52 protein-coding genes and 1 pseudogene (1 of these 53 cut by a window edge) are annotated in these 56,959 nt (G+C 62.6%); 18 read left to right on the forward strand and 35 right to left on the reverse strand.

Annotated features, from left to right (window positions below; genetic code table 11):
- Positions 1-120 precede the first annotated feature (120 nt).
- Positions 121-1,344: pseudogene (locus I6F35_RS08430) on the reverse strand (ComEC family competence protein); the annotation flags it as partial.
- A gap of 181 nt (positions 1,345-1,525) precedes the next feature.
- Between I6F35_RS08430 and I6F35_RS08435 the strand changes: the two are divergent.
- The 3 genes from I6F35_RS08435 to I6F35_RS08445 all read left to right on the forward strand — a co-directional run bounded on the left by I6F35_RS08435 (position 1,526) and on the right by I6F35_RS08445 (position 3,024).
- Entirely contained in the window at positions 1,526-1,822 is a 297-nt protein-coding gene (locus tag I6F35_RS08435; RefSeq protein WP_225117202.1) for a hypothetical protein, read from the forward strand.
- The gene (locus tag I6F35_RS08440) at positions 1,812-2,018 is read left to right on the forward strand and encodes a hypothetical protein (protein WP_225117203.1); all 207 of its coding nucleotides are present in this window, start codon (positions 1,812-1,814) and stop codon (positions 2,016-2,018) included. The genes I6F35_RS08435 and I6F35_RS08440 overlap by 11 nt, the downstream gene beginning before the upstream one ends.
- Before the next feature lie 79 nt (positions 2,019-2,097).
- Positions 2,098-3,024, forward strand: a complete 927-nt coding sequence (locus I6F35_RS08445; RefSeq protein ID WP_225117204.1) for an IS1595 family transposase — start codon at positions 2,098-2,100, stop codon at positions 3,022-3,024.
- Positions 3,025-3,189: 165 nt separating this feature from the next.
- Here I6F35_RS08445 and I6F35_RS08450 read toward each other — a convergent pair whose 3' ends face one another.
- Entirely contained in the window at positions 3,190-4,032 is an 843-nt protein-coding gene (locus I6F35_RS08450) for a hypothetical protein (protein ID WP_225117205.1), read from the reverse strand.
- A 465-nt stretch (positions 4,033-4,497) separates the two neighbouring features.
- Here I6F35_RS08450 and I6F35_RS08455 point away from each other — a divergent pair, with 465 nt between their 5' ends.
- Positions 4,498-5,826, forward strand: a complete 1,329-nt coding sequence (locus I6F35_RS08455) for an MFS transporter (protein WP_225117206.1) — start codon at positions 4,498-4,500, stop codon at positions 5,824-5,826.
- Between the two features lie 103 nt (positions 5,827-5,929).
- Here I6F35_RS08455 and I6F35_RS08460 read toward each other — a convergent pair whose 3' ends face one another.
- Positions 5,930-6,295, reverse strand: coding sequence for an SPW repeat protein (locus I6F35_RS08460; protein ID WP_225117501.1), 366 nt, complete (start codon positions 6,293-6,295; stop codon positions 5,930-5,932).
- Between the two features lie 259 nt (positions 6,296-6,554).
- Between I6F35_RS08460 and I6F35_RS08465 the strand changes: the two genes are divergently transcribed.
- On the forward strand, positions 6,555-6,737 hold the full coding sequence (locus I6F35_RS08465; RefSeq protein ID WP_225117502.1) for a hypothetical protein: 183 nt from the start codon (positions 6,555-6,557) through the stop codon (positions 6,735-6,737).
- Positions 6,738-6,851: 114 nt separating this feature from the next.
- Complete coding sequence (glnA, locus tag I6F35_RS08470) at positions 6,852-8,282, forward strand: type I glutamate--ammonia ligase (protein WP_225117207.1); 1,431 nt, start codon at positions 6,852-6,854, stop codon at positions 8,280-8,282.
- A gap of 130 nt (positions 8,283-8,412) precedes the next feature.
- Here glnA and I6F35_RS08475 read toward each other — a convergent pair whose 3' ends face one another.
- Entirely contained in the window at positions 8,413-8,799 is a 387-nt protein-coding gene (locus tag I6F35_RS08475; RefSeq protein WP_225117208.1) for a nuclear transport factor 2 family protein, read from the reverse strand.
- Positions 8,800-8,810: 11 nt separating this feature from the next.
- Positions 8,811-10,508, reverse strand: a complete 1,698-nt coding sequence (locus I6F35_RS08480) for a glutamine--tRNA ligase/YqeY domain fusion protein (protein WP_225117209.1) — start codon at positions 10,506-10,508, stop codon at positions 8,811-8,813.
- Between the two features lie 227 nt (positions 10,509-10,735).
- On the opposite strand from I6F35_RS08480, the gene gltX reads away from it, so the two are divergent.
- Both gltX and gltA read left to right on the forward strand, forming a co-directional pair.
- Complete coding sequence (gene gltX / locus I6F35_RS08485; RefSeq protein ID WP_225117210.1) at positions 10,736-12,160, forward strand: glutamate--tRNA ligase; 1,425 nt, start codon at positions 10,736-10,738, stop codon at positions 12,158-12,160.
- Between the two features lie 161 nt (positions 12,161-12,321).
- Positions 12,322-13,626, forward strand: coding sequence for a citrate synthase (gene gltA / locus I6F35_RS08490; RefSeq protein WP_225117211.1), 1,305 nt, complete (start codon positions 12,322-12,324; stop codon positions 13,624-13,626).
- Positions 13,627-13,719: 93 nt separating this feature from the next.
- Here gltA and I6F35_RS08495 read toward each other — a convergent pair whose 3' ends face one another.
- Complete coding sequence (locus I6F35_RS08495; RefSeq protein WP_225117503.1) at positions 13,720-15,066, reverse strand: carbohydrate porin; 1,347 nt, start codon at positions 15,064-15,066, stop codon at positions 13,720-13,722.
- Positions 15,067-15,357: 291 nt separating this feature from the next.
- Between I6F35_RS08495 and I6F35_RS08500 the strand changes: the two genes are divergently transcribed.
- From I6F35_RS08500 to I6F35_RS08515, 4 genes are read left to right on the forward strand one after another with little or no spacing between them, the layout of a single operon-like run.
- Entirely contained in the window at positions 15,358-16,272 is a 915-nt protein-coding gene (locus I6F35_RS08500; protein WP_275945446.1) for a metal ABC transporter substrate-binding protein, read from the forward strand.
- Positions 16,269-17,174 carry a manganese/iron ABC transporter ATP-binding protein gene (locus tag I6F35_RS08505; protein WP_225117212.1) on the forward strand — a complete coding sequence of 302 codons (906 nt, stop codon included), beginning with the start codon at positions 16,269-16,271 and terminating at the stop codon, positions 17,172-17,174. The genes I6F35_RS08500 and I6F35_RS08505 overlap by 4 nt, the downstream gene beginning before the upstream one ends.
- Before the next feature lies 1 nt (position 17,175).
- Positions 17,176-18,054 (forward strand): metal ABC transporter permease, encoded by an 879-nt coding sequence (locus tag I6F35_RS08510; RefSeq protein WP_225117213.1) that lies wholly within the window; start codon positions 17,176-17,178, stop codon positions 18,052-18,054.
- A complete protein-coding gene (locus I6F35_RS08515) occupies positions 18,054-18,944 on the forward strand; it encodes a metal ABC transporter permease (protein ID WP_275945450.1) in 891 nt (296 codons plus the stop codon). Before I6F35_RS08510 ends, I6F35_RS08515 begins: the two co-directional genes overlap by 1 nt.
- Before the next feature lie 13 nt (positions 18,945-18,957).
- Here the strand turns inward: I6F35_RS08515 and lpxB are convergent, their stop codons facing one another.
- The 18 genes from lpxB to I6F35_RS08605 form a co-directional block, all read right to left on the reverse strand.
- The gene (lpxB, locus tag I6F35_RS08520) at positions 18,958-20,145 is read right to left on the reverse strand and encodes a lipid-A-disaccharide synthase (protein ID WP_225117214.1); all 1,188 of its coding nucleotides are present in this window, start codon (positions 20,143-20,145) and stop codon (positions 18,958-18,960) included.
- Positions 20,145-21,002: a UDP-2,3-diacylglucosamine diphosphatase LpxI gene (lpxI, locus tag I6F35_RS08525; RefSeq protein WP_225117215.1), complete on the reverse strand. Its 858-nt coding sequence runs from the start codon at positions 21,000-21,002 to the stop codon at positions 20,145-20,147. Before lpxI ends, lpxB begins: the two co-directional genes overlap by 1 nt.
- Positions 21,003-21,021: 19 nt before the next feature.
- Entirely contained in the window at positions 21,022-21,819 is a 798-nt protein-coding gene (lpxA, locus tag I6F35_RS08530; RefSeq protein WP_225117216.1) for an acyl-ACP--UDP-N-acetylglucosamine O-acyltransferase, read from the reverse strand.
- Positions 21,820-21,983: 164 nt separating this feature from the next.
- Complete coding sequence (fabZ, locus tag I6F35_RS08535; protein ID WP_225117217.1) at positions 21,984-22,442, reverse strand: 3-hydroxyacyl-ACP dehydratase FabZ; 459 nt, start codon at positions 22,440-22,442, stop codon at positions 21,984-21,986.
- The gene (gene lpxD / locus I6F35_RS08540) at positions 22,442-23,509 is read right to left on the reverse strand and encodes a UDP-3-O-(3-hydroxymyristoyl)glucosamine N-acyltransferase (protein WP_225117218.1); all 1,068 of its coding nucleotides are present in this window, start codon (positions 23,507-23,509) and stop codon (positions 22,442-22,444) included. Before lpxD ends, fabZ begins: the two co-directional genes overlap by 1 nt.
- Before the next feature lie 32 nt (positions 23,510-23,541).
- On the reverse strand, positions 23,542-26,121 hold the full coding sequence (bamA, locus tag I6F35_RS08545) for an outer membrane protein assembly factor BamA (RefSeq protein WP_225117219.1): 2,580 nt from the start codon (positions 26,119-26,121) through the stop codon (positions 23,542-23,544).
- Between the two features lie 176 nt (positions 26,122-26,297).
- The gene (gene rseP / locus I6F35_RS08550; protein ID WP_225117220.1) at positions 26,298-27,449 is read right to left on the reverse strand and encodes an RIP metalloprotease RseP; all 1,152 of its coding nucleotides are present in this window, start codon (positions 27,447-27,449) and stop codon (positions 26,298-26,300) included.
- A gap of 42 nt (positions 27,450-27,491) precedes the next feature.
- Positions 27,492-28,715, reverse strand: coding sequence for a 1-deoxy-D-xylulose-5-phosphate reductoisomerase (gene dxr, locus I6F35_RS08555; RefSeq protein WP_225117221.1), 1,224 nt, complete (start codon positions 28,713-28,715; stop codon positions 27,492-27,494).
- 4 nt (positions 28,716-28,719) lie between these two features.
- Positions 28,720-29,568, reverse strand: a complete 849-nt coding sequence (locus I6F35_RS08560) for a phosphatidate cytidylyltransferase (RefSeq protein ID WP_225117222.1) — start codon at positions 29,566-29,568, stop codon at positions 28,720-28,722.
- A complete protein-coding gene (locus I6F35_RS08565) occupies positions 29,565-30,323 on the reverse strand; it encodes an isoprenyl transferase (protein ID WP_225117223.1) in 759 nt (252 codons plus the stop codon). The genes I6F35_RS08560 and I6F35_RS08565 overlap by 4 nt, the downstream gene beginning before the upstream one ends.
- Before the next feature lie 14 nt (positions 30,324-30,337).
- On the reverse strand, positions 30,338-30,901 hold the full coding sequence (gene frr / locus I6F35_RS08570; RefSeq protein WP_225117224.1) for a ribosome recycling factor: 564 nt from the start codon (positions 30,899-30,901) through the stop codon (positions 30,338-30,340).
- Positions 30,902-31,153: 252 nt separating this feature from the next.
- Positions 31,154-31,870, reverse strand: coding sequence for a UMP kinase (gene pyrH, locus I6F35_RS08575; RefSeq protein WP_225117225.1), 717 nt, complete (start codon positions 31,868-31,870; stop codon positions 31,154-31,156).
- A 65-nt stretch (positions 31,871-31,935) separates the two neighbouring features.
- The gene (gene tsf / locus I6F35_RS08580; RefSeq protein ID WP_225117226.1) at positions 31,936-32,859 is read right to left on the reverse strand and encodes a translation elongation factor Ts; all 924 of its coding nucleotides are present in this window, start codon (positions 32,857-32,859) and stop codon (positions 31,936-31,938) included.
- 126 nt (positions 32,860-32,985) lie between these two features.
- Positions 32,986-33,984 carry a 30S ribosomal protein S2 gene (locus I6F35_RS08585; RefSeq protein WP_225117227.1) on the reverse strand — a complete coding sequence of 333 codons (999 nt, stop codon included), beginning with the start codon at positions 33,982-33,984 and terminating at the stop codon, positions 32,986-32,988.
- A gap of 314 nt (positions 33,985-34,298) precedes the next feature.
- The gene (locus I6F35_RS08590) at positions 34,299-35,042 is read right to left on the reverse strand and encodes a carbonic anhydrase (protein WP_225117506.1); all 744 of its coding nucleotides are present in this window, start codon (positions 35,040-35,042) and stop codon (positions 34,299-34,301) included.
- Positions 35,043-35,211: 169 nt separating this feature from the next.
- A complete protein-coding gene (gene dnaE, locus I6F35_RS08595; protein WP_225117228.1) occupies positions 35,212-38,658 on the reverse strand; it encodes a DNA polymerase III subunit alpha in 3,447 nt (1,148 codons plus the stop codon).
- 433 nt (positions 38,659-39,091) lie between these two features.
- On the reverse strand, positions 39,092-39,325 hold the full coding sequence (locus I6F35_RS08600) for a zinc-ribbon domain-containing protein (protein ID WP_225117229.1): 234 nt from the start codon (positions 39,323-39,325) through the stop codon (positions 39,092-39,094).
- Positions 39,326-39,404: 79 nt separating this feature from the next.
- Positions 39,405-40,148, reverse strand: a complete 744-nt coding sequence (locus I6F35_RS08605) for an outer membrane beta-barrel protein (RefSeq protein WP_225117230.1) — start codon at positions 40,146-40,148, stop codon at positions 39,405-39,407.
- 292 nt (positions 40,149-40,440) lie between these two features.
- Here I6F35_RS08605 and I6F35_RS08610 point away from each other — a divergent pair, with 292 nt between their 5' ends.
- Entirely contained in the window at positions 40,441-40,734 is a 294-nt protein-coding gene (locus I6F35_RS08610) for a DUF3551 domain-containing protein (RefSeq protein ID WP_225117231.1), read from the forward strand.
- A gap of 99 nt (positions 40,735-40,833) precedes the next feature.
- The gene (locus I6F35_RS08615; RefSeq protein ID WP_225117232.1) at positions 40,834-41,121 is read left to right on the forward strand and encodes a DUF3551 domain-containing protein; all 288 of its coding nucleotides are present in this window, start codon (positions 40,834-40,836) and stop codon (positions 41,119-41,121) included.
- Between the two features lie 104 nt (positions 41,122-41,225).
- Here I6F35_RS08615 and I6F35_RS08620 read toward each other — a convergent pair whose 3' ends face one another.
- From I6F35_RS08620 to I6F35_RS08655, 8 genes are all read right to left on the reverse strand, one after another.
- Positions 41,226-41,924 (reverse strand): ABC transporter ATP-binding protein, encoded by a 699-nt coding sequence (locus I6F35_RS08620; RefSeq protein WP_225117233.1) that lies wholly within the window; start codon positions 41,922-41,924, stop codon positions 41,226-41,228.
- A gap of 8 nt (positions 41,925-41,932) precedes the next feature.
- Entirely contained in the window at positions 41,933-43,213 is a 1,281-nt protein-coding gene (locus tag I6F35_RS08625; protein WP_225117234.1) for a lipoprotein-releasing ABC transporter permease subunit, read from the reverse strand.
- A 73-nt stretch (positions 43,214-43,286) separates the two neighbouring features.
- A complete protein-coding gene (gene proS, locus I6F35_RS08630) occupies positions 43,287-44,606 on the reverse strand; it encodes a proline--tRNA ligase (RefSeq protein WP_225117235.1) in 1,320 nt (439 codons plus the stop codon).
- Positions 44,607-44,797: 191 nt separating this feature from the next.
- Positions 44,798-45,328, reverse strand: a complete 531-nt coding sequence (locus tag I6F35_RS08635; protein ID WP_225117236.1) for a copper chaperone PCu(A)C — start codon at positions 45,326-45,328, stop codon at positions 44,798-44,800.
- Positions 45,329-45,360: 32 nt separating this feature from the next.
- Positions 45,361-45,864: a TlpA disulfide reductase family protein gene (locus I6F35_RS08640; RefSeq protein ID WP_225117237.1), complete on the reverse strand. Its 504-nt coding sequence runs from the start codon at positions 45,862-45,864 to the stop codon at positions 45,361-45,363.
- On the reverse strand, positions 45,861-47,087 hold the full coding sequence (locus tag I6F35_RS08645) for a glycoside hydrolase (RefSeq protein WP_225117238.1): 1,227 nt from the start codon (positions 47,085-47,087) through the stop codon (positions 45,861-45,863). The genes I6F35_RS08640 and I6F35_RS08645 overlap by 4 nt, the downstream gene beginning before the upstream one ends.
- Before the next feature lie 11 nt (positions 47,088-47,098).
- Positions 47,099-49,438, reverse strand: a complete 2,340-nt coding sequence (locus I6F35_RS08650; RefSeq protein WP_225117507.1) for a TonB-dependent receptor — start codon at positions 49,436-49,438, stop codon at positions 47,099-47,101.
- A 135-nt stretch (positions 49,439-49,573) separates the two neighbouring features.
- The gene (locus I6F35_RS08655; RefSeq protein ID WP_225117239.1) at positions 49,574-49,945 is read right to left on the reverse strand and encodes a DUF2946 domain-containing protein; all 372 of its coding nucleotides are present in this window, start codon (positions 49,943-49,945) and stop codon (positions 49,574-49,576) included.
- Positions 49,946-50,392: 447 nt separating this feature from the next.
- On the opposite strand from I6F35_RS08655, the gene I6F35_RS08660 reads away from it, so the two are divergent.
- From I6F35_RS08660 to I6F35_RS08675, 4 genes are all read left to right on the forward strand, one after another.
- Positions 50,393-50,800 (forward strand): globin, encoded by a 408-nt coding sequence (locus I6F35_RS08660; protein WP_225117508.1) that lies wholly within the window; start codon positions 50,393-50,395, stop codon positions 50,798-50,800.
- Between the two features lie 116 nt (positions 50,801-50,916).
- The gene (locus I6F35_RS08665) at positions 50,917-51,939 is read left to right on the forward strand and encodes a sugar ABC transporter substrate-binding protein (protein WP_225117240.1); all 1,023 of its coding nucleotides are present in this window, start codon (positions 50,917-50,919) and stop codon (positions 51,937-51,939) included.
- 9 nt (positions 51,940-51,948) lie between these two features.
- Entirely contained in the window at positions 51,949-53,451 is a 1,503-nt protein-coding gene (locus tag I6F35_RS08670) for a sugar ABC transporter ATP-binding protein (protein ID WP_225117241.1), read from the forward strand.
- Positions 53,452-53,462: 11 nt separating this feature from the next.
- Positions 53,463-54,497 (forward strand): ABC transporter permease, encoded by a 1,035-nt coding sequence (locus I6F35_RS08675; protein ID WP_225117242.1) that lies wholly within the window; start codon positions 53,463-53,465, stop codon positions 54,495-54,497.
- On the opposite strand, the gene I6F35_RS08680 is transcribed toward I6F35_RS08675, so the two are convergent.
- From I6F35_RS08680 to I6F35_RS08690, 3 genes are all read right to left on the reverse strand, one after another.
- The gene (locus I6F35_RS08680; RefSeq protein WP_225117243.1) at positions 54,498-55,514 is read right to left on the reverse strand and encodes a GntR family transcriptional regulator; all 1,017 of its coding nucleotides are present in this window, start codon (positions 55,512-55,514) and stop codon (positions 54,498-54,500) included. It abuts the gene before it with no gap.
- Between the two features lie 69 nt (positions 55,515-55,583).
- The gene (locus tag I6F35_RS08685) at positions 55,584-56,609 is read right to left on the reverse strand and encodes an alpha/beta fold hydrolase (RefSeq protein WP_225117244.1); all 1,026 of its coding nucleotides are present in this window, start codon (positions 56,607-56,609) and stop codon (positions 55,584-55,586) included.
- A 19-nt stretch (positions 56,610-56,628) separates the two neighbouring features.
- On the reverse strand, positions 56,629-56,959 hold the 3' end of the coding sequence (locus I6F35_RS08690; protein WP_225117245.1) for a phytanoyl-CoA dioxygenase family protein. The gene runs 494 nt beyond the window's last position; 331 of the gene's 825 nt are visible here — the last part of the coding sequence; the start codon falls outside the window, past its right edge — the gene reads right to left on this strand; the stop codon is at positions 56,629-56,631.

Consider the following 56,959-nt stretch of genomic DNA (forward strand, 5'->3'; position numbering starts at 1 on the left):
TTTGGCGGTTTTTGATCGGTTTCCGTTCGTGGTCGGGCGATCGCCTTGCCGAGCTAAACACTTGAAATTCAATCACATTGATCGCGACATCCCGGTCCAAGCCGAAGATGCGTCAAAGTTCTGGAAGCTCGGATGCACAAGGGCCTCCGGCGCGATCGCGAGCACGATCATGGCCGCGACAGCGAGCGTCCGGAACGTCACCGCGCGGCGGTCGACCATGATGGCGATCAGCACCACCGCGGTCATGAAGAACGAACGCTGCGTCGCCACCTCCGCACCCGACAGCAGGAGATAGAAGGCGGCAGCGACCAGCGCCGCCGCGGCGGACCATTTCTTGATCGGGAACCGCACAGTGAGCACTGGGAACAGCGCGAGCAACGCTCGCACCGCGAAGAAGACCACACCGGCGACAACAGCCATGTGGTAGCCCGAGATCGAGAGCACGTGGCCAAGCCCGGAGATAAACATCGCGTCATTCACCGGCTCGGAGATGGCATCGCGCCGGCCGGTCAGGAGCGCGGTCGCGATCGCGCGATTGTCGCCTTCGAGCACGTTGCGGATGCGCGCGTCGATCGCATCGCGCATGCCCTGCATGAACGCCGCATAGCGCAGCGCGAGCCCGCGGCTCTCCGGCGGCGCCGTCGTCTTGATCGCGCCGAGCACGAAACCGGAGGCGCCGATGCCCTGGAAATAGAGATCGCGGCCGAAATCGTAGCTGCCGGGCCGCAGAGGCGAGAGCGGCGGCTGCAGCCGCGCCTTCAATTCGACGAAGCTGCCGACTTCAGGGGCAGTGCCCTTCTTCACCGACAGCCGAACGCGCTCGAGCTTCGGCGCGCCGCGCTGGCTTTCGATAGTTGCGACGCGCAGCACGAAGCGGTCGGTGCGCTCGCGGATGTCGCGCGTCTCGACAAATCCGGTGAGCGACGCCGAAAACATCGGCTGCGCCAGCACGGCATGCGCGACCCGCGCGGTTCGCCAGGTGGCAACCGCAAAACCCGTGGCAACGGCGGCAAGCAGGACCGCGGCAACGAACGCCTGTCGTCGCCTGAGCACGAACGCGAGCACGCACAGCGCGATTGCGACGATCGCCGCGACTGACAGCACCGGCTCATGGTCGGCGGCGAAGTAAAGCGCGATGCCGCTGCCGAACGCGACCGGCACCCAAGGCAGGAGCCGCCCGGCGCCCGCTTCGGCACGGGCCCACTGCCGCAATGTCTCGACAATCGGCGGCCAGGCACCGACGCTGATCGGGGCATATCCACCCGCCGGCGCCACAGCCTCGCGCGGCGGCCAGGTGCCGGCATAGCCGCGCCTGCCGCCCGGCGTCCTGCCCTCATCCGCCATGCTGCGCCCTGGAATACCCCTGTTTCGGCAAAACTACCGGAAGCAGGTATCAGCGGGATGGGAATATTATACTTCACGTACCCAGACGGGCCGCGGTCGCTCGCCTCTAGGATGTGATATGCGTCACTTGCCGTAAAAGCTGAATCGCGATAGCTTTAACGGCGTGGGGGAGAATTTAGAATTGGCAGCGTTGTTCTATGCGTCCCAGTATTTCTGGGCGGCCATGCTTGGCGCGTTTGTTCTCTACATGCTAAATAAGTTGAACAATCGGCAACCATTCTCGTTGTTTAATGCGATCCAGGTTCCGACCGATGGCCGCCCTGTGTTGACGTTCATCGATATGATACTCTCATCTGGCCTTGGTGCTGGGATTGTTTTGCTGCTAACAAAGGCTAACTCTACCTCCGAAGCGGTGACAGGAGGGCTCGGCCTTACGGGCATCCTCTCTGCGATAGGGAAGAACAGCAATGAGCAGTGAAGTTGAGAAGACGGTTGGAAGCGCCGCCGGCATCGCATCGCTGGCCGCTGCTGTCGTTGTTGCTAATACTGCTGCCCCTGCGATCGCTACCATTACCGCGCTGGGTTTGGGCGCCGCGATCACTGGCGCGGCGCTATATCACAAGCTCTCGTCCGAGAGGTCGGACACCTCGCCCAAGGACACCTCTCGCAAATAAGGTCCGCCTCGGACCTTTTCTATATACTTGACGTACCCAAACTGATCCGATAGATTTTGGATTAGCAAGGGGATGCGTCATGAAGTCTGTTCTTTCCGCAAAGCACTTCCACGACGAAGAGGCCGCCTACGCTTTCGTTGAGGCGCGCCTATGGCCGAACGGCCCTGTCTGCCCGCATTGCGGAGGCGTTGAGCGCATTTCCAAGATGGAGGGCAAGAGCACCAGGATTGGCACTTACAAGTGCTACCAGTGCCGCAAGCCGTTCACCGTGAAGGTTGGTACCATCTTCGAGGCCAGCCACGTCCCAATGCGCCATTGGCTGCAAGCTATCTTCCTGATGACTTCCAGCAAAAAGGGCATCAGCAGCAACCAGCTTCACCGCACCCTTGGATGCACCCTCAAAACCGCTTGGTTCATTTCCCATCGCATTCGCGAAGCCATGCGGGAAGGCGGCTTGCTCCCGCCCATGGGCAGCAACGGTAAGGTTGTCGAGGCCGATGAAACCTTCATCGGCCGTCTCGAAGGCCAGAAGAAGGGCAAGGCCGCTTGGGCGCATAAGAACGTGGTCCTTACGCTTGTCGAGCGCGGCGGATCGGCCCGCAGCTTCCATATCGATGGCGTAATGCATGCCGATATCGCCCCGATCCTGCGCGCCAACTTGGCCCGCGAAGCCCAGTTGATGACCGACAAGGCCGCTGGCTACAAAATCGTTGGCCGCGAGTTCGCCAGCCATGATGCCGTGGACCACAGCAAGGACGAATACGCCCGTTACGAGGGCGAGAAAGTCATCTCGACCAATACGGTTGAGGGCTACTATTCAGTCTTCAAGCGCGGCATGAAAGGTGTGTACCAGCATTGCAAGGAGAAGCATCTGCACCGATATTTGAGTGAGTTCGATTTCCGCTACTCGAACCGCGTCGCGCTCGGTGTGGATGACGTTGCCCGAGCTGATAAGGCATTGCGCGGTGTTGTCGGCAAGCGATTGACCTATAGGACGACTAACTAGTCAGGGACCGCCATATGGCAAAAGCCGCCGCTCCCCCAAAGGGGAAAAAGGCAAAGCCTAAGCTAAGTGACAAAGAGCAATCCGAGCGGTTTATAGAGACCGCTAGGGAGCTTGGCGTTGATGAAAGCGGGGAGCAATTCGAGAGAGCATTTCGAAAGATAGTCCCTACTCGGAAAGGTGTTCGGACAGAATCTTCATAAACGAGCCCACGTGCTCATAGATGCTCTTGGCCTCCAGGGTGTCGTAAGGACGCTTGTTGTGGCTGACGTAGTTGCGCCAGCCGTCCTTGAAGTAACCGATTTCTGCTGCGGCTCGACTTAGATATTCCAGCTTTGCGTCCTTATCCGGCTTTAGAAGACCGGGTATGCCGTTTCTTCTCCACTCTCCAAGGACGCTCTCAATCTGATTCAGAATGTCGTTCCATTGCTGGACGTCAAAGGACTTGCCAACCTCGCGTGCCACGACACGGATGCCGATCTCCACGGCTCTCATGGCATGGAAAACAGCAGCGGTTCCCTTCCCCAACGAGATGCATTGCGCCGCATCCTTCAATTCTTGATTGGCGGATGGAAAGGCTCCTGCCATCTGGGAGCCGAACGGCTCCTCGCGCTCGAAAAGTTCGGCATCTTGCTTATCGAGAAAGAGAAAGAATTTCTCGTTGAGTTCCGCAGCAACTTTCCAACGCAAGGCTGCAAAGCCGTCAGCCAACTGAAGTCTTGTCCACCTATCAGCGTGATTCCAAATGTGCTGTATTTCCAATTGGCAAGCCGTCAGACCCAGCGGCTTTAACTCGTCCATCAAGGGGCCTATTGTCGCCCAAATCCACTTTCGGCCAGCTTCAGTTGTGAGTGCGGCCGAACTGTCATTGGCCCACAGTGGCTCACCGAGGCTCTTCATTTGCGGCTCCAGCGGCCGCTCCTCCGGGCGCAAGTGGCCGCACAGCTCTTTCTCGAACCGCTCGATGTGGCTGAGCCGGACAATCAGCAACCGCACGTCGAATTTGATCATAAGGTCCCAGAGGCTACAAAGCTCGCCGGGATGCAGCTCCCCAGCAGCGCTACTCATGGTAGCCCCAGCCATCTGGGTACGGCAAGTACAATATGCCCAGCGGGATAGCGGAACAGATGCGGAATACGGAGGAAAGAAACGTCGCGCCGGCGTCCTCCCGATCCCAACGCTGGTTCTTCAGCCGACCTCAGGCCCGATTGAGCCGAAAGTCTCATAAGGCTGCAGTCCCATTGAGGACTAGACTGCAGTCACGCCTCCGCCCGTACCAACGGCAAAGAGGCAGTGGTGGCTCGCGGTTTGAGAACCGCTGGAGCCGTTCTCAGGTGGTTCAAGGCTTCCCTGAGACAGGCGTTGCGGACGCAACTCGCAAATTAAGCCTGTAGCGTCGCGCATCACGCGTACTCCGCGAGCAAACAGAGCGCTGAAAAACGCGAGGAGACGTCTTTGAACTAATGGGAGCAGCACATGGCAATTCAAGTACCGAGTGATTTTCGCCGCGTGATTGTCGCTGCGTCGGTCGGAAACATCATCGAATGGTATGATTTCTATATCTTCGGCAGCCTGGCCGCCGTTCTGTCGGTCAAGTTCTTCGAGCAATCCCACCCCGTCGCAGCCCTGCTGAGCACCATCGCCCTGTTCACCGCAGGATTCCTGATCCGTCCGCTCGGAGCATTCCTTTTTGGATGGATGGGCGATCGCGTGGGCCGTAAGTATACGTTCCTCATTACGCTCACCGGAATGGGGCTGGGGACGGGCGCGATCGGCCTGATTCCGACCTACCAGTCGATCGGTCTCACGGCCGCGTTCCTGCTGTTCGGCCTGCGCATGATCCAGGGCCTGTGCCTGGGCGGCGAATATGGCGGCGCCATCACCTATGTCGCAGAGCACGTGCCCGACGACAGACGCGGCTACTACACCGGCTGGCTCCAGACCTCGCCGACGCTCGGGATCGTGGTATCGCTGGCGGTGATCATTCTGACCCGGACCTACTTCGGCAATCAGGCCTTCGACGAATGGGCATGGCGCGTTCCGTTCCTGCTCTCGTTCCTGCTGGTGGCCATCGCCATCTACATCCGCCTGCAGCTCCAGGAGACGCCGATCTTCCAGGAGATCAAGGCCCGCGGGCAGATGACCAGGAATCCCTGGAAGGAGGCGTTCCTTAGCGCGAACGTCAAATACATCGGTATCGCCATCATCGTCCTGATCGGACAGGGCGTGGTCTGGTACAGCGGTCAGTTCTGGGCGCTGTACTTCCTGCAGCAGGTCTCCAAGGTGGACCCGCTGACCTCGGCCTACATCGTCGGGGCTGCACTGCTAATTGCGACGCCGAGCCTGATCTTCTTCGGCTGGCTGTCGGACCTGATCGGCCGCAAACCGGTGATCCTGGGAGGCATGCTGCTTGCCGCGATCACCTACTATCCGCTGTATCTGTGGCTCGGAACGGTCACGCAGCCCGGGAACATCAACTATCCGATCGCGATCTTCATCATCTTCATCCTCGTCTGTTACGTCGGGATGGTGTACGGGCCGGTCGGCGCGTTCCTGGCGGAATTCTTCCCCAGCAGGATCCGGTACACGTCAGTGTCGGTGCCGTATCACATCGGCAACGGCTGGGGCGGCGGCTTGGTGCCATTCATCACCTCGGCCGCTTTCGCCGCCACCGGCAGCGTCGGCTACGCGCTGATCTATCCGATCGTCGTTCCTGCGGTCTGCTTCGTGCTCGCCGTTTTCCTGATGCCGGAGACACGCAAGATCAGCATCTGGGAGCCGGTCGAACCGAGAACCGCATCGTGACGAAATAGCCTTCGCCGGGCCGTGACGCTTTGCGCTCCGAACGATTCCCCTGCCCCGGCCGCCAGCAGATGGCGGCCGGTGCTACGCACGGTCAACTCAGTCGTTAGCCGGCTCGGTGATGCCAGCGATCGTGCCACCAGGTCGTGAAATCCTCGTCAGTCGCCAGCTCCCAGCCGGCGAACAAGATCACCAACAGTCCTGACAGCACGCTGCTTACCGTGGCTGGTCCTGCCTCGTAGCCGACCGTCCAAGGTGCCAGCACGAGAGCCAGGCCGAGCAGCATCTCTCCCCACTCCTCCAGATAGGATGGAATGACAAATGCCTCCACGGCAAACAGCACGACTGCCAACCCGAGCGCAATAGTTATCCAGACAGCCGCCGCCCCGGAGAAGTCCAGGACGAATGGCGACAGGACCAGCCACACGCCGACCAACAGGCTGGCAGCGTCCTGCCAGTGTTGAATGCGCATGCGCATGATGCTCACCTCCCCTCTTTCATTGGATGTGGTGGGTCACGGTTGGAAAAGGCATCCGTTCAACCTGCGATGTGTTGCCGCTGCTATCCGGAGCCATCGTCCGATCCTGGCGAGCGCATCACCCGGAAGCAGTCTTGCAAGTGCGCCGCAGCAGGATGCAGACTGCGTGCGCTTGACGAGGTGTCAGCGTCTACGGCTCTCAGCCCGGCCGAACCTCACGGTTGCGCTCAGGGAACGAGCGGAGGATGACGCCATGCGAGAAATCGAAATCCACGATTATGCGCGGCAGTTGCTGGAAGCGCATGGCGCCAAGGCCATTGCAGAAGCTGCCCAGAACGCCATCGAGCTCGAGGCCAGAGGCGACGTCGAACTGGCCAGAACCTGGCGGCATATCGAAGACGCCATGAAGCTCATGCGCGGGCCGCACCAAAGCTGAAGCCGCCGGCGCGGCTACACCTAGCGTGGAGCAGAATCCAGCGCAGACCGCCAGGTCGCGGCCGAACGGCGATGGGACCTTCAAAATAAGGCTCTCCAGGACAGGAGCGAAGCCATGTTTCCGAAATGTGCGACATCCGAAGATCTCGTGAAGGCGATCAAGGACGAGGAGGTGCAGATGGTCGATCTGCGCTTCACCGACTTGCCCGGGGTATGGCAACATTTTTCCGTGCCGCCGAGCGCGGCAAGTATCGATGCACTCAGCGAGGGCATTGGCTTCGACGGCTCATCGATCCGCGGCTTTCAGGAGATCCAGGAAAGCGACATGCTGGTCGTTCCGGATCCGACCACCGCCTTCCTCGACCCGTATTCTCCTGCATCGACCCTGGTCCTGATCTGCAACATCCGCGACCCCGTGACCGGTCAATCCTATAACCGCGACGCCCGCTACATCGCGCAGAAGGCCGAATCCCATCTGAAGGGCGGCGGCCGCGCCGAAACGAGCTATTTCGGCCCGGAGGCGGAGTTCTTCGTGTTCGACGACGTGCGGTACGCACAGGGCATCAATTTCGCCTTCCACGAAATCGACTCCAGCGAAGGCAGTTGGAACACGGGCAAGGAGGAAATGCCAAATCTAGGGCACAAGCCGCGGCCGAAGGAGGGTTACTTTCCCGTTCCTCCGACCGACAGCATGCAGGCCCTGCGCACCGAAATGGTGCTGACGATGGAGCAGCTCGGCATCCAGATCGAAGCCCATCACCATGAAGTCGCGACCGGCGGCCAGAACGAAATCGATATGCGCTTCACCACGCTCACCCGCATGGCCGACAATCTGATGATCTACAAATACGTGGTGAAGAACACTGCGCAGCAGCATGGGATGACCGCGACGTTCATGCCCAAGCCGCTGTTCGAGGACAACGCTTCGGGGATGCACGTTCACCAGTCGCTATGGAAGGGCGAGACCAATCTGTTCTACGACAGGGGCGATTATGCCGAGTTGAGCCAGCTCGGCCGCTATTACATCGGCGGCCTGTTAACCCATGCCTGGGCGCTGTGCGGGCTCTGCGCCCCCACGACGAACTCCTATCGCCGCCTGGTCCCGGGCTATGAAGCTCCGATCAACCTGGTCTATTCGCAGCGCAACCGCTCAGCCTGCTGCCGCATTCCGATGTATTCACCGGATCCGAAGGCCAAGCGGGTCGAGTTTCGCTCGCCGGATCCTTCCTGCAATCCCTATCTGGCCTTCTCGGCGATGCTGATGGCCGGCCTCGACGGCATCAACAACCGGATCGACCCGGGCAGCCCGATCGACAAGAACCTTTACGACCTGCCGCCCGCCGAAGCCAAGGATGTAAAGTCGACACCCGGATCGCTGGATCAGGCACTCGACGCGCTCGAGCGCGATCACGCCTTCCTGCTGCGCGGCGACGTGTTCACCGCTGATGTGATCGAGACCTGGCTCGACTACAAGCGGAAGAAAGAGGTCGATCCCATCCGGTTGCGCCCTCATCCTTACGAGTTTCATTTGTATTACGATATCTAGAGCTTCGGTTCGGATTGAATCAGAACCGAAGCTCTAGATTCTTGTTTTGACGCGTTTTCTTCACGCGAACCGGTATCCACTTCGCTCGAAAACGCTCTAGCGGCCAGCCGACGCGTGGCCGAGCTGTCGCTCAAATCAGCGGCGTCTTCGATGAGACGTGATGGCTGGCGATTTTCCAGTCGCCGTCTTCGCGGACGATGACCCAGGTGATCTTGACCGAGAGCGTCGGATCGTCCTCATCCAAGTAGAATGTCGCGGTGCTGGCCATGTTGATCGCGTCCGAACCGACGGACGCGGCCTTCACGTCGGAAAACTGAACTATCGGCGAACGCCATCGCGGCAGAGCGTTGAAATAGGCCGAAACCCCTTCCCTGCCGCGATAGAGCGTCGGATTGGAGCCGAAGAAGAACGCGCTCTTGGAATAGAGCGAGGCAAGTGCGACCGCATCCAGCCTGCTGAAACCGACGGACCATTTTGCCATGATGGCGGAGACGATCTCGTCGGCGTCGCTTTTCATTCGAACCGTCCTTACCCCTTGCCACCGACTTCCTTGGCGAAGGTGTCGCGCAGCCCGATGGTGCGGTTGAACACAGGCCTGTCCGCCGTCGAGTCGGGATCGCGCACGAAATAGCCCTGGCGCTCGAACTGCATCACCTCGTTCGAATTGCTCTCGGCGATCGCCGGCTCGATGCGCGCGTCATCAAGCACTTCCAGCGACTGCGGATTGAGGTCGGTGGCGAAATTGCCGGCGTCCGGATTGGGCGTCGCGAAGAGCTGGTTGTAGATGCGGATCTCGGCCGGCTTCGACTGCGCCGCCGACAGCCAGTGCATGGTCGCCTTCACCTTGCGGCCGTCGGGCGCGTTGCCGCCCTTGGTCGCGGGATCATAGGTGCAGCGCAGCTCGACGATCTCGCCGGCGTCGTCCTTGATGACGCCGGTGCACTTGATGAAATAGGCGTAACGCAGCCGCACTTCAGTGCCCGGCGAGAGGCGGAAGAATTTCTTCGGTGGGTTCTCCATGAAGTCGTCGCGCTCGATATAGAGCTCGCGGCCGAAGGCGATCTTGCGGGTGCCGGCTGCGGGATCGTCGGGATGGTTGATCGCCTCGAGCTCCTCGACCTGCCCTTCTGGATAGTTCTCGATCACCACCTTGAGCGGCCGCAGCACCGCCATGCGCCGGAGCGCGGTGCGGTTCAGCTCCTCGCGGATGCAGAACTCCAGCATGCCGACGTCGACAACGCTGTTGGACTTGGCCACCCCGATGCGCTTGATGAATTCGCGGATCGCCGCCGGCGGCACGCCGCGCCGCTTCAGTCCGGCGATGGTCGGCATGCGCGGATCGTCCCAGCCGGCGACATGGCCGTCGCGCACGAGTTGGGTCAGCACGCGCTTGGAGAGCAGCGTGTAGGTCAGGTTGAGGCGCGCGAATTCGTACTGTCGGGGCGTGGACGGCACCGGCAGCTTTTCGAGCAGCCAATCATAGAGGGGCCGATGGTCCTCGAATTCGAGGGTGCAGATCGAATGCGTCACGCCCTCGATCGCGTCCGACTGGCCGTGGGCATAGTCGTAGCTCGGATAGATCGACCATTTGTCGCCGGTGCGCGGATGGTGTGCGTGCAGGATCCGGTACAGCACCGGGTCGCGCATGTTGATGTTGCCCGAGGCCATGTCAATCTTGGCCCGCAGCACACGCGCGCCGTTCGGGAACTCGCCCGCCTTCATGCGGCGGAACAGGTCAAGGTTCTCCTCCACCGGGCGGTCGCGATAGGGCGAGTTCTTGCCGGGCTCAGTCAACGTGCCGCGCGAGAGGCGAATCTCCTCCTGGCTCTGGTCGTCGACATAGGCGTCGCCCTGCTTGATCAGGCCCTCGGCCCATTCGTAGAGGCGCTCGAAATAGTCGGAGGCAAAATAGAGATGATCGCCCCAGTCGTAGCCGAGCCAGCGCACATCGGCCTGGATCGAGTCGATATATTCCTGCTCTTCCTTGGTCGGATTGGTGTCGTCGAAACGCAGGTTGCAGTGGCCGGGAAACTCCTGCGCGATGCCGAAGTTGAGTGCAATCGACTTGGCGTGGCCGATATGCAGGTAGCCGTTCGGCTCCGGCGGGAAGCGCGTCACGACATGGCTGTGCTTTTTTGAAACGAGGTCAGCCTGGACGATGTCGCGAATGAAATCGCGCCCGGTCTCCGCCGCCACCGCTTCTGCCGCCACTGGTTCTGTCGTCATCGAGGGTTCCTATGCATGATCCGGAAAGCCGTGTTTCCGAAAGATCGTGCTCAAATAAGGGATCAGCCGCCCTTCTGCCAAATTCATCCAGCCCCGCCAAGCCTGCTTTAGGGGCTGCATTCGCGGCGGCCTTCGGAAGGCCGAGGGGTTTAATGAGGCCAAGGCTTTAGTTATGCATCGTTCCTGCTATACACCAGCGCCGTTCAAGCCCGAGCCCCTATCCGGTCATGTCTGATTCCGTCGTCACACGTTTTGCCCCCTCGCCGACCGGCTTCCTCCATATCGGGGGTGCCCGCACCGCGCTGTTCAACTGGCTCTACGCCAGGAAGCACGGCGGCAAGATGCTGCTGCGGATCGAGGACACCGACCGCGAGCGCTCCACCAAGGAGGCGATCGACGCCATCCTGGATGGCCTGACCTGGCTCGAACTCAATTGGGACGGCGAGGTCATCTACCAGTTCAGCCGGGCCGCCCGCCACCGCGAGGTCGCCGAGCAGTTGCTTGCCTCCGGACGAGCCTATCGCTGCTACGCGACCGCGGAGGAACTCGCGGCCATGCGCGAGAAGGCGCGCGCCGAGGGCCGCACCCGCCTCTACGACGGAATGTGGCGTGACCGTGATCCAGCCGACGCGCCATCCGGCATGAAGCCCACGATCCGGCTGAAGGCGCCCCAGACCGGCGAGACCGTGATCGAGGACCAGGTCCAGGGCCGCGTGGTCTGGCAGAACGAGAACCTCGACGATCTCGTCCTGCTCCGCGGCGACGGCACGCCGACCTACATGCTCGCGGTGGTGGTCGACGACCACGACATGGGCGTCACCCATGTGATCCGCGGCGACGACCACCTGATCAACGCCGCGCGCCAGAAGCAAATCTACGACGCGCTGGAATGGAACATCCCGAGCATGTCCCACATCCCGCTGATCCACGGTCCCGACGGCTCAAAGCTGTCCAAGCGCCACGGCGCGCTCGGCGTCGATGCCTATCGCGCGATGGGCTACCTGCCGGCGGCGCTGCGCAACTACCTGGTCCGGCTCGGCTGGAGCCATGGCGACCAGGAGATCTTCTCCACGCAGGAGATGATCGAGGCGTTCGACCTGCCGGCGATCGGCCGGTCGGCGGCGCGGTTCGACTTCGCCAAGTTGGAGAACCTCAACGGCCACTATATCCGGCACAGCGACGATCAATCCCTCGTGACTCAGTTCGAGCACGTGCTGGACTACGTTCCCAATGGCGCGGCCATCAAGGCCAAGCTGAACGACAGTACGCGCGCGCAATTGCTGCGCGCGATGCCGAGCCTGAAGGAGCGCGCCAAGACGCTGATCGAATTGATCGCGGGCGCGTCTTTCATCTTCGCCGACCGGCCGATCGAGATCGAGGCAAAGGCCGCCGCGCTGCTCACGCCGGAAACGCGCGCGCTGATCGGCAAGCTTCGCGCGGCGCTGGAGACGGTCACCGACTGGCGACTGGAGACCACGGAAGCCGCCATGCGAAATTTCGCGGAGCAGAACAATCTCAAGCTCGGCGCCGTCGCTCAGCCGCTCCGGGTGGCATTGACGGGACGCACCACCTCGCCGGGTATTTTCGATGTCCTGGCGGTACTGGGACGGGAGGAAAGTCTTGCCCGGCTGGGCGATCAGGCGACTGCGTAAGCCCTGCCATGCCCCTCCGAGGGTCCACCTTGCAGCGCACAGGGCAATAAGCTACGCATTTGACGAGGCCTTCTAGACAATCCGGCTTGTCCCGACATCCGCCGTAGAATGGCAGTTCGGGCAGGCTCGATTTTCGCAACAAATTCATCGGGGACTACACGATGGACGCACAATCCAGCAGCAAAACAGCCACCCTCACGATCGGCAACAAGACCTACGATTTTCCGATCCTGAGTGGCACCGTCGGCCCTGATGTCATCGACATCGGCAAGCTCTACAGCCAGGCCGGCGTGTTCACCTATGACCCGGGTTTCACCTCGACCGGGAGCTGCCAGTCCAAGATCACCTATATCGACGGCGACGCCGGTATCCTCGAATACCGCGGTTATCCGATCGAGCAGCTCGCCGAGCACGGCGACTTCCTTGAGACCTGCTATCTCCTGCTCTACGGGGAGCTTCCGACGCCGGCGCAGAAGAAGGATTTCGACTACCGCGTGACCCATCACACGATGGTGCACGAGCAGATGGCGCGCTTCTTCCAGGGCTTCCGCCGCGACGCCCATCCGATGGCGATCATGGTCGCGGCCGTCGGCGCGCTCGCGGCGTTCTATCACGACTCCACCGACATCAATGATCCGCAGCAGCGCATGATCGCCTCCATGCGCATGGTCGCGAAGATCCCGACGCTGGCGGCGATGGCCTACAAATACACCATCGGCCAGCCCTTCATGTATCCGAAGAACTCGCTGAAGTTCGCCGAGAACTTCCTCTATATGTGTTTCGGCGTGCCCTGCGAGGATTACAAGATCAACCCCGTGCTGGCGGACGCGCTGGAGAAGATCTTCATCCTGCATGCCGACCACGAGCAGAACGCGTCGACCTCGACGGTGCGCATCGCCGGCTCGTCGGGCGCCAACCCGTTCGCCTGCATCGCCGCCGGCATCGCCTGCCTGTGGGGCCCGGCGCATGGCGGCGCCAACGAAGCCGCGCTGAACATGCTCTACGACATCGGCAAGGTCGAAAACATTCCGGACTTCATCGCCAAGGTGAAGGACAAGAACAGTGAAGTCCGCCTGATGGGCTTCGGCCACCGCGTCTACAAGAACTACGATCCGCGCGCCAAGATCATGCAGAAGATGTGTCACGCCGTGCTGAAGGAGACCGGCCACGGCGACGATCCGATGCTGAAGGTGGCGATGGAGCTGGAGAAGATCGCGCTCAACGACCAGTACTTCATCGACCGCAAGCTGTATCCGAATGTCGACTTCTATTCGGGCATCACGCTGAAGGCGATGGGCTTCCCGGTCTCGATGTTCACCGTGCTGTTCGCGGTCGCCCGCACCGTCGGCTGGATCAGCCAGTGGAGCGAGATGATCGAGGATCCGCAGCAGAAGATCGGCCGTCCGCGCCAGCTCTACACCGGCGTCGCCAGCCGCCAATACGTGCCGATCGACCAGCGCAAGTAAGCGCAAGCTCCACGATATTCAAAACGGCGCCATCATTTCTGGTGGCGCCGTTTTCTTGTGGCCCGGGCGAGGCCGATCTGCTCCGATGAGCGGCTAATACGCGATCGTGCTGCGCACGCCGATCAGGGCTCCGCTCTTGACCGCCGAACCCGGTGAAACCGGATCCGGGACGTGTCCACCGGGATGGACGATATATTCAAGGACCGGCTGAACGGTCCAACCCGGCTTCACTTGCACCTGATAGGTCAGCTCGATCGTGAGCTCGAAATCCCTGAGCGGCTGACTGACTCCATTCAAGTTGATCATGTCGCGATCGAGCGCACGCGCCCGATCGGATATATGCGCGCAGATAAATGAAGCCCCGAGCTTGTCGTCAGGTCTGCCGGGCAGCAGTCCTGAGAACACGATTCCGGCGTCGAGGAAGAAGTCGATCAGGTTGCGATCCGATGGCGTACCCGAGATCCGGCTGAATATGGCGATGCCGCTTGCTGCGTCGCCACCCTCGGGGCGATAGATCTGCTGATCGATGATGCCGTAGATGCCGCTGGATCCTCGAAACAGGCGGGCGTTGCCGCTGCTGAGCGGGCTTGCCTGCGAAAGGCCGGCATCGTCGAACCGCATGTCCTGGAATGGCCCGAAATGGTGCCATCCGCCGAGCCGCAGCGTGCCGGCGAGCCCGCGTGATTCCTTGTCCTGATTGTAGCGGTATTGCAGTTCTCCCATCAGCAAGGGCGGATCGTTCACGCGAAAATTGGTGCCGGTGCGATTGACGGTCCCCTGACCGCCCGGATCGCCGTTGAACACGCCGACCAGAGCGGTCCAATTTGGGGTGGGATCGAATTTCAGCCGGATGCCCGGCGTGGCGAGAGGATAAGCGGGACCGCCACTCGGCAGGTTGGCGCCGGCGATCGTCGGCCAATCGCTGCTGATGAGTGTCTTGCTGTAGTCACTGACGAAGAACTCGACATCCGCCGCAAGCTGGCCGGCGCGGATGCTGAAGCGGTCGTCGAACAGCTTCTGCTCCAGCCATAATTCGGACAGTCGCGTCGACGGCACCGCCTCGATGTTGCTGATCGTGATCAGGCTCTCGAAATGCTGGTCGCGCAGTCCTGCCGTATGATGGATCTGGAAGGCGTTGGCGAAGAAACTCAGCCCCGGCCAACCTGCGAGCCTTTCCAGGTCTACTGCGACCAGGCCCTCGAGCTTGTCCTCGTAGAGTCCCCCTCGCCGAACGCCTCCGGATAGGTTGCGCAGCGCTTCGCCGGTGTAGACCAGTCCGTAGGTGATCCCGCGCTGCGCCAGCCATTTGCGCAAACCCGTCGGGTCACCTTCGGCCGGCAGGCTGGTCGCGATCGACGACGGAGGGATGCCGTTCGAGGAGATGCCGTCGTCAGCGAGGGCGGGTACGGAGGCAAAAAGAGCTGCCAGCAAGCATGTCACCGACGTCTGTGCCCGCTGCTGGACGTTGGACATCTGCAATTGCATTGCATTCGCAACTTCATCGCAAATTTCGTCTCGATTGTTGACCTCACGCCGGATTGTCACGCTTGCGCCCCACCCAAGTTGCGAACTACTCGCAATAAGGATTGACACAGCTGGTTCCGCTAGGCAAGCTTCTTGCAACTAAGTCGCAACTGCAACAAACTGCGCCGGCTTTTACTGACGTGGCGCAGAGGGTGAGCCATTGCGGCAGTCGATCGGGCGATGCACTGAACTTGGGAGAACGGAGGGATGAGGAATTCGACGTGCCGGCGTTTCTTGATGGCCGCTATCGCGGCGCTATGTGCCGGCATGCTGATGCAGGACCCGGCCGCCGCACAGACACGCAAGCCATTTCGTGTCGTCACGACCTTCACAGTGATCCAGGACATCGCCCAGAACGTCGCCGGCGACAAAGCGATCGTGGAATCGATCACCAAGCCCGGCGCCGAGATTCACGACTATCAGCCGACGCCGCTCGATATCGTGCGCGCGCAGGCGGCCGATCTCGTACTGTGGAACGGCTTCAACCTCGAACGCTGGTTCGAACGCTTCTTCGAGAACGTCAAGGAGGTGCCGAGCGTCGTCGTCACCGAAGGCATCGAGCCGGTGAGCATCGTTGACGGCCCCTACACCGGCAAGCCCAATCCGCATGCCTGGATGTCGCCGGTCAATGCGCTGATCTATGTCGAGAATATCCGCAAGGCGCTGGTCAGGTACGATCCCGACAACGCCGATGCCTATAGCAGAAATGCCGCCAGCTACTCGGCTCAGATCAAGGCGCTCGATGAACCTCTGCGCAAGCGCCTGTCCGAGATTCCCGAAACCCAGCGCTGGCTGGTCTCGAGCGAGGGCGCTTTCAGCTATCTCACGCGCGACTACAAGATGAAGGAAGCCTATCTCTGGCCCATCAATGCCGACGAGCAAGGCACGCCGCAGCAAGTGCGCAAGGTGATCGACCTCGTGCGCAAGAACAAGATCCCCGTCTTGTTCAGCGAGAGCACGATCTCTGATCGCGCCGCCAAACAGGTCGCCCGCGAGACCGGCGCACAGTACGGCGGCGTGCTTTATGTCGACTCGCTCAGCGCCGCCAGCGGACCTGTTCCGACCTACCTCGACCTGCTCAAGGTGACGGTCGAGACGATCGTGAAAGGGTTCGGCAAATGACCGCGCTGACGCAGATCGCCCGCGCGCCCGAGAGGACTACGACGCCCGGCGCCAGTATCTCCTTGCACCACCTCACCGTGACCTATCCGAACGGGTTCACCGCCGTGCGCGATGCCAGTTTCGAACTCGATCCCGGCACCATCTGCGCCCTGGTCGGAGTCAATGGCAGCGGCAAATCGACGATCTTCAAGTCGATCATGGGTTTTGTCCAGCCGTCGTCCGGAGAGGTGAAGCTCTGCGGCCTGCCGGTCGAAGACGCGTTGAAGAAGAACGTTGTCGCCTACGTGCCGCAAAGCGAAGACGTCGACTGGAATTTTCCCGTGCTGGTCGAGACCGTGGTGATGATGGGCCGCTACGGGCACATGAACTTCCTGCGCATGCCCTCGCGCGCCGACCGTTACAAGGTGGACGAGGCGTTGGAACGCGTCGGCATGAGCGCCTACCGCAAGCGGCAGATCGGCGAGCTCAGCGGCGGACAGAAGAAGCGGATCTTTCTCGCGCGCTCACTGGCACAGGAGGGCCGCATCATCCTGCTCGACGAGCCCTTCACCGGCATCGATGTCAAGACCGAGACCGCGATTGTCGGGCTCTTGCGGGAGTTGCGCGCCGCCGGCCACCTGATCCTGGTCTCTACCCACAATCTGGGCAGCGTACCGGAGTTCTGCGATCAGGTTGTCCTCATCAATCGCACCGTGCTCGCGGCCGGGCCGACTGCGGAAGTCTTCACGCAAGGCAATCTCGAGCGCGCCTTTGGCGGCGTGTTGCGCAATTTTCAGCTCGGCGGACCGGCGCTGCACCAGGACGATGACGCGCGGCGGATCACGGTCCTGACCGACGATGAGCGGCCGCTGGTGTTCTACGGCGACGGAGATAGTCAGCGCTCGGACAAGAGCGGGGCATGAGATGAGCGAAGGGGTGCTTCTGTCCGAACTGCTCGTCCCATTCAGCTACGGTTACATGCTGAAGGCGATGTGGGTGAGTGCGCTGGTCGGCGGCGTCTGCGCTTTCCTCTCCGCCTATCTGATGCTCAAAGGCTGGTCGCTGATGGGCGATGCCTTGGCGCATTCCATCGTGCCCGGGGTCGCTGCAGCCTATATCTTCGGCGCGCCATTCGCGGTGGGAGCGTTCTTCACCGGGATCCTGGCGGCCGCCGGCATGCAGTTCGTGAAGCTGAATTCACGCCTGCGGGAGGATGCCGTCATCGGCCTCGTCTTTACCACGCTGTTCGCGCTGGGCCTGCTGATGGCATCGATCTGGCCGACCTCGGTCAGCGTCCAGACCATCGTGCTCGGCAACATCCTGGCGATCTCCGACGAAGACGTCGTGCAAGTCGCGATCATCTCCGCCGTCTCACTTTTCGTCATGCTCCTTCTCTGGAAGGACCTGATGGTAACCTTCTTCGATGAGAGCCATGCCCGCAGCATTGGCTTGAATACACGCGCGCTCAAGGTCGTCTTCTTCACGCTGCTGAGCGCCTGTACAGTCGCAGCTCTTCAGACCGTCGGCGCCTGCCTCGTGATCGCGATGGTGGTGACGCCCGGCGCCACCGCCTATCTGCTCACCGACCGCTTCGGTCGCCTTATTGTCATCAGCGTTGCGCTCGGCGTCGTAACGAGCTTTGTCGGCGCCTATATCAGCTACTTCCTCGACGGCGCGACCGGCGGCGTCATCGTGACGCTTCAGACCCTGCTGTTCCTTGTCGCGTTCTACTTCGCCCCGAAGCATGGCGTCATCGCCGCACGACGCCGGCAACGCGTCGCAACCGACGAGGTGACCACATGATGATGGCGTTCGACTGGATCATGGGTCCCCTTGCCTATCCGTTCATGCAACGGGCGCTGGTGGTATCGGTCATGGTCGCCGCGGTCTGTGCGGTGTTGTCCTGTTATCTCGTGCTCAAGGGCTGGTCGCTGATGGGCGACGCCATCTCGCATGCGGTCCTGCCCGGCATCGTGCTGGCCTATCTCCTGAACCTGCCGCTGGCAATCGGTGCCTTCGCCGCGGGGTTTTCCTGCGCGGTGTTTACCGGCTATCTGAAGGAGAACAGCCGCGTGAAGGAGGACACGGCCATGGGCATCGTGTTCTCCGGCATGTTCGGCCTTGGCCTCGTCATCTTCACCAAGGTCGAGACCGATCAGCACCTGCTGCACATCCTGTTCGGCAACGTGCTCGGGGTGACCGCGCGGGATCTGATCGAGACCGCAGTCGTCGCCGGCGGCACCTTGCTGATCGTGCTCGTCAAGCGCCGCGACCTCCTGCTCTATTGCTTCGATCCGAACCACGCGCGTTCGATCGGCTTGCCGGTGCGCACGCTGCACTACGGCCTGCTGGTGCTGTTGTCGCTCACCATTGTCGCGTCGCTGAAGGCGGTCGGGATCATCCTGGTCATTGCCATGCTGATCGCGCCCGGCGCCACCGCCTATCTCCTGACCGATAGCTTTGAGCGCATGCTCGGTATCGCCGCAACAGTGTCCATCCTGTCGGCGGCGCTCGGCACCCTCATCAGCTTCCACATTGACGGTGCAACCGGCGCCTGCATCGTGCTCATCCAGGCGCTGTTCTTCGTTCTGGCGTTCCTGTTTGCGCCGAAACGCGGCCTCTTGCGTGCGCACGGCGCCCGCGAAAGCGGCGCTATGGAAAAAGACGAAGACGCGGCCTTCAAGGTCAGGTGATTTCCGAAAGGGTCTATTTCGTCTGCCGACCGTTTCGCATCGTCGCCAGCACGATGTCGGCGGCGCGCACGCTCGGCGGCTGATTGCCGGTCGACATGATCGCATCGAGCGTGGCGAAGGCTTCGATCTGGCGGCGGCGCAGCGCGGAATCGCCGAGCACCTCGCCGAGCGCCTGCGACAGTTTTTCGGGCGTCGCATTCTCCTGCAGGAACTCAGGTATCACGTCGTTGCCCAGCACGAGATTGGCGAGGATCACCGATGGCACACGGATCGCGCGGCGCAGGATGAAGGCTTCTGCGGCGCCCACGCGGTAGGCCGTCACCATGGGAACGCCCGATAGCGCAAGCTCCAGCGTCACGGTGCCGGACTTGGCGAACGCGGCATGTGCAATCCTGAAGGCGGCGCGCTTCTCGCTCTCGCCGACCACGATTTGCGGCTTGACCGGCCAGCCTTGCACGCCCTCGCGGATCGTTGCTTCCAGATGGGGCATGGTCGGCAGCACCGGCTCGAACACAACGCCGTTCGCGCGCAATTGCGCCAGTGTTTCGCCGAACAGCGCGAGGTGATGCCTGATCTCGCTGCGCCGGCTCCCGGGCAGCACCAGCAGGACCGGCGGCTGCGTGTCGCGCCGCGCTGCCTCCTCGGCATTCGGCCGCAGCGAGGCGAACTGCTCGGTCAGCGGATGGCCGACATAGCTGCAAGGCGGGCCGCGGAGCTTGCGATATTCTTCCGGCTCGAACGGCAACAGCGCCAGCACGTGATCGACATAGCCGAGCATCGCGCGCGCCCGGCCCGGCCGCCAGGCCCAGACCGACGGCGACACGTAGTCGACGATCGGAATGCCGGGGTTGCGCGCGCGAACGCGGCGGGCGACGCGATGAGTGAAATCGGGACTGTCGATGATGACGAGCACGTCCGGCGCCGCATCGATCACGGCATCGGTGGTGCGGCGGATCAATTGCAGGATCTTCGGCAACTGCTTCACCACGGCGGCAAGGCCGACGATCGAGAGTTCTTCGATCGGAAACAGCGACGTGAGGCCCTCATGCGCCATCATGCGGCCGCCGACGCCGGCAAATTGCACGGCATCGCCGAGCCGCTGGCGCAGCACCTTCATCAGCGCAGCCCCGAGGCGATCGCCGGATTCCTCCGTCGCGATCAGGAAGATCTTGCGCGTGATATGCTCGGAGCGGCCGTGCATCAGCTTGGCAAACCGACGACGAACAGCCGCTTTGCATCCGCGGCCTCGATCATGGCCTGCGGCTCGGCCGCAAGCGTATTGCCGGCGATGACGGCAATCCCGGCAAGGCCTGCTCTCGCTGCGCCCTCGACCGTGCGCGGCCCGACCGTTGGCAGATCGTAGCGCAGATCCTGGCCGCTCTTGGGTGCCTTTACCAGCACCCCGCGGCCGCTCGGGGCACGGATGCGGCCGTCTGCACGCAGCCGCGCCACGCGCGCCAGCAGACCATCGGTGCCCTCGATGTCCTCGACAGCCACCACATGCCCATCGATCACGACCGCGGCCTGACCGATGTCGAACGGGCCGAGCGCTGCAAGCACCCTGCGTCCTCGTGCAATGTCAGCGCTGGCGCTGTCGGCGGGAGTCGCGCGCGTGATGCAGCCTTCGGGCATCAGCAGATCCGGCGCGACATCCTTGATCCCGACCATGCGAAATCCATCCTGCTCGAGAATGCGCCCGACCCCGGATAGCAGATGATCGTCACCGCCGCGAAACGCACGGATGACGTTTCCGAGAACGCGGAGCGTCTTCAGGTCAAGCCGGATTTCGGAAAGCGCCGGCCGCATCAAAGTGCCGATGAAGATCAGGTCGCGACAGCCTTCCTCGCGAAACAGCTTGGTCGCGCGCCCGAGCTGGCCGACGGAAATCCAGCGATGATGGAAGCCCTCGACACGAATCGGATCACAAGCGCCGCGTAGCGCGAACAGCACCGGCGCGATGCCACGTTTGGCAAGCGACTCCGCGACCGCAAAGGGCATCGCGCCGCCGCCTGCGATCACGCCAACCGGAGAGGAAATCGCTGGAGCCGCTGACGTCATGGCTCGGGCGCCTCGGTCATCAGTGCTTGCCGTCGACAGCCGGAAGACAGAGCGGTCGCTTGCCCTTGCCAATGAAAGCGAGGATCTCGGCGATCGCCGGATCCTCGGCTGCCAGCGGCTGCACTGCGGCCAATCGCTCGGCGAACACGCCGTCGCCGTGGAACAGTTTTTGGTAGAAGGCGCGGACAGTCGCCAGCCGTTCCCGGGTGAACTTGCGGCGCTTCATGCCGATGATATTGAGGCCTTCGAGCACGGCATATTGGCCGTTGACGAGCCCGAACGGGATGATGTCGTCGCGCACGCCGCAGACGCCGCCGACCATCACCTGTGACCCGACGCGCGTGAACTGGTGTACGGCCGAGAGCCCGCCGATGAATACGAAATCGCCGATCTCGCAATGGCCACCGAGCGTCGCCGAAGTCGCGAAGATGACGTCATTGCCGACCTGGCAATCATGTCCGACATGGCTGCAGTTCATGAAGTAGCCGCGGTCACCGACTCGGGTGACACCCCCGCCGCCAACGGTGCCGGCATTCATGGTAACGGATTCTCGGATCGTGCAGCCCTGCCCGATCTCAAGCCGCGTCAGCTCGCCGCGATAGCTCAGGCTTTGCGGCGGGGTGCCCAGGGAAGCGAAAGGATAGATCGTGCAGCCGGCACCGATCGTGGTCTGCGCGGTGATATGGACATGCGCGACGAGCTTGCAGTTCTCGCCGATCACGACGTTGGGGCCGATCACGCAATAGGGGCCGATCGAGGTGCCCTCACCGACCACGGCGCCATCCGCAATCCGCGCGGTGGGATCGATCATGCTCATTACAACAGGCCCGCTACTGGTTAATGCGCTACCGCGCTAAACAACCGAATTTTCCGGTGGTTAGCGCGACATTGCCCGACCTGTCCAGTGACGTATCATGACGGCATATTGCAGCGCGCAGTGCGCGGGATTGCGGCTCGAGCTCGGAAGGCGCGCCGGGCCGTTCAGTCCGTCAGCATCGCGCCGACATCGGCTTCGGCGACGATCTGACCGTTGACTTTGGCGTCGCCGTGAAACCACCACATGGTCTTGCGGCGGCCGATCGAGCGCATGTGGTACTCGATGGTGTCGCCGGGCATCACGGGCTTACGGAATTTGCACTTGTCGATGGTGAGGAAATAGACGGCGCGCGGCTTCTCGGTGCCCTCCACCGACTTGATGCCGATCACGCCGGCGGTCTGCGCCATGGCCTCGATCATCATCACGCCGGGATAGACCGGGCGTTCGGGAAAATGCCCGAGGAACGATGGTTCGTTGAACGTGACGTTCTTGATGCCGATACCGCTGTAGTCGGCGCGGATGTTGATGACCCGGTCGATCAACAGCATCGGATAGCGGTGCGGCAGCGTCTTGAGGATGTCGTTGATATCCACAAGCTCGAACCTGACCGGTGACTCCTCCATTACTCCCGTTCCTCGCCTTTCGAATCCGGCGCACCGTCGCGCACCAGGCGCTCCACCGCAAGGATCTCCCTAAACCACTGTTTGGTTGGTTTGGCAAAATGACCACCCCAGCGGCCTTTGGCGGGGATGTCGTCCTTCACGGCGCTCATCGCCGTAACCTGGGCGCCGTCGCCGATCTTGAGGTGGTTGTTGATGCCCACCTTGGCGCCCAGCGCGACATTGTCGCCGATGGTCAGGCTTCCCGCGAGCCCGATCTGGGCCGCGAGCAGGCAGTGCCTGCCGATGGTCACATTGTGGCCGATCTGGACCTGGTTGTCGATTTTGGTGCCCTCGCCGATCACGGTGTCGCGCAGGCTGCCGCGGTCGATGGTGGAACCGGCGCCGATCTCGACATTGTTCTGGATCAGAACACGTCCGGTCTGCGGCACCTTGAGGTGGCCGTCGGGCCCGAAGAAGATGAAGCCGTAGCCGTCCTGGCCGATATTGCAGCCGGGATGGATCAGGACATTGTTGCCGATCAGCGCGTACTGGATCGTCGTCTTGGCGCCGACATTGCAGTCCCGCCCGATCTTGACGTCGGCCCCGATCACCGCGCCCGCCCCGACGATCGTACCGGAGCCGATCTCGACCCGGGGCCCGATCACCGCGAGCGGATCGACGATCACGCCGTCCTCCAGGTGCGCCGTGGGGTCGATGATCGCCGACGGCGCGATGCCCTCGACACCGAACCAGGAGCCGGGCCTGAGCGCGTCGCTGTGCCATTGCCGGGCCAGTTGCACGAAGACGTGGAACGGCTTTGCAGCTCGCAGCACCGCCACATGGGCGGGGACCTCAGCCTCGAACCGCGGGCTGACCAGACAGGCGCCGGCCTTCGTGGAGGCAAGCTCGTCGACGTATTTGAGATTGTCGAAGAACGTCAGGTGCATGGGGCCGGCCTCGTCGAGCGAGGCAAGCCCCCTGATCACGTGATCGCCCTTGGACGGGTCGACCAAATGCGCCTTCGTCAACGCGGCGATGTCAGCCAGCGTCGACGAAGGGGGACTCTTGTAGAAGATCGGCTGCGCCATTCCATCCGTCGCAGTGCGGCCGACGATCGCGCTTAGAACGATGTTCCGCCGCCAAACTTGAATTCCTGCACGCGATCGAACTGACCTTTGGTGAGCGGAACCGCGTAGTCGAACCGCAGTGGGCCGAACGGCGATTGCCAGATCAGGCCAACACCGACCGACGTGCGGACGACGTTACCGTTATCATACTGCAACCCGAGGCAGGTACCCGGATTGGACGGAGTCGTCGCATTGCCTACCGTTGGCGGAATGCAGCCCGGCAGGTTGACCTCACCCGTCTCCGCCCACGACGTCGGACCTTTATAGTCATACAGACCACCGGCGTCGGCATAGATCGAACCCTTGAGCCCGACTTCCTTCGGCAGGAACCAGAACGGCATCTGCAGTTCCGCCGACACGCCCCAGTACTTGGTACCGCCAAGCGCATCCATCGTGCCGAACGGGTTGATGTCGCGCGGACCGATACCGTTCGGAGCGAAACCACGAACCAGGTTCGGGCCCATCTGGAAGTGATCGAGCATGCGAAGCTGGTCGTTGCCGACCTGGTTGAGGATGCCGCCCTGGGCATGGATCAAGCCAACGATATCGGCCACCAGCGGGGTGTAATACTTAATGTCGATCGCGGACTTGATGTAGCTGACGTCGCCACCGACGCCGGCGAAGTCCTGCTTGAAGTCGACCAAAAGACCGTCGGTCGGATTCTTGTTGTTGTCGAGCGTGTTGTAGTTGAGCGAGTAGCCGAGCGCCGACGTGAGCGTCTTGCCGCCCTGCAGCTCCTTGCGAACCGGCAGCGAAGCTTCGCCGTCACTGTAGCACCAAAGGCCAAGACCCGAAGCGTCGGTAGCGCTCTGGCCTCCAGCCGTAGCAGTGCCTCCCGGAGGAATTCCGTTCAGATTCGCATAGGCCGGCGACGGATTGAAGGCTAGCAGGCCGTTGTTCGGATTGTTGTTACAGTTCGCGAGCTGGTATGGCAGGCTGATCTTCTGCTGATAGATCGAGTAGCGGAGCTGCAGCGCGAGGTCTTCACGCAGGCTGAAGCCGAGTCGCGGACTGAAGCCCAGCGTTTCGGTGCCGTACGAGATATAGCTGTTGGCGAGCTGCTGGCGCTGGTACAGGTCGAGACCGAGCGCCACGCGATAGTCGAGCAAATACGGCTCGACGAACGACAGCGAGTAGCCACGCGCATATTGTCCGTAGGTCACCGACGCCTTCGCGAACAGGCCGCGCCCCAGGAAGTTGCGTTCCGAGATACTGACTTCGGCAAGCGCGCCGTCGGTGGTCGAATAGCCGCCCGAGACGGAGAAGTCGCCGGTCGACTTCTCCTCGAGATCGACGATCAGGATCACGCGGTCGCTGGATGAACCAGGCTCGGTGACGATCTTGACGCTCTTGAAGAAGTCGAGGTTCTTCAGCCGCCGCTCGGCGCGGTCGACCAGGGCGCGGTTGTAGGCGTCACCTTCGGAAATATCGAACTCGCGCCGGATCACGTAGTCGCGGGTGCGCGTGTTGCCGCGGATATTGATGCGCTCGATATAGGTCCGGGGGCCTTCGTCCACGGCGAACACAATCGACACCGTGTGATTCTCGAAATTGCGATCGCCGCGCGGCCGCACGACGGCGAAAGCGTAGCCACGCCGCGAGGCTTCGATCTGCATTTCCTCGACCGATTTTTCCAGCGCCTCGGCGTTGTACAGCGAGCCGACCGAAACACGCGAGAACGAGCTCAGCGAGTTCGCATCCAGCGTCGCGATCGACGACTGGTAGGTGACGGACGCTACCCGGTACTGCTGCCCCTCCTCGATCTTGAAGGTGACGAGGAAGCCCTTCTTCTCGGGGTCGTATTCGGTCAGTGCGGCCACCACCTGCACATCGGCGAAGCCATGCTTGAGGTAAAAGCGGCGAATCAGGTCGCGGTCGGCCTCGACCCGATCAGGATCGTAAGTGTCGGCACCGCCGAGGAAGCTCAGCAGGTTTGATTCGCGGGTCTTGATGACGTCGCGCAGGCGGTAGGAGGAATAATAGTTGTTGCCGATGAACTCGATCGACCGGACGCCGGTCTTCGGGCCTTCGGTGATGGTGAAGATCAGGTCGACGCGGTTGTTCGGCTGCTCGATGATCTCCGGGTTGACGCGCACGTCATAGCGGCCGGAGCGACGGTAGATTTCGACGATGCGCTGGGCGTCGGACTGCACCATCGGACGCGAGAAGGTTCCGCGCGGCTTGGACTGGATTTCCGCTGAAAGCTGGTCGTCCTTGACCTTCTTGTTGCCCTCGAAAGCGATGCGGCCGATCACCGGGTTTTCGACCACGGTGACGACGATCCGACCGCCGGTGGGGGTGATTCGGACGTCCTGGAACAGCCCGGTCTCGATCAGCGCCTTCAGGCCATCGTCGATGTCGGCCTGGCTCAGGCGCCCGCCCGCGCTTGGCTTGAAATAGGAGCGGATGGTCTCGACCTCGACACGGCGATTCCCCTCCACCGTGATCGAATCCACCGTCTGGGCGACAGCAGGCTCAGACACAAGCATAGCAGCCAGCGAGGCAGCCACCGGCACAGCGAACATGATCAGGGCGGCCAGCAAGCCCCCCCTCACTCGCATTCCAACAATCATGCGCACCGCGCCCTTATCATTCCACCGCCGGCCCGTTCCCCAACGGGTCCGACAGATTCCCAACTTTGCTGCTCAGCTTGTAGCCAATTTTGCCATGGCGGCAAACGATTGGCGGCCGTGCAATTCCATTTTCATTCCAAGACGTTGCCGTTAGGCAACGCCACAAAAAAGCCGCTTCACGATGCCGCGAGGTGCAGGATGTCGTTGTAGGTCGCGAACACCATCAGCATTAGCACCAGAGCAAGCCCGATTCGGAACCCCATTTCCTGCGCACGTTCGGACAACGGCCGGCCGCGGATGGCCTCGACCGCGTAGAACAGAAGGTGGCCGCCATCGAGCAGCGGCACCGGGAACAGGTTCAGGAGTCCGATCGAGATCGAGAGCACGGCCGCCAGATGAATCAAGGCGGCGAGGCCGATGCTGGCGACCTGACCGGAAATCCGCGCAATCCCGAGCGGCCCGCCGACCTGGTTGGCGGCCTCACGGCCGGTGAAGACCCCGCCGATATAGGCGAGCGTCCGATCGACCACGAACCACGTCTCCTTCACTCCGAGCCAAAGCGCGGTGGCGGGATCGACCCGCTCGGTCACGGCCTCGCCCGGCGTCGTGGCGCGGGTAATTCCCAGGATGCCCTGCCTGTGGGTGTTCCCGAAGGGATCCTTGATGTCGCGAAGCTCAGGCGTGGCCTGCAACTGGACCGTGGAACCGCCACGCTTGATGGTGAAGGTGAGCCGGTCGCCGCCATGGATGCTGACGACGCGCTGCATGTCGGAGAAGCTGCCGATGGCGGTGCCGTCGATCGCGGTGATGACGTCGCCGACCTGGAAACCGGCCGTCGCCGCGGCGCTCCCCGGCTCGATCTTGTCGACCTGCGCCGTGGTGCTCGGCTTGCCGAAGAAGGTGAACAGGCAGGTGAAGATCACGATCGCCAGGATGAAATTGGCGATCGGTCCGGCAGCCACGATGGCCGCGCGCGACCCGACCTTCTTGTGATGGAAGCTGCCCTTGCGGTCCTCCGCGGTCATGGACGCGAGGGCGTCGCTGGAAGGCGTGGACGCCTCACTCTCGTCACCGAAGAATTTGACGTAGCCGCCGAGCGGGATCGCGGAGACCTTCCAGCGTGTGCCGTGGCGATCGTTGAAGCCGAACAGTTCCGGGCCGAAGCCGAGCGAGAAGGTTACCACCTTCACGCCGACCCAGCGGGCAACCAGGAAGTGGCCGAGCTCGTGGAAGAAAACGACGATCGTCAGGACGAACAGGAAGGGAACCACGTAACCGACGAGCCCATGGCTCAACGTATTGAAGCTATGTAGGAAAAACTCGGTCATTCAGTTCCCCTCGGCGCGGGCCAAAGGCCCAGTTCCAACCCTCTAGGATGCCTTTAAGGCAATTTGAGGCAATAGGGAGGCAGCCCTATTTCTCGCATTATGGTCAACGGAAATCGCATCATCCGCCGACGTCAGGGGCGCCAGATTACCCGACTTGATCCAGTCGTTCAGGGTCGCCTCCACCAGTCGCGCGATCGCGCCGAACTTGATCTTGCCGGCGATGAAGGCGGCAACCGCCACCTCATTGGCCGCATTGTATACCGTGGTTGCGCCCCGGCCGGTCCTTAAGGATTCGTAAGCCAGCCGGAGCCCCGGGAAGCGGTCGAAGTCAGGCGCTTCGAACGTCAATTGACCGATTTTGGCCAGGTCGAGCTTTGCCGACGGCCCGACGATGCGGTCGGGCCAACCGAGGCAGTGCGCGATCGGGATGCGCATGTCGGGCGTTCCGAGCTGCGCGACCACCGAACGGTCCGAGAATTCAACCATGCCATGGATGATCGACTGCGGATGCACCAGCACATCGATCTGGTCCGGCGTCAGCGCGAACAGATAGGAGGCCTCGATCACCTCGAGCCCCTTGTTCATCATCGAGGCCGAGTCGATGGTGATCTTCTGGCCCATGCTCCAGTTCGGATGCTTCAGCGCCTGCGCCAGCGTCGCCTGCTCGATGTCGGCTGGGGCCCAGGTGCGGAACGGCCCGCCGGAAGCGGTGATGATCACCCGCACCAGCTCCTCGCGATTGCCGGAGCTCAGCGCCTGAAACAGCGCGTTGTGCTCGGAATCGGCCGGCAAAATGCAGGCACCCGCCTTCAGCGCGCGCTGCATGAAGAAATCGCCGGCACAGACCAGACATTCCTTGTTGGCGAGCGCGACCGCCGCGCCGCGATCGACCGCTGCGAGCGCCGGCTTCAGGCCCGCCGCGCCGCTGACCGCCGCCATCACCCAATCCGCCGGGCGCGCCGCCGCCTCGATAATCGCGCTCTCGCCGGCGTCGCACGCGATCCGGGTGCCCGCGAGCGCCTCCTTCAATTCCGACAGCTTGCTTGGATCGGCAACCGCCGCAAAGCGCGCGTTGAATTCCCGGGCAAGCTTGGCCAGCCCCTGCACATTGCCATTGGCCGTCAGCGCCTCGACGCGGAAACGATCGCGCGCGCCGCGCAGCAGGTCCATGGTGCTGTCGCCGATCGAGCCGGTGGCCCCCAGCACGGTCACGGTGCGGACCGCGGCTGCGGCAGCCTTGTTGTTTCGCAATGGGACAGCGCTCATTTCCTCACCAAACCATAAGACCGCGGCCGACGCCATCGGCGCCGCCCCGCAAAAAGCCGAAAATCGTGGCCACCGCAACCGCGGCGACAAATCCGTCCAGCCGGTCCATCAGGCCGCCATGGCCGGGAATGAGATGGCTGGAATCCTTCACGCCGAACCGCCGCTTCACTGCGGACTCGAAGAGATCGCCGAACTGGGAAACCACCGACAGCACCGCACCCAGGACCAATAGCGGCGTGACCGGGCCGAGGCCCAGCACCGCAAAGCCGGCGGCGATGATGAGGCTTCCCACGAAGCCACCGATCGCACCTGCCCAGGTCTTCTTCGGGCTGACCCGCGGCCAAAGTTTGGGACCACCGATGCTGCGGCCGGCGAAATAGCCGCCGATGTCGGTCGCCCAGACGACCAGCAGCACGAACATCAGCGCCACGAAGCCTTCTTCGGGATCCTGCCGCAACAGGACCGAGGCGACCTCCGCGACGGCGGCGTAGCAAAATCCGCCCGTCGTCCATCGACGTTGCTCAGGTGAAATCGAAGCGACCGCGAGCAGTCCGATGGCGAGCACGACCAGCGATGCATCAAGCCGCCCTGCCCCGAAGCAGAAGCCGGCAGCCGCCAGCGCAATCACGCCGGCCACGGTCACGCGCAGCCTGCGTGCGATGCCGACGATCATCAGCCATTCGACATAGAGGCCGATCGCGGCAAGCGTGACCAGAAGAATCCAGAGAAAACCGCCGGCATAGGCGATCGCAATCGCAACCGGCGCCAGCACCAGCGCCGCGATCACGCGCATCAACAGATTGCGCGATGGCGGCTCGCTCGTTGCCGCGCGTGCGGCTTTATCCTGGGTCACGATGCGGTTTTCGCAGCCAGACCGCCGAACCGACGCTCGCGTCTGGCGTATTCGGCGATCGCGCTCTCCAGCGCCGCCTTGTCGAAATCGGGCCAGTGGATCGGCACGAACACGAGTTCGCTATAGGCCGCCTGCCACATCAGGAAGTTCGACAATCGCTGCTCGCCGCTGGTGCGGATGATCAGATCGGGATCGGGAATGTCGGGCGCGTCGAGATATTGCCCGAGCGTATCGGCGTCGATCGAGGCCGGATCGCGCTTTCCTTCCGCGACTTCCCGCGCGAGCCGCCGCGCAGCGCCGGCGATCTCCTGGCGCGAGCCGTAGTTGAAGGCGACGACGAGATTGAGCTTGGTATTCGCCTTGGTCAGCTCTTCGGCCTCGTTAAGCAGCGCGCAAATGTCCGGCTCCAATCCCTCGCGCTCGCCAATGACACGCACCCTTACCCCGTCCCGGTGCAACATCGCCAGATCATTGCGGATGAAGCGGCGAAGCAAGCCGAAGAGATCGCCGATCTCCGTTGCTGGGCGCGACCAGTTTTCCGATGAGAACGAAAAGATGGTGAGATAAAGGATGCCGAGCTCGTGCGAGGCGCGCACCACGCGGCGCAGCGCTTCCACGCCTCGCCGATGTCCCTCCGCCCGCGGCAGGCCGCGTGACGCCGCCCACCGCCCGTTGCCGTCCATGATGATGGCCACATGCAACGGACTGCCGGTTCGATCCGGTCCGGCAGTTGCAGGTGCGGGGGCGTTCGACATCGGTGCTGTCCAAATCAGACGGTCAGGATTTCCTTTTCCTTGGCCGCCAGCAACTGATCGATTTCGGCGATCACACCATCGGTCGCCTTCTGCACCTCGACAGCGAGGCGCTCCTGATCATCCTCGGAGATCTCGTGGTTCTTCTCGAGCTTCTTGACGATATCGAGCCCGTCGCGGCGGACATGGCGGACCGCCACCTTGGCCGCTTCCGCATATTTATGCGCGACCTTGACGAGCTCCTTGCGACGCTCGGCGTTGAGTTCGGGAATGCGCAGCCGCAACACCTGGCCTTCGGTCGCAGGCGAGAGGCCGAGATTGGAATCGACGATCGCCTTCTCCACCGCCTTGACCATCGTCTTGTCCCAGACCTGCACCGAGAGCAGCCGCGGCTCGGGCACGCTGATGGTGGCAAGCTGGTTGAGCGGCATGTGCGAGCCGTAGGCCTCGACCTGCACCGGCTCGAGCATCGACGCTGCGGCGCGGCCGGTACGGAGACCACCCAGTTCGTGCTTGAGGGACTGGATCGCGCCCTGCATGCGGCGCTTCAATTCGTTGATGTCGAAACCAGCTGTGGGCATGACGCTCTCCCCTTCCTCTGGATCATGGCCCGATCCGGTGGGATCGGATCATGATCTCGTCTCTTCGCTTGGCATGATCTCGTCGGAAAACCGGTTCCCGCCCTTCCGGATCATGCCCTAGAGCGCGATGACTTTCTTCGAATCGTCATCCCACTCTAGTTCTTTGTTTGAGCATGATCTTTCGGAAAACCGGTCTCCACTTTTCCGGATCATGCTCTAGAAACCAACCGCCATGCCGCGACGCCTCGAGCGTCAGCCGGCGACGACCGTACCATGGCCCGTGCCGCGCAGGATGGCACCGATCGAGCCAGGCTCGGCGATCGAGAACACGATGATAGGCAGCGACGTCTCGCGGGCAAGCGCGAATGCGGTCGCGTCCATCACCTTGTAGCCGCCTGCAATCGCCTGCGAATGCGTCAGGCGGTCGAAGCGCTTGGCCGACGGGTCCTTCTTGGGATCGGCGCTGTAGACGCCGTCGACATTGGTGGCCTTCAGAACCGCATCGGCGCCGATCTCGGCCGCGCGCAGCACCGCAGTGGTGTCCGTGGTGAAGAACGGGTTGCCGGTTCCGCCGCCGAGCAGGATGATCTTGCCCTCGGCAAGGTATTTGTGCGCCGCACCCCGGGTGAACAGTTCGGAGATTTCCGGCATCACGAAGGCCGACAGGGTCTGCGCCGGCGTGCCCTTGCGCTCGATCGCCGATTCCAGTGCGAGGCAGTTCATCACCGTCGCCAGCATGCCCATGGTGTCGCCGGTGGTGCGGGATACGCCTTGGGACGACACCTGCACACCGCGCACCATGTTGCCGCCGCCGACCACGACGGCTACCTCGGTGCCGAGATGGCGCGCCGCGATCAGGTCGTCGGCGATGCGGTCGATGGTGGGCTGGTCGATGCCGAAGGACTGGCTGCCGGCGAGGTATTCGCCTGAAAGCTTGATCACCACGCGACGATAGACCGGCTCAGCCATGATCGCTTCCTTATCCCGCGCAAGCAGGTCCCGGCGATGACGCCGGAACCATCCGATCCCCGCGGTTACTTCTTGCCGCTGGCGGCCGCCACTTCGGCTGCGAAATCGGATTCCTGCTTCTCGATTCCCTCGCCGAGAGCATAGCGCACAAAACCGGTGATCTTGACCGGCGCGCCAACCTTACCCTCAGCTTCCTTCAGCGCCTGCGCCACGGACTTTCCGCTGTCGTGGATGAAAGCCTGCTCCAAGAGGCAGACTTCCTTGTAGAAGGTCTTCAGGCCGGACTCGACGATCTTCTCGATCACGTTCTCCGGCTTGCCCTGCTGACGGTACTTGTCGGCGAGCACGTCCTTCTCACGCCTGACGACGTCGGGATCGAGCCCGGCGGGATCGATTGCCTGCGGGTTCGCAGCGGCGACATGCATGGCGAGCTGGCGGCCGAGCACGGCAAGCTCGTCGGTCTTGCCGGCCGATTCCAGCGCCACGACCACGCCCATCTTGCCGGCCCCCTCGGTGACGGCGTTGTGGATGTAGCTCGACACCACGCCCTTGCCGACCTCAAGCGAAGCCGCGCGGCGCAGCGTCATGTTCTCGCCGATGGTCGCGATCGCGTCGTTGATCGCAGCCTCGACCGTGACAGCGCCAACCTTGGCCGCCTTGATCTTCTCGACGTCTGCGCCGACGTCGAGCGCGACCTGGGCGATCATCTTGACCAGGCCCTGGAATTGATCGTTGCGCGCGACGAAGTCGGTCTCGGAATTGACCTCGACGACGACGCCCTTGGTGCCCTTGGTCAGGGCGCCGATCAGGCCCTCGGCAGCGACACGGCCGGCCTTCTTGGCGGCCTTCGACAGGCCCTTCTTGCGCAGCCAGTCCTGCGCGGCCTGCATGTCGCCGGCAGTCTCGGTCAGCGCCGCCTTGCAATCCATCATTCCCGCGCCGGTCGACTCGCGCAGGTCCTTGACCATCGCTGCTGTGATCGTTGCCATCGTTAAATTCCTTCTTGCCTGTGACGCGCGGCGGCGCCTTTAAAGCGCCGCCGTCAGCGACAGGGAATGCCTTGATCTGGGAATTGAAGCGCTGGCCGGAAAGATCCGGCCACGCGGCCGCTTGTGTTATTCGGCTTCCGCGGTGAGCGCCTTGGCCTGGGCGACCCAGGCGTCGGCACGGCTCGGCAGACCGACCTCTTCGCCGATCTTGTGCGCGGTATCATGATCGAGCTCGGCGAGCTGCCAGTAGTGGAAGATGCCGAGATCGTTGAGCTTCTTCTCGATCGTGCCCGACACGCCGGTGAGCTTCTTGAGGTTGTCCGCGGTGCCGCGCGGCCCCGGCAGGCCCTGGAATCCGGTCGCCGCCGCCGGTGCCGGGAGTTCTTCCGGTTCCGGCTGGAGCGAGGCGCCGATATCGATGCCGGCATCGCCCTGCGCGCGCGAGATGCCGTCGATTGCGGCCCGCGCGACCAGGTCGCAATACAGCGAAATCGCCCGGCCGGCGTCGTCATTGCCCGGCACCACGTAGGTGATGCCCTTCGGGTCCGAATTGGTGTCGACGATCGCGGCAACGGGAATGTTGAGCCGCTGCGCTTCCTGGATCGCGATGTCTTCCTTGTTGGTGTCGATCACGAAGATCATGTCGGGCAGACCGCCCATGTCCTTGATGCCGCCGAGCGAGCGATCGAGCTTGTCGCGCTCGCGCTGCAGCGTCAGCCGCTCCTTCTTGGTGTAGGAATTGGCTTCGCCGGACGACAGCACCTCGTCCAGATGACGCAGGCGCTTGATCGAGGCCGAGATGGTCTTCCAGTTGGTCAGCGTACCGCCAAGCCAGCGCGAATTGACGAAATACTGCGCCGAACGCTTGGCTGCTTCCGCGACGCCGTCCTGCGCCTGCCGCTTGGTACCGACAAACAGGATGCGGCCGCCCTTGGCGACGGTGTCGCTGACCGCCTGCAACGCCCGGTGCAGCATCGGCACGGTCTGGGCGAGATCGATGATATGGATGTTGTTGCGGGCGCCGAAAATGTACTCCGCCATTTTCGGGTTCCAGCGGTGGGCCTGATGGCCAAAGTGCACGCCAGCTTCCAAAAGCTGGCGCATGGTGAAATCGGGCAGCGCCATAGTTTTGATTCTCCGGTTGGTTCCTCCGGAAACGTGTGAGCAAGCGAGCCTTTTCGGCCCGGCTGCCACCGGACGGCCTTCTGAGCCATGTTTCCGTGTGAGATGGCGCGCTATATAGCGCGATTTCCGCCAGAAGCAAGGAAATACGGGCGGATTTGGCGACGGTGGGCCGCCAAACCGGCCGTTTTGGTCCTAATCCGCTCAATCACCGCCGGAGAGTGTTCCGTTGCCGGGTTACCGCGCCGTCAAAGCGCCAGCCTGCGCGCCGACGACGCGGAACGAACGGCCGACAGTTGTAAGGGCTTTCGTGATTCTCAGCTCTGAGCCAGCAGATCGACGCGGCCGGTGCTGAGCCGATATATGCCTCCGACAATCTTCAGCTTGTTCTGCTCAACGGCCGCACTGAGGATCGGCGTTGCCGATCTCAACTTGCTGACGTTGTCGATCACGTTCTGCCTGATGGCATTGTCCAGCGCATCTCCGCTCTGCTGAGACGAGGCCCTCACCGCGGGCGCAATCGCTGCAACCAGCGAAGGAATGTGCCCCGGCAGCGGCTTATCGTCCTTGAGGGATTTGATCGTCGCATCGACGGCGCCGCACCTGTCATGCCCCAGCACCAGGATCAGCGGGGTCCCCAGCACGGCAGCCGTATATTCCATGCTCGCAATCGTATCATCGTTGGCGAAGTTGCCTGCAACGCGGCAGACAAAGAGATCGCCTCTTCCGCTATCGAAGGCATATTCGGGCGCGATGCGCGAGTCCGCGCAGCTCAGAACGGCGGCGTAAGGATTCTGTCCTCCGACCAGCGCCTCCCGCTCATGCTTGAAGTCGTGGCGCCGCGACACGCCTTCCACGTAGCGTGTATTGCCGTCCATCAATCGCTTCAGCGAAGCGTCCGGCGACAACACATTCTCCGGCTTTGGAGGCGCCTTCGATTCCTTGGCATTCGCAATGCCATGACCGAGCAACAATCCAACTGCCGAAGCGGCAAACGTAACAACGGCGCGCCGGGATGGCGCGAACGGATGAACCATATCTTGGGAGCAATTTTCGCACATTTGTTCTTTCCTCGCCTTCGCGGCTTGCAACGTCTGCATGAACGACGACGTTGATAGCTTGCGTGATTGAAGCGCGGAACGAGACGCAAATTGGATGGTTAAGTTTTGGTGTTGCGCGGAGTGATAGCTGTTTGCAAGTCCAAGCTGTTCAGCGCAACGGCACGCCAGCTCAGAGCGTTTCCACCATCTCGACGCCAGTGACCGCCTTGATGGCGCCGGCGATCTGGGGTGACACCTGGAAGCGGCCTTCGAGCTTGAATTCAACCTCGGTCTCCAGATCGAGCCGCAGCACCAGTGCGATATCACCGCCGGTGCCATTGCCCGGCTGCAGGCGCTTGGCGATCGAGTCCAGCGGCTTGGTGTCGCGCAGGAAGATGCGCAGGCCTTTTTGCGTCTTGGCGGCAGCGGCATCGAGCGGCTCGGCGTGCAGCACGCGGGCGCGGACGTCCTCACCCTGCAGTTCGGCGCCGAGTTGCAACAGCACGGCGGCGCCCGGCTCCAGCACCTCGCGATATTGCGCCAGTCCTTCGGAAAACAGCACCGCCTCGAAATGGCCCGTAGGATCGGACAGACCCATGATGCCCATCTTGTTGCCGGTCTTGGTGCGCCGCTCCATGCGCGACACCACGGTTGCTGCGACCTTGCCCGCGGTCGCGCCGGTTTTCACCGCGCGCGAAAACTCGGCCCAGGACTGCACCCGGAGCCGCTTCAAGGCGGTGGCATAGTCGTCAAGTGGGTGGCCCGAGAGGAAGAAGCCGATGGCATCATATTCGCGTCGCAGCCGATCCGCCGGCAGCCACGGCTCGACCTGCGGCAGCACGATGCTCGGCGCGTCCGAAAGCCCGCCGAACATATCGTTCTGGCCGGATGTCGCGGCTTCATGGCTACGCTGGCAGGCGGCAAGGATCGCATCTGCGCCGGCGAAGACGCGGGCCCGGTTCGGCTCGAGCGAATCAAAGGCACCAGCGGCGGCGAGGCTTTCGATGATGCGCTTGTTGATCGCGCGCGGGCTCACGCGCGCCGCGAAATCGGCCAGCGACGTGAAGGCGCCCTTCTTCCGCTCTTCCACGATCTGCTCGACCGCCTGCAGACCGACGCCTTTCAGCGCGGCCAATGCGTAGTAGATGGTGTTGCCGCCGACGTCGAAGGTTGCGCCGGAGTGGTTGATGTCGGGCGGCTCGACCTTGATGCCGAGCCGCTGCGCCTCGGAGCGGAATTCGGACAGCTTATCGGTGTTGTTGAGTTCGAGCGTCATCGACGCCGCCAAAAACTCCACCGGATAATGCGCCTTCATATAGGCGGTCTGATAGGACACCAGCGCATAGGCCGCCGCGTGGCTCTTGTTGAAGCCGTAGTCGGCGAACTTGGCGAGCAATTCGAAGATCGTCTCCGCCTGCCCTTTCGGCACGCCATTCTTGACCGCGCCGGCGACGAAGATCTCGCGCTGCTTCTCCATTTCGGCGCGGATCTTCTTGCCCATGGCGCGGCGCAACAGGTCGGCTTGGCCGAGCGTATAGCCCGCCATCTGCTGCGCGATCTGCATCACCTGCTCCTGGTAGATGATGACGCCGAACGTCTCTTTCAGGATCGGCTCCAGGATCGGATGCAGATATTCCGGCTCTTCGTCGCCGTGCTTGCGCGCGCAATAGGTCGGGATGTTGGCCATCGGGCCGGGGCGATAGAGCGCCACCAGCGCAATGATGTCCTCAAAACGGTCCGGCCGCATGTCGATCAGCGCCCGCCGCATGCCCTGGCTTTCAACCTGGAACACGCCGACCACATCGCCCCGCGCCAGCATCTGGTAGCTTTCGGCATCGTCGATCGGCAGCGTCGCCAAGTTGACGTGCACGTCGCGCTGCTTGAGCAGCCGCACGGCGACATCGAGCACCGTCAGCGTCTTCAGGCCGAGGAAGTCGAACTTCACGAGCCCCGCCGGCTCGACCCATTTCATGTTGAACTGGGTCACCGGCATGTCGGATTTGGGATCGCGGTAGAGCGGCACGAGCTCGCTCAACGGGCGGTCGCCGATCACGATGCCGGCGGCATGGGTCGAAGCATGCCGGGTCAGGCCTTCCAGGCGTTGCGCAATGTCGAAGGCGCGCGCAACCACCGGATCTTCGTCCCGGAAAGCCTGCAGCTTGGGCTCGCCTTCGATCGCCTGCGCCAGCGTCACGGGCGCAGCGGGATTCTGCGGCACCAGCTTGGTCAGCTTGTCGACCTGGCCATAGGGCATCTGGAGCACCCGGCCGACGTCGCGCAGCACGCCGCGCGCCTGCAGCGTACCGAAGGTGATGATCTGCGCCACCTGATCGCGGCCGTAGCGTTCCTGCACATAGGAGATCACCTCGCCGCGGCGATCCTGGCAGAAGTCGATGTCGAAGTCCGGCATCGACACGCGTTCCGGATTGAGGAAGCGCTCGAACAGCAGACCGAACCGGATCGGATCGAGATCGGTGATGGTCAGTGCCCAGGCCACCAGCGAGCCTGCGCCCGAGCCGCGGCCGGGTCCGACTGGGATATCGTGGGCCTTCGCCCATTTGATGAAGTCGGAGACGATCAGGAAGTAGCCCGCATAGTTCATGCGGTTGATGACATCGATCTCGAAGGCGAGACGCTTCCGATAGTCTTCGTCCGTGGTGCCCGGCGACAACCCATGGACCTGGAGACGCCTCGCGAGCCCCTCCTCCGCCTGCCGCTTCAGCTCCGCGGCCTCCTCGCTTGCCGCATCGGATGCCGATCCGGCACCGACCGTGAAGCGGGGCAGGATCGGCTTCCGCGTCTTCGGCCGGAACGAGCAGCGTTCGGCGATCTCGATCGTCGACGCCAGGGCTTCCGGAATATCCGCAAACAAGACCGCCATCTCGGCGCGAGTCTTGAAGCGATGGTCTGGCGTGAGCTGCTCGCGATCGGTCTCCGCGATCAGCCGGCCGCCGGCAATGCAAAGAAGCGCGTCGTGGGCCTCGTAGTCGTCATTGCTCGCAAAATAAGGCTCGTTGGTCGCAACCAGTGGCAGACCTTTGGTGTAGGCGAGATCTATCAGACTGGCCTCGGTGCGCCGCTCCTTGTCGACGCCGTGGCGCTGCAGCTCGATGTAAAGGCGATCGCCGAACAGGCTCGCCAGGCGCTCGCAACGCGTTTCGGCAACAGCCGCCTGATCGGCCGCCAGCGCAAGCGCGATCGGCCCGTCGGGGCCGCCGGTCAGCGCAATCAGGTCCTCGGCATCGTCCTTCAGCCAGTCGAACTTGATATGCGGCGATTGATGAACAGGCGTCTCCAGGAACGCCCGCGAGTTCAACCGCATCAGGCTGCGGTAGCCGCGCTCGCGTGCGGCCAGCAGCACGATTCGCGAAGCAACGCCGGCGAGCGCGTTGCGCGAATTCGGATCGATGTCGCCGAAATCGACCGCCAGCTCGCAGCCGACGATGGGCTGGATGCCGTAGCCGGCCATCTTGTCGGAGAATTCTAGCGCACCGAACATGTTGTCGGTGTCGGTCAGCGCCAGCGCCGGCTGGCGGTCCGCCTTGGCGAGCTCGCCGAGCTTGGCGATCTTGATCGAACCCTTCAGCAGCGAATAGGCCGAATGAACGTGAAGATGGACGAATCCGGCACTGGACATGGGTGCTCTGAAGGGCCTTGGTTTCGTGGAGGGACGCAACCGCCGGGCTTGGGCACAAGGCCGCCAATCCCGACTCGCCGTTCGATGGTGATACCTTCGACCCCCGGAGTCCACGCCGAACGCATCATCGTGATGCGACGTCCGGCTTTTCCCCAGGGACGGCGGCCGACCGGAGTCAGCGCGCCCCTCCTGCCCGCTCAGAACTGCGGAATCAGTTGCGCCCAGACCGCGATCATTCCGATGAACAGCGTGATCGATGTCAGCGCCGCCGCCTCTTCGACGAAAATCTTCAACATCGGCCGTCTCCTTGATGAGAACATACGAAGAACAATGTTCTATCTTTGTTCCAGGAGTCAAGACCGGAGATGGGAACGCTTGGAGAGTCGCGCTCGAATGAATTGGATTGGTTAATGCGCGGCGGCAGCCGGCGATGTCAGCCGAACATTTTTTCCGGCTGTACGGTCAGCCTGTGCGCGACGTAGGGCGTCCCGCTGTATCGCTCCAGGACTTCATTGCAGACCAGGCAGCGGAATTCCCCCGGCCGGCCGGGAAGCGATTCGACCTCGATGCGGCGGTAGCCGGCTTCGCATCTCGGGCATTGAACGTCGGACTTCAGCATGCGGCTCAGGATGCGCCGCGATCGCGGCATTTTCGCGCCGTGCAGCATTGACGATCGGGTGCCGATGGCTACGAAAAAAGCCCCGGGCGATTGCCCGGGGCTGATTGTGCCGCGTTGGTTCGCGAAATCAGTACTTCGCGACGAGCGGAGCGCCAGCGCCGAACTTGTAGTTCACGCGGACGGTGACGAGGTCGACGTCCTGCTCGATGTCGCCGATACGCGTGACGCCGAAGGGGCTGACGAACGTGTGGCTCTCGGTATCCAGGAACAGGTGGTTGTATTCGACGCCAGCCGACCAGCCCGGAGCGAAGGCGAATTCGACGCCGGCGCCGACACTGCCACCCCAGCGGGTCTTTTCGACGCTATCAATGGTCACGCCAAGGACTTGTCCCTCGTACTTGCTGTTGGTGACCGCAGCACCGCCCTTCACGTAGAGCAGCACGTTGTTCCAGGCGTAGCCGACCTGGCCGGTGATCAGGCCGAAGGCGTCGATCTTGGTGTGGTTGGTAAGACCGGGGAAAACGAGGCTGGCGTTGGAGCCGCTGAAGTCGGCCCAGTTGCCCTGGCCTTCGACGCCGAACACCCAGTTGCCAGCCTGCCAGCGATAGCCGAGCTGGCCACCGACCGTGCCGCCGGTCGCATCATGGGAACCCTCGCTGACGCCAAAACCGAAGGCCGAGGTGTTGGTCCAGTCGTTGCGGCTCGAGCCCCAGCCGCCGTTGACGCCGATGTAGAAGCCGCTCCAGTCATAGATGGTGGCGACCACCGGCGGAGCCTTGGTGTAAGGACGCGCAGCGAGATCCGCGGCGACCGCGGGCGCAGCCGCGCCGATGGCGACCAAGCTCGCCGTTACAAGCAAAACCTTTTTCATTTTTATTTCCCGTTCCAGATGTGATGACCCCACGGTCTTCACGCGCCTGAATAACAGGGTTCCTCAAAATTGCTGTAACTTGGCTGCAACAGATGTGGCGAAACGACTCTGACGAAAATGTGAGTTAATGTTGTATTACTTATACTTAGCCCGAAGATCGCACTGCTTCATAGCCACAGAAAAATCACATTTCAGCCTTCGCCGCACTCCTTGTGTTGCATATTTGTTTGACGTCCCTCGGTTGTGCGGCTTGGATTGGTAACGAATGACGGGCCGCGATTAAGGAGAAGAGATGCGCAACGTGATCCTGATTTTGTCCGCGACGGCCGCGATCGCCACCCTCGGAACCGCGCCGGCCGCAGCGGTGGGTACGCGCTATCCTTTCTGCATCCAGGGGAACGAACACCCCGGGCTCAGCAACTGCACCTTCACCAGCTACGAGCAATGCCAGGCCACGGCCTCCGGACGTTTTCTCTGGTGCATCCCCAATCCCTTCTATGCTGGCGGTGGCAACGGTTCGAGGGCTTCGCGCCGGTCTTCCCCCGTCCTCGCCCCCATCCCCTTCTTCGAACCTTTCATCGATTGAGCCGGAACGTGACTTGACGATCGCCTCCGGCGAATACTCTGTTCCCGGCGGGGTTAGCGACTGGAGGATCGATTAATCGTCTTGCCGTGGGAGGAACCGATGCGCATTGCGACGTTGGCGATCATCGCGCTTGGCATGGTCGCGGCGGCACCATCCGCCCGCGCGCAGACCTACGATCCGAGCTATCCGGTCTGTCTGCACGTCTACGGCCCCATCAGTTACTACGAATGCCGCTACACCTCGCTGCCCCAATGCGCATTGTCGGCGTCGGGCCGCGCGGCCCAGTGCGTGGTCAATCCTTACGTGGCCAACGCCTACCCTTACGTGGCCCACGCTTACGTCGACCCGTCACAGCGGCGTCACAAACGATATCGCCGCGTCTACTGAGCGCTAGAGCGTGATGACTTTTCTTCGAATCGTCATCCCGCTCTAGCTCTCTGTTTGAGCATGATCTTTTCGGAAAACCGGTCTCCACTTTTCCGGATCATGCTCTAATCAAGCTCGACCACCTGCCCGTCGGCCAGCGACACGCGGCGGTCCATGCGAGCGGCAAGGTCCATGTTGTGGGTTGCGATCAGCATCGCGACGCGCGTCGCCTTCACCAATTGCATCAGCGCGTTGAACACATGGTCGGCGGTCTGCGGATCGAGGTTGCCGGTCGGCTCGTCGGCCAGCAGCGCCCGCGGCGCATTCGCAACGGCGCGTGCGATGGCGACCCGTTGCTGCTCACCGCCGGAGAGTTCGGCCGGCCGGTGCTTGATGCGGTCGGCAAGGCCGAGATAGGACAAGATCTCGGTCGAGCGTTTCACGGTCTCGGACCGTTTGAGGCCGCGGATCATCTGCGGCAGCATCACGTTCTCCAGCGCCGAGAATTCCGGCAGCAGCCGATGCGACTGATAGACAAAACCGATATCGGTGCGGCGGATCTGGGTGCGGTCGATATCCGACATTTGCGAGGTCGGCGTACCCCCGACATAGACTTCGCCGTCATCGGGCGTCTCAAGCAGGCCTGCGATATGCAGGAGCGTCGATTTGCCCGAGCCGGACGGCGCCACCAGCGCCACCGATTGTCCCGGCCACAGCGCCAGCTTGGCGCCGTTCAGGATCGTTAGCGTCGCCTCGCCCTGCCGGTACTGGCGCTTGATCTCGTGGAGATAGATGACCGGCACATCTTCCGCCCCCTCCGCCATCTCAGCCCTCACTCGTAGCGCAGCGCTTCGACGGGATCGAGCCGCGCGGCCCGCCACGACGGATACAGCGTCGCCAGGAACGACAGCGTCAGCGCCATGATGACCACGGCCGTGGTCTCGCCGAAATCGATCTCGGCCGGCAGCTTCGACAGGAAGTAGAGCGTCGGATCGAACAATTCGGTGTTGGTGAGCCAGGACAGGAATTGCCGGATCGATTCGATGTTCAGGCAGATCAGCATGCCCACGAGGAAGCCGACGATGGTGCCGACGACGCCGATCGAGGCGCCCGTGATCAGGAAGATGCGCATGATCGATCCTTGCGAGGCGCCCATCGTGCGCAGGATCGCGATGTCCTGCCCCTTGTCCTTCACCAGCATGATCAGGCCGGACACGATGTTGAGCGCCGCGACCAGCACGATCATGGTCAGGATCAGGAACATCACGTTGCGCTCGACCTGCAGCGCGTTGAAGAAGGTCGAATTGCGCTGCCGCCAGTCGACCAGGAACACCGGTCGTCCCGCCGCTTCCGTCACGGTCTTGCGGAAGGTGTCGATGCGATCGGGATTGGTGGTGAATATCTCGATCGCGGTGACGTCATTGTTGCGGTTGAAATAGGCCTGCGATTCCGCAAGCGGCATGAATACGAAACCGGAGTCGTACTCGGACATGCCGATCTCGAATACCGCCACGATCTTGTACGGCTTGATGCGCGGCGTCGTCCCCATGGGGGTCACCGCACCGCGCGGGGCCACCAGGGTGATGCTGTCGCCGGCATGCAGCGACAATTGATCGGCAAGGCGGCGACCGATCGCGACCCCCTGCCCTTCGTCGAAATTCTCGAGGCTGCCCTGCTTGATGTTCTTTGCTATCGAGAACAGGTTATTGATGTCTTCCGCCCGCATGCCGCGCACGAGCACGCCGGAGGCATTGAAGGCGGAGGATGCTAGCGCCTGCCCGTCCACCACCGGCGCCGCAAGCCGGACGCCCTGCACCTGGCTGATGCGCTCGGCGACATCCTTCCAGTCGGTCAATGGCGATTCCAACGGCTGGACCAGAAGATGGCCGTTGAGGCCGAGGATCTTGTCGAGCAGTTCCTTGCGGAAGCCGTTCATCACGGCCATCACCACGATCAGCGTGGCGACGCCGAGCATAATGCCGAGAAAGGAAAAGCCGGCGATGACGGAAATGAAACCTTCCCTGCGACGCGCCCGCAAGTAACGTCCGGACAGCAGCCACTCGAAGGGCGCAAAAGGCGGGGTACGGACTTTGTCGGTCATGGTCTCATCCATGTGTCGATAATCCCATGATTCGGGCCAAATGTGGCCGGAGTGGCAAGCCGCACTCAGGTGCGGTGGATAAACGCTATCCCGCGATCTTCACCAGCGCGTCGTCGAGCGTCAGGTTTTCGCGCGCGCCGTCGCTGCGCCGCTTGATCTCGACCTTGCCCTCGGCAAGGCCTTTCGGACCGACCAGGATCTGCCAGGGGACGCCGATCAGGTCGGCGGCGGCGAATTTCGCGCCGGCGCGCTGGTCGGTATCGTCATAGAGCACGTCGACGCCCTTGGCCCTGAGATCGGCGTGAAGCTTTTCGCAGGCCGCATCGACGGCGGCATCGCCCTGCTTCAGGTTCAGTATCGCCGCCTTAAACGGTGCAACCGCCTCCGGCCATTTGATGCCGGCATCGTCATGGCAGGCCTCGATGATGGCGCCGACCAACCGCGACACGCCGACGCCATACGAACCGCCATGGATCGGCACTTCCGCGCCATCGGGACCCGCCACCAGTGCCTTCATGGTGTCGGAATATTTGGTGCCGAAATAGAAGATCTGGCCGACCTCGATGCCCCGGGTGTTCACCCGCTTCTCACTCGGCACCTCGCGCTCGAAGCGCGCGGCGTCGTGGACGTCCTCGGTCGCGGCATAGACCGAGGTCCACTGCTTGATGATCGGAGTGAGGTCGCCGTCGTAATCGACGTCATCGGGCGGGATCGGCAGATCGAGCACGTCGCTGTTGCAGAACACGCCGGATTCGCCGGTCTCCGCCAGCACGATGAATTCGTGGCTGAGGTCGCCGCCGATCGGTCCGGTCTCGGCGCGCATCGGGATCGCCTTCAACCCCATCCGCGCGAACGTGCGCAGGTAAGCCACGAACATCTTGTTGTAGGCGCGCCGCGCGCCCGCCTCGTCGAGATCGAAGGAATAGGCGTCCTTCATCAGGAATTCGCGGCCGCGCATCACGCCGAAGCGTGGACGCTGCTCGTCACGGAACTTCCACTGGATGTGGTAGAGATTGAGCGGCAGGCTCTTGTACGACTTCACATAGGCGCGGAAGATTTCCGTGATCATTTCTTCGTTGGTCGGCCCGTAAAGCAGCTCGCGCTTGTGGCGGTCGGTGATGCGCAGCATTTCCGGGCCATAGGCGTCGTAGCGGCCGCTCTCGCGCCAGAGGTCGGCGAGCTGCAGGGTCGGCATCAACAGTTCCAGCGCGCCGGCGCGGTTCTGCTCCTCGCGCACGATCTGCTCGATCTTCTGCAGCACCTTGAAGCCCAGCGGCAGCCAGGCATAGATGCCGGCGGCCTCCTGCCGGATCATGCCGGCGCGCAGCATCAGGCGATGCGAGACGATTTCCGCCTCTTTCGGATTTTCTTTCAGGATAGGCAGGAAAAACCGCGACAATCGCATGGGCGCACTCAGGAATCAGTTTGAGGAGGCAAGAGGAACGCAGTGAAACCGGATCGGATGCGAAAACACAAGGCCGGAAAGTACGAAAAAGCCGGCAAATAAGCCGATTTGCGGGCATTACGCCGATTTGTAATGAGACCGCCGGGGTGGGTAAGGCAAACCTTACCCGCCCCACAACTATCACCCCGGCTTCACATCTTGGTGCCGGAATGATCGTGTGACTTCTTCATCTCCATATGACCGCCATGATCGCCACCCGGGGCCTGTGCGCCGACGGCTTGCACGTCGAGCGACAGTGTCACCTTGCCCGCCTTCTCGAATTCGAGCGTGACCGGCACCTTGTCGCCCTGCTTCAGCGGATTCTTCAGATCGAACATCATCAGATGATAGCCGCCGGGTGCGAGCTTGACGGTCTTGCCGGGCTCGATCACGAGGCCCTTGTCCAGCGCGCGCATCTTCATCACGCCGTTCTCCGTCGTCATCTCATGCACCTCGAGCTTGCCGGCGACGTCGCCCGAGCCGCCGACCAGACGATCGGGCGATGAGCCCTTGTTCTCGATCGTGAGATAGCCGCCCGCGACCTTCGCTCCGCTCGGCGTCGCCCGGCTCCAGGCCTGGCTGATGACGAGATCACCGGCTTTGACGTCTTCGGCGTGCGCCGGGATCGCAAATAAGATGGCCAGCAGAGGAGCGAGCGTAATGATGGTGGAGAATTTTTTCATGTTGTTCTGTCCCGTAATTCCAGTTTGACTCGTCATCTTGATCCCGTCGTCGCGGCCTGTCCCTGGGCCCATTTGTCGAGCTCCGACATCTCGGCCGCTCCTTCGATCGTGGTGACTGTGCCTTCGCGCGCGATCAGCATCGTGCGCGGAATATCGCCCTGCCAGGTCGGATCGATCTCAAATCGCAGCCGATCAGCGAAGCCATCGCTGAACATCCAGTTCTCGGCGGAAGAGAGCCCCGCTTTCTGCAGCATCGATTGCGTCGCCTCCGGGAGGTTGGGCACGAGGTCCGCACTGATCGTGACCACGTCGATCCCGGGATGGTCCTTCATGAAATGGCGGAGCTGAGGCAGCTCGATCTTGCACGGACCACAGGTCACACCCCAGAAATGAACCAGGGTGGGACGACCGGCGTGCGAATGCAGAATCTGCTGCCAGCTTCCGCGCTCGAATGACTTGAGCTCCGCCTCCTCCGCGATCGCCGTGGCGGAAAGCGTCCCCAACAGAAGTAATCCGGCAAACAATTTGCGTTTCATGGCTCGCTCTCGATTGGTTGGAAACGGTATCCGTCGGCTTTGGTCATCCAGGAGAGATAGACTCGCCGGCTGTCGGAAACGAGCAGCGGATGGTCGGAACTGTCCGTTGTGCTGGCGATGCTCCTGGATGTCGACCAGCTCGCTCCATCATCCCGTGACGTCATCAGCTTGATCTCCGTCCTCTCGCCGTCGAACTCCTTCCAGACCATCATAAGCCCATCCGGTCCGGCAATGATCTGGGGCCGCGACGGGCTTCGGCCTGGCGCGCCGATCGGCAGCGGATCCGAGAAGGTTTTTCCGCCGTCGGTCGAGCGCGCATAGAACAGCCCCTTACGCGCCTTGCCGTTCGTATACCAGGCGACATGATAGGTTCCGTTCGGCGAAATAGACAGGCTCGGCCCGTGGTGGGGACAGGCCGCGATCTGCCAATCGTCCCGGCTGACGCGGTGGATCTCCCCCGGCGATGCCGGATCGTTGAAGGTGACGACGGCATGATCGCGGATGCCGCCTTCAAAGATGTTCCTGAACACGATGACCGGATGACCGCCACCATCCAGCGCCAGACCAAGGCGACAGCATTCGCAGGTGTTGTCGGCCGCGAGCTGCGCGTCGGAATAAGTCGAATTGCCATCCTTCGATGTCGCGAAGAAAAGGGCTGCGCCATCGTATGGCGTCCCACTCTCCCGCGCCGGCACTCGGTTGCGCTTGTCGAGCCAGGCCGCGAACACGGTGCCGTCAGGCTTGAACGCGATGGCCTCGAAGCGCTGGCTCTCATTATTCGACGTGATCGGACGCAAGGGGGCAAAGCTCTTGCCCCCATCAGTCGATTGCGTCGTGAGCACCTGACCGTTGAAGGCCTTGTCGCGGAAGATCGAGAACGCCAGCGCAATCCGCCCCTCGCGATCGACAGCGATTTTCGGACGAGCGTCCGGTCCCCAATCCAGATTCAGGTTCTCGCGCGTGACCTGCACCGGCGAAGAGAAGCTCTTTCCTTCGTCCTTCGAACTTGCAACGGAGATCTGGCCGCCGGCCATCCACACCAGCCAAAGCGCGCCGTCGCGGCCGAATGCCGGCGTGACCTTGCTCGCGCAGCGCAGAAGCGTCTCCTCGCACGCGGCTTCCGATGCGTGCTGATGGTTCATCTGTGCGGACGAGCCGCCGTGCCAAAGCGCGAAGATGGCCGCCATGGCGGCAGCACCGAAAACAGGCCTCACCTTGCTCATGACAACGCACCTCATTTGAACGCCAGTTTCATTCCGGCCACAAACGTTCTTGGCGCTCCGGCATAGATCGAGCCGGTGGTGTTGGCCAGCACGCTCGCGGGGTTTTGAATGCCCGCCGCCGTCACCGTGTCCGCAATGTTGTTGGCGGACGCCACATAGGTCCGGTCAAAGACGTTTCGCACCTCGAAATAGAGATTGACCGACCTGAAGTAGTCCGAGACCAGCTCCGTGCCGTAGTGGACATTGAGGTTGATCAGTTCATAGCCGGGCGCCTTCAGGAGATTGGCGTTGTCCATGTAGAAGGAATCCTTCCACTGCAACTCCACGAACGCACCCAGGCCCCGGAGCGGTCCTGACAACTGGTCGTAGGAAAGCCGGGCGGTCAATTCGTTCGGCGAGATGCCGGGGATCTTGTTGCCCGCGCGATTGAAGCCGAACACCGCGCCATTAGTGATGTTCTCGATGTATTCCGTGTAGATCTCGTCGAGATAGGTGTAGGCGGCTGTCAATCGCCAGCCCGGGTAGAACCGCCAGTCGGCGGCAAGCTCCACGCCGCGATGCTCGGATCGCGGGGCATTGAACGTATAGCTCGCATTGGGCGATCCAACCGGAGTTGCCTGCGTCACCAGTTCGTCCTTGAAGAACTCGTAGAAGCCGGTGGCGCTAAATCTGAGCGCACTGTTCGGCGTCCAGTCGAAGCCCAGATCGTAGCCGAGGTTCTTCTGCGCCTGCAGCCCTGTATTGTTGCCGTTCTGGCCATTTGGCAGCACGAAGAGGTTGCTGACCTGCGGCGTCCCGTATCCGGTCGCCACCCGTCCGCGGAATTGCCACTCGCTGTTCAACCTGTAGAGAAGCGCAAACTCCGGCGCGGTGTTCTGGAACTGCCGATCGGCAGTCGTCACCGTGGTGGTCGTGATCGGCGTCGGACCAGTATAGGTGAAGGCCGTGTTCCGTCCCTTGAGGTTGGTCGTTTCCCATCCAATGCCCGCAATCGCCGTGAGCGACGGGTTGAGCTTGAGCTCCTCTCGCGCGCGAACGCCGTAGTTGGATGTATCGCTGTAGAGATTGCTGGAAAGCGCGCCGAGCGTGGCATTGCCGCCCGGCATGACGTTGCGGGTGTCGCTGGAAGCTGTGAGCGTGTTGTACCAGCCACCGAAATAGGTCGTCGAGTCCATGCCCAAGATCTCGCCGCGCCGCGTGATGTCGCTCATGTAGTTGTAGGACGGGAAGTCGCCGATCGCGCTGGTCGCTCCCGTCGGCTGGTTGATGTTGCGGTCGTCGAACACGAACTGATTGCGCCACGTAGTCTGATTGTCGAAATCATGCTCCCAGCGGCCGCCGACGATGGTGCGACGATCGTTTCGGCCGAGCCCCGCCTGCAGCGCGGTCTCCCTGTCGGTTCCCGCTGCCGTATTGAAGCCGTTGTTGAACAGCGGCACCGTTGCACAGCCCTGGGCAGCAGTGGCGCCGGTGAGACAGCCGCGCTGGAACGGGTTCTGGTTGTACTGGTTCAGCGACAGGCGGATCGGCAGCCGCGCATCCAAGTCGTTGTTGATGAATTTGACAGTGAAGCGGTCATCGGGCGTGGCCTGCAGCGTGCCGAGGAAGTTCACCGTCTGGGTGTTGAACCAGCTATTGCTGATATAGCCGTCGCCGCGCACATCGCTCGCAAACAACGAGCCCTCGAAATTGCCGACCTTCTTGCCTGCGGCGAGGTAGTTGTTCAGGTAGCCGAAGCTGCCGCCGTCGATGCCATATTCGACACCGTCGATCGTGCCGCCTGGCCGCGTCCGGAAATTCAGTGCGCCGCCGGTCGCGTAGTTGCCATAGAGAGCCGAGGATGGCCCGCGGATCACGTCGATCGCGCCATAAGCGTGCGGATCGATCAGGTCGCTGCGCGACAATCCGTCCGGCTGGGTGACCGGAAAACCGTCCTCGAAGATGAGGAGGTTGCGAATCCCGAAGCCGTTGCGGGCGTTCGATCCGCGGATCGAAATGCCGACGTCGCGCGGCCCGTTGCCCTGCTTGATCGAGATGCCGGGGCTCTCTCTCAGCACGTCTCCGACCGAAAACGCCGGCCGATTGTCGAACTGGCTGCGGTCGACGGTCGTCTGGGTTTGGCCGCTGGGAGCCTGGTTGAGCCCGTCGCGCGCGATCGTGGGCGTAACGTCGCGCTGCACCAGGACGGTCGGAATGGCGGCAGTCGGCGGCGTCACCCGCGGCCGGGCGGCAAGCGTGCGTCCCGCCGGCTTCCGCTTCGCGGGCTTGGCGCGGGCTTCACGGGGGGCATCCACTGTGACCGGCGGCAACGCCGTTTGGGCCGTTGCCGGCGATGGATCGGTAGCGAGCATGGCACCAAGCACGAGCGTGCCGGCACCGCTCAGGAAGGCGAGGCGTAACATTGGAAAATTCCTGACACCGGCTCTGCGGCCGGCTTGAGTGACGACGTCAACCGGCGCGCGGGGCGCACCGGCAGCGAACGGCGGTCAGGAAATCGATGGAGGGGCGCGTGCCTGCGCGTGAGAGCGTGCCCGCACATCGGTGAGACGGGACACGAAATCGAGCCAGGCCACCTGTTCGGGCGACCGCTCGATAGCGCCGGCAGTCATCTCCGGAGGATCCACCGGAGCGCCGCTCTGCAGCGCATTGCAGACAGAGCAGCAGCCGTCCCGGACATGCGGGCCGCCCTGATCTGTTTCGCCGGAACCGGTGGCGCTGCTGTCATGGCAGATGATGGCGGCGGCCAGCGGATCGGAGGCGGCTATCCCGGCCGCCCAGCACGCTGCGATCGGCGCAAAGATTTGCACCACCAGCGCAATCAGGAAAACGGGCAGAAAATTCTTCAGCCGCCGGCGCATCGCGAAACCCATCCGACTTCGGAACTAATCACTGCACCGGGCCGGAGTCGAGACCGGAAGCGCGGCCTTTTTGTCCGCGCAAGGAAATGATCCATTCGGATCAATGGAGCCTCGCCGCCCTACCCTTTTACCCCGAGGCGGGTCCCGTCCGCAGCTTTACAACCGATAGTGGCGAAATCCCAATCATTTCGCAGATTGCTCGAATTTTGAACAATCGTTGCCGAAATTGATGACAAAACAAAAAAGATGGTCTACCAATTCGGGCTCAGGCCAGCCACAGCGCTGACGGTCTGGTGGTCCAAGTCTCGGGAGGAGCCCGGCGCGCACAAGCAGCGTCACCCCAACAATCAAGATCAAATCGAATTTTTGGGGAAAATAGGGTCGACACAGTTTCTCGAGCAGGGCTTGGTGCCCTGCTCTTTTTTCTTTGGGCCATCGCGATCGCTGATCATGTCATCGGCAAATCCGATCGAACGCAGCTTCGAACTTGCGACAGCGCGGTGCGCTGATCTGATGCCGCTGATCTATCGCCGCTTGTTCGCAGCGCATCCCGAAGCCGCGGCAATGTTTCGCACCGAAGGCAGCGAGCACGTCAAAGGCTCGATGCTGGCACTGACGATCGAAGCGATTCTCGATTTTGCGGGAGAGCGCAGCGGACGGTTTCGCATGATCGAATGCGAACTCTCCTCGCACGACGCTTACGGCACATCGCGCGAATTGTTCGTCGCGTTCTTCGCCGTGATCGCGGGCACGCTGAAAGACATTCTCGGCGTGCAGTGGACAGCGGACATCGATGCTGCGTGGCAAAAATTGCTGCGCGACATCGAAAGCATCGTGACGCCCGATGTCGGCTAGCGTCGCCGCCGGATCGGAACCGGTGGCATGAACGCTGCGATTGTGACAGACTCTCCTTGATCCGCGGCGCGTGCAACAGACGCCGACGGCGCCAAACAAATATCAGGGAGCGTGCGATGCCAGGGAAGGACACATCCTCGAAAACCAGGCGCGAACTTCTTCAGACGGCGGCAGCCGGCGGCGCAGCGGCCGCGCTGCTCGGCGGAATTGGCGTGAGCCCGGCGCTCGCGGCGGAAGTTGGACGTTCCGAAAAACCGCTGAAGGCCGCGTTCTCCAATGCGGGCCTGCAGGCCACCTGGTGTGCGCAAGGCAAACAGGCGGCCGAATATTGGGGCAAGCTCTTCAACGTCGAGGTCACCTGGTTCGACGGCCAGCTCGATGCGGTGAAGCAGCGCGCGGCGATCGACAACATGGCATCGCAGAAATGGGATTTCGTCGCCATCCAGGCGTTCGGCATCGGCACGCTGACGCAGCCGGTGCAGAAGATGATCGACGCCGGCACTCCCGTCATCGACATGGATACGCTGATCGCTCCGCTCGATCAGATCAACGTCCACTCCTTCCTCGCCCCCGACAACGAATTCATGGGCTCCTCGGTGACCCAGGCGCTCGTCAATGCCATCGGCGGCAAGGGCAAGATCATCATGACGCAAGGCGCGCTCGGCCACACCGGCGCGCAGGGCCGCGCCAAGGGTTTCAACTCGGTCGTGAAGCAGTATCCGAACATCGAGGTGCTCGACACCCAGCCGGCCGATTGGGATGTCTCCAAGACCGCGCGTCTGTGGGAGACCTACCTCACCAAATATCCGCAGATCGACGCTGCCTTCTTCCACAATGACGACATGGCGCTCGCCGCCTACAACATCATGAAGGCGCGCAACCGCACCAACATCCTGATCGGCGGCGTCGACGCCATGCCGCCGGCGATCCAGGCGGTGAGCGAAGGCCGCATGTTCGCGACCGTTCGGAACCCCTCGTGCCGCATTCACGGCGGCGCCATCATCGCCGGCGTCGCCGCGGTGACCGCCGGCGAGAAGACGGGCCAGGGCATTCCAAAGAGCGTGGTAACCGACGGCCCTGTCGTAACCAAGGCCAACGCCCCAGGCATGCAGTGGATGGAGGATCACTTCCTGATCTGAGCCGCCCGCATGCCACAGGGACGCTCACCCATCCTCGAGTTGAAGGAGATCACGAAGGCTTTCGGCGGTGTCGAAGCGCTTCGTGGGGTCGACTTCGCGCTCTACGCCGGCGAGATCCACGGTCTCGTCGGCGAGAACGGCGCGGGAAAAAGCACGCTGATGAAGATCATCGCCGGCGTGCATCCGGAATTCTCCGGCCACTTCGCACTCGACGGGCGCGAGACCCGTTTCCGCTCGGCGCGCGACGCGCATGCGGCCGGTGTCGCCATGGTGCACCAGGAGCTCAGCGTCGCGCCCGATCTTTCCGTTGCCGAAAACGTCTTCCTCGGGGCACAGCCGACCAACCGTTTCGGCATGGTTCAATGGCGGCGAATGGCGCGCGAGGCGGGCGAGCAGCTTGCGCGCTTCGGCATCGACGTCGATCCGATGACGCGGCTCGGCGATCTGCCCATCGGTCTGCAGCAATTGATCGAGATCGCCCGGGTGCTGTTTTCCGGCGCCCGCATCATCATTCTGGACGAGCCGACCTCTGCGCTCTCTCCGCCCGAGGTCGAGCGCTTGTTCGCGACCTTGCGACGTTTGCGCGAGGGGGGCACCGGCATCGTCTTCATCTCCCATTTCATCGAGGACATCCTGCGCATCTCCGACACGGTGACGGTGTTCCGCAACGGACGGAAAGTCCACGAGACCGAAGCTGCCGCGACCAGCAAGGCCGCGCTGATCGAAGCGATGATCGGCAAGGGCCGCGAGGCGCTGGAGGAGACCTATGCCCACGATATCACGCTGCCGCCGCGCGGCGACCGGCCCGTGGTCCTGAAGGCCGACGCGCTGTCGCTCGCCCGCAGCGTCCAGGACGTCTCGTTCGAGGTGCGCGCCGGCGAAGTGCTCGGCATCTACGGCTTCATGGGATGCGGTCAGCTGGAGTTGGCGCGGGTGCTGTTTGGCAAGATCAAACCGGACAGCGGCACGCTGGTCATCGACGGCGACCGCACAGCCTTCCGCAGCACCGCCGCCGCCCGCCGCGCCGGCGTCGCCTTCGTGCCCGAGAGCCGCCGCGCCATGCTGTTCCACCAGGAGCCGGTCTACAAGAACATCTCGATCAGCGTGCTTGATCGGATATCCGCCCTTCTGCTCAAGCCGTCGCGCGAGCGGTCGATTGCCGTCCGGCAGGTCGAGCAGTTGCAGATCCGGCCGGCCGCCGTCGAGCTCGATCTCGGCATGCTCTCGGGCGGCAATCAGCAGAAGGTCGCGCTCGCGAAGTGGCTGAGCTATCCGCCCCGGGTGCTGGTGCTGTGCGAGCCGACCCGCGGCATGGATGTCGGGGCCAAGAACGATGTCATCAACATCGTCCGCGAGCTCAGCGGCAAAGGGCTCGCCATCATCGTGCTGTCGACCGAGCCGGAGACGGTGCTGTCGCTTGCCGATCGCATCATCGTCATGAAGCGCGGCGCGGTGGTGCGCGAATTCGCGGGCGAGGTGGTCAGCAAGGACCGCCTGCTCGAGGCAGCCTGACGGAGAACGGCATGACAAGCAGCGAAGGGGTGACTGCATCAGTGCATCGGGGCGGGCAGCGCAGCGCCGCCGCAATCCTGCGCTCGCAGATGCGCAACGTCGCGCCGTTCCTGACGCTGATCATCCTGAGCGCGTTCTTTGCGATCGCAAGTCCCTCCTTCGCGACCCTCGACAATCTCGGCAATATCCTGACGCAAGTCTCCGTCACCGGCATCATCGCCGTCGGTCTGACCTTTGTGATCCTCTGCGCCGAGATCGATCTCTCGATCGCGGCGATCGCCAACGTCACCGGCATTGCGGTTGCCTACTTCACGCTGCAGGAATCCTATGTGAACATCGCCAATGTCCCGCTGCCGGGCTGGGCGGCGATCCTGCTGTCATTGGCACTCTGTGCACTGCTCGGCCTCGTCAATGCGCTGGGGCTGACCGTAATCGGCATCCCCTCCTTCATCATGACACTCGCGATGATGCAGATCGCGGCCGGCATCTCGGCGCTGCTGGTGCGCGGCCAGATCGCCTACAAGGTGCCTGACCTGGTCGTGACACTCGGCTCGGGCTCGATCGGCGGCATTCCATGGATCGTAATCGTCGCGGCGGTGATGCTGCTCGGCGGCCATCTGGTGCTCACCTACACGCGCTTCGGCCGCTACGTCTACATGGTCGGCGGCAATCGCGAGGCGGCCGAATACTCCGGGCTCAACGTCAAGCTGATCCTCGGCAGCGTCATGGTGATCTCCGCGGTCTGCTCCGGCATCGCCGGCATGCTCGGCGTGGCGCATTTCGGCAGCGCGCAGCAGAATGAATTCGACACCTACCTGCTCGATTCGATCGCCGCCGTCGTGGTCGGCGGCACCAGCCTGTTCGGCGGCCGCGGCGGCATCGGCAACACCATTGTGGGACTGTTCGTGCTCGGCGTCCTCAACAACGGCCTCGACCACGTCAATATCGACAGTTTCCTGAAGATCCTGATCCGCGGCCTGATCCTGCTCGCCGCATTGGTGATCAATGTCTATGCGCAGCGGCTGCGAGCGCGGGCGGCGGAATAGTCAGCTCGAACCCGTTTCCTTGAAAGGCGACAGATAGGGCGGCAGCGGCAAGCGCTCCGCCCTCGAGAAAATCTCGAAACGTTCGAGCCAGCGCGTTGCCGCCGAGCCCAGATGCTCGCGCAACAGTTTGGCGGCCTTGCGAACATTGTCGCGGCGGAGCTGCTCGATGATCGCAAGATGCTCCTCCAAGGCATCGTGCATGGTCCCCTGCGGAACGCTCAAGGTGGAATCCAGCAGATAGAGGGTTGGCACGAACAGAATATGCGTCCGCTGCAGCGCCTTGACGATCTCGCGATTGGGGCAATGGTCCAGCAGGCGGATATGCAGGTCGGTTTCAAGTTGGCCAACCGGCCCGATTTCGACCGGACCATTCGATATCGCGCGCCGCAGGTCTGCATGCATGCGTTCGAGTTCCGCGGCAGGCGCCAGCGGCGCGGCGCGCACGAGCGCTTCCGGCTCGAGGATCGCGCGGATCTCGAACAGTTCACGAATCTTGTCCGCTGAGACGTGAGGCGCGATCCAGTGGCCGAGCCCGTCCTTGCCGACCATCCCCACGCTGTGCATGCGGGCCAGCACATCGCGGGCGACGGTGCGGCTGACGTTGAAGAATTCGGCCAATGCAGCCTCGGTGATCCTCACCGATCCGAACAGCACGCGGATGCACAGTTCCTGCTCGACCTTCTTGTAGACCCGTTCCCATTGCGGCAGCGGAGCGATCCTCAATTCGCCGAGCGAGGCGATCTGTCCGACATGCTCGGCCTTCGGCCGGCCGGCGACCTGATAACCCCGCCCCTCCAACGGACGGACGATCTTCGCCTCGCACAGCGCCCGCAGCGCGTGCCGGGCCGGTGAACGGCTGATGCCGAAGGCCTTGGCGACCTGCACTTCGAGCAGTTTCTCGCCTGGCCTGATCCGCCCCTGCTCGATCATGTCCTTGAGCAACAGAAATGCGTCCCGCTGCATCGACGTCTTCTCGAATGCTTCGGCAGCAGCGGCGGCTTGCGGTGACGCTTTCATGTTCCCAACGTCTGGTTGCATAACTCGCCGGACCTCAGCCGGCGAACAGTCCCTCGCGAATATATACCTTCATCGCAGGAACGCGCCTATCTGCCGGTTCAGCTCGGAGGCGGCGGCTGAATCCGTTGCGCTGGCAACCTGGTGGCCGGCATCCGACATCACCTCCACCAGTCTGCAATCGGCAATATGCTGTGCTGCCCAGCGTCCGGCTTCCACCGGATTATAGAGATCCAGCGGCGGAATCGCGATCAGCGTCCGCGCCCGGATCGATCGCAGCGCGGCGACCGTATCTCCCTGAAAGCCGGGCGTCCCGCCGACATCATGATTGTCATAGGCCCACGACTGATAGATCCAATCCAGCGGATCGAACCCCTGCTCCAGCCATAACCGTGTCCGATCCGAGAGCCAGCGTCTGATCTCGTCCGGACCTTTGAACTGCCGGTCGATATGGTGCGGCGTCCGCGCGCACAGAAGCTGCATGATCGCGCTCCAGCTCTCCCAGCGGCTCGCGAGCTGGTCCGGATATGCATTCGGGTCCGCCGCATGGCTTTGCAGGGCAAGCCGCGCGGCATGATTGACGGCACCCGACCAGGCGGTCGTCTTCGCCATTGGCGTCATCGCTACGACACGCCGCACGATGTCGGGATAGGAGACGGCCCATTGCAGCGCCTGCATGCCGCCCATCGAGGCGCCGATCACGAGATCGACGGTCTCGATGCCGAGATGCTGCATCAACAGCCTCTGGCTGTTCACCATGTCGCGGATGGTGAACCGGGGAAAGTCCAGCCGCGGCTGCCGGCGCGACAGTGACGGCGAACTGCTCAGGCCGTTGCCGATCGCATCGATCGCAAAGACCTTGATACGGCCGGGATCGAGCGCCCGGCCCGGCCCGATCAGGAAATCCAGCCGGTGATGGCTGCTTCCGATGGCGCAGAGCGCAACCACCACCGGAAGCGAGCGATCATCGATGTCGCCATGCACGGCATAGGAAAGCTCGAAGTCCTCGATCGCTTCCCCGCTCTCCAGCACAAGACGCGGCAGGTTGAGCCGGCCGTGCGGTGCATCGATCCAGCCGGGCTGCATGGGTGGGTGCATGGTTCTTTCAGTGCCGGACTTATGCCGGGACCTTCACTCCCTTATAGAGGATCTTCACCGAACGTTCGTGCTGCTTCCTGTGAAACTCGACCGCGACCGGATCCAGGTCGCGGGTCGGAATCGGCTCATGCTCGAAGGTCCTGTAGGTGTCGACGCCACGCACCAGCGAGGCGCTGTCCTCCCCTTCGAGCTGGCGCACCGATGTCGGCATGTAGCGGATCGCAAAGCCGATGCGGCGGCGCTTCGAAGGATTGGGCGCCGAGCCATGGATCAGGCGCACATGGTGCAACGACATTTCGCCGGGCTCGAGTTCGAGCATGACCGCCGATTTCGGATCGACATCGACAGCG

Source organism: Bradyrhizobium sp. BRP22 (genome assembly GCF_020194175.1).
GTDB lineage: Bacteria > Pseudomonadota > Alphaproteobacteria > Rhizobiales > Xanthobacteraceae > Bradyrhizobium.

Coding starts and splice junctions, on each gene's coding strand:
- lpxI (WP_225117215.1), bottom strand. CDS start 21,002: ATGACGTCAGCGGCTCCAGCGATTTCCTCTCCGGTTGGCGTGATCGCA.
- I6F35_RS08620 (WP_225117233.1), bottom strand. CDS start 41,924: ATGGCGGAGGGGGCGGAAGATGTGCCGGTCATCTATCTCCACGAGATC.
- I6F35_RS08590 (WP_225117506.1), bottom strand. CDS start 35,042: ATGTGCGAAAATTGCTCCCAAGATATGGTTCATCCGTTCGCGCCATCC.
- I6F35_RS08680 (WP_225117243.1), bottom strand. CDS start 55,514: ATGAAAGCGTCACCGCAAGCCGCCGCTGCTGCCGAAGCATTCGAGAAG.
- I6F35_RS08640 (WP_225117237.1), bottom strand. CDS start 45,864: ATGAAACGCAAATTGTTTGCCGGATTACTTCTGTTGGGGACGCTTTCC.
- I6F35_RS08605 (WP_225117230.1), bottom strand. CDS start 40,148: ATGAAAAAGGTTTTGCTTGTAACGGCGAGCTTGGTCGCCATCGGCGCG.
- I6F35_RS08445 (WP_225117204.1), top strand. CDS start 2,098: ATGAAGTCTGTTCTTTCCGCAAAGCACTTCCACGACGAAGAGGCCGCC.
- I6F35_RS08475 (WP_225117208.1), bottom strand. CDS start 8,799: ATGAAAAGCGACGCCGACGAGATCGTCTCCGCCATCATGGCAAAATGG.
- glnA (WP_225117207.1), top strand. CDS start 6,852: ATGTTTCCGAAATGTGCGACATCCGAAGATCTCGTGAAGGCGATCAAG.
- proS (WP_225117235.1), bottom strand. CDS start 44,606: ATGCGATTGTCGCGGTTTTTCCTGCCTATCCTGAAAGAAAATCCGAAA.
- pyrH (WP_225117225.1), bottom strand. CDS start 31,870: ATGGCTGAGCCGGTCTATCGTCGCGTGGTGATCAAGCTTTCAGGCGAA.
- I6F35_RS08615 (WP_225117232.1), top strand. CDS start 40,834: ATGCGCATTGCGACGTTGGCGATCATCGCGCTTGGCATGGTCGCGGCG.
- I6F35_RS08650 (WP_225117507.1), bottom strand. CDS start 49,438: ATGCTCGCTACCGATCCATCGCCGGCAACGGCCCAAACGGCGTTGCCG.
- I6F35_RS08460 (WP_225117501.1), bottom strand. CDS start 6,295: ATGCGCATTCAACACTGGCAGGACGCTGCCAGCCTGTTGGTCGGCGTG.
- I6F35_RS08675 (WP_225117242.1), top strand. CDS start 53,463: ATGACAAGCAGCGAAGGGGTGACTGCATCAGTGCATCGGGGCGGGCAG.
- frr (WP_225117224.1), bottom strand. CDS start 30,901: ATGCCCACAGCTGGTTTCGACATCAACGAATTGAAGCGCCGCATGCAG.
- tsf (WP_225117226.1), bottom strand. CDS start 32,859: ATGGCAACGATCACAGCAGCGATGGTCAAGGACCTGCGCGAGTCGACC.
- lpxA (WP_225117216.1), bottom strand. CDS start 21,819: ATGAGCATGATCGATCCCACCGCGCGGATTGCGGATGGCGCCGTGGTC.
- I6F35_RS08450 (WP_225117205.1), bottom strand. CDS start 4,032: ATGATCAAATTCGACGTGCGGTTGCTGATTGTCCGGCTCAGCCACATC.
- lpxB (WP_225117214.1), bottom strand. CDS start 20,145: ATGCACGGCCGCTCCGAGCATATCACGCGCAAGATCTTCCTGATCGCG.
- I6F35_RS08585 (WP_225117227.1), bottom strand. CDS start 33,984: ATGGCGCTGCCCGATTTCACCATGCGCCAGCTTTTGGAAGCTGGCGTG.
- I6F35_RS08625 (WP_225117234.1), bottom strand. CDS start 43,213: ATGGATGAGACCATGACCGACAAAGTCCGTACCCCGCCTTTTGCGCCC.
- I6F35_RS08440 (WP_225117203.1), top strand. CDS start 1,812: ATGAGCAGTGAAGTTGAGAAGACGGTTGGAAGCGCCGCCGGCATCGCA.
- I6F35_RS08480 (WP_225117209.1), bottom strand. CDS start 10,508: ATGACGACAGAACCAGTGGCGGCAGAAGCGGTGGCGGCGGAGACCGGG.
- I6F35_RS08500 (WP_275945446.1), top strand. CDS start 15,358: ATGAGGAATTCGACGTGCCGGCGTTTCTTGATGGCCGCTATCGCGGCG.
- I6F35_RS08685 (WP_225117244.1), bottom strand. CDS start 56,609: ATGCACCCACCCATGCAGCCCGGCTGGATCGATGCACCGCACGGCCGG.
- I6F35_RS08515 (WP_275945450.1), top strand. CDS start 18,054: ATGATGGCGTTCGACTGGATCATGGGTCCCCTTGCCTATCCGTTCATG.
- I6F35_RS08505 (WP_225117212.1), top strand. CDS start 16,269: ATGACCGCGCTGACGCAGATCGCCCGCGCGCCCGAGAGGACTACGACG.
- lpxD (WP_225117218.1), bottom strand. CDS start 23,509: ATGGCGCAGCCGATCTTCTACAAGAGTCCCCCTTCGTCGACGCTGGCT.
- gltA (WP_225117211.1), top strand. CDS start 12,322: ATGGACGCACAATCCAGCAGCAAAACAGCCACCCTCACGATCGGCAAC.
- I6F35_RS08610 (WP_225117231.1), top strand. CDS start 40,441: ATGCGCAACGTGATCCTGATTTTGTCCGCGACGGCCGCGATCGCCACC.
- bamA (WP_225117219.1), bottom strand. CDS start 26,121: ATGATTGTTGGAATGCGAGTGAGGGGGGGCTTGCTGGCCGCCCTGATC.
- fabZ (WP_225117217.1), bottom strand. CDS start 22,442: ATGGAGGAGTCACCGGTCAGGTTCGAGCTTGTGGATATCAACGACATC.
- rseP (WP_225117220.1), bottom strand. CDS start 27,449: ATGACCGAGTTTTTCCTACATAGCTTCAATACGTTGAGCCATGGGCTC.
- dxr (WP_225117221.1), bottom strand. CDS start 28,715: ATGAGCGCTGTCCCATTGCGAAACAACAAGGCTGCCGCAGCCGCGGTC.
- I6F35_RS08635 (WP_225117236.1), bottom strand. CDS start 45,328: ATGAAAAAATTCTCCACCATCATTACGCTCGCTCCTCTGCTGGCCATC.
- I6F35_RS08655 (WP_225117239.1), bottom strand. CDS start 49,945: ATGCGCCGGCGGCTGAAGAATTTTCTGCCCGTTTTCCTGATTGCGCTG.
- gltX (WP_225117210.1), top strand. CDS start 10,736: ATGTCTGATTCCGTCGTCACACGTTTTGCCCCCTCGCCGACCGGCTTC.
- I6F35_RS08665 (WP_225117240.1), top strand. CDS start 50,917: ATGCCAGGGAAGGACACATCCTCGAAAACCAGGCGCGAACTTCTTCAG.
- I6F35_RS08600 (WP_225117229.1), bottom strand. CDS start 39,325: ATGCTGCACGGCGCGAAAATGCCGCGATCGCGGCGCATCCTGAGCCGC.
- I6F35_RS08465 (WP_225117502.1), top strand. CDS start 6,555: ATGCGAGAAATCGAAATCCACGATTATGCGCGGCAGTTGCTGGAAGCG.
- dnaE (WP_225117228.1), bottom strand. CDS start 38,658: ATGTCCAGTGCCGGATTCGTCCATCTTCACGTTCATTCGGCCTATTCG.
- I6F35_RS08510 (WP_225117213.1), top strand. CDS start 17,176: ATGAGCGAAGGGGTGCTTCTGTCCGAACTGCTCGTCCCATTCAGCTAC.
- I6F35_RS08645 (WP_225117238.1), bottom strand. CDS start 47,087: ATGAGCAAGGTGAGGCCTGTTTTCGGTGCTGCCGCCATGGCGGCCATC.
- I6F35_RS08670 (WP_225117241.1), top strand. CDS start 51,949: ATGCCACAGGGACGCTCACCCATCCTCGAGTTGAAGGAGATCACGAAG.
- I6F35_RS08455 (WP_225117206.1), top strand. CDS start 4,498: ATGGCAATTCAAGTACCGAGTGATTTTCGCCGCGTGATTGTCGCTGCG.
- I6F35_RS08565 (WP_225117223.1), bottom strand. CDS start 30,323: ATGTCGAACGCCCCCGCACCTGCAACTGCCGGACCGGATCGAACCGGC.